This is a genomic window from Microbulbifer sp. ALW1 (assembly GCF_009903625.1).
Taxonomy (GTDB): Bacteria; Pseudomonadota; Gammaproteobacteria; order Pseudomonadales; family Cellvibrionaceae; genus Microbulbifer.
The window spans coordinates 2848608-2906278 of record NZ_CP047569.1 but is presented as its reverse complement, the minus strand read 5'-3'; the positions used below and the strand labels follow the sequence as shown (position 1 = coordinate 2906278).

At 57.9% G+C, this 57671-nt stretch carries 47 protein-coding genes (2 of these 47 cut by a window edge); 21 read left to right on the top strand and 26 right to left on the bottom strand.

The genetic code is table 11. The features are described from left to right. Window positions 1-2701, top strand: partial view of a methionine synthase gene (metH, locus tag GRX76_RS12065; RefSeq protein WP_160153544.1) — the 3' portion only. The gene continues 1007 nt to the left of window position 1, outside the view; only the last 2701 of its 3708 coding nucleotides appear in the window; the start codon falls outside the window, past its left edge; its stop codon occupies window positions 2699-2701. Window positions 2702-2760: 59 nt separating this feature from the next. Beyond that, on the top strand, window positions 2761-2979 hold the full coding sequence (locus tag GRX76_RS12060; protein ID WP_160153543.1) for a DUF2970 domain-containing protein: 219 nt from the start codon (window positions 2761-2763) through the stop codon (window positions 2977-2979). 141 nt (window positions 2980-3120) lie between these two features. Here the strand turns inward: GRX76_RS12060 and GRX76_RS19400 are convergent, their stop codons facing one another. Beyond that, window positions 3121-3255, bottom strand: coding sequence for a hypothetical protein (locus GRX76_RS19400; RefSeq protein ID WP_255461803.1), 135 nt, complete (start codon window positions 3253-3255; stop codon window positions 3121-3123). Window positions 3256-3560: 305 nt separating this feature from the next. Between GRX76_RS19400 and GRX76_RS12055 the strand changes: the two genes are divergently transcribed. Together GRX76_RS12055 and GRX76_RS12050 are read left to right on the top strand one after the other, a co-directional pair. Further along, complete coding sequence (locus tag GRX76_RS12055) at window positions 3561-5225, top strand: nitrite/sulfite reductase (protein WP_160153542.1); 1665 nt, start codon at window positions 3561-3563, stop codon at window positions 5223-5225. After that, window positions 5209-5778, top strand: a complete 570-nt coding sequence (locus GRX76_RS12050; RefSeq protein ID WP_160153541.1) for a DUF934 domain-containing protein — start codon at window positions 5209-5211, stop codon at window positions 5776-5778. The genes GRX76_RS12055 and GRX76_RS12050 overlap by 17 nt, the downstream gene beginning before the upstream one ends. Before the next feature lie 38 nt (window positions 5779-5816). On the opposite strand, the gene GRX76_RS12045 is transcribed toward GRX76_RS12050, so the two are convergent. From GRX76_RS12045 to GRX76_RS12025, 5 genes are all read right to left on the bottom strand, one after another. Continuing rightward, window positions 5817-6929 carry an ArsA family ATPase gene (locus tag GRX76_RS12045; protein ID WP_160153540.1) on the bottom strand — a complete coding sequence of 371 codons (1113 nt, stop codon included), beginning with the start codon at window positions 6927-6929 and terminating at the stop codon, window positions 5817-5819. A gap of 11 nt (window positions 6930-6940) precedes the next feature. Continuing rightward, on the bottom strand, window positions 6941-7237 hold the full coding sequence (locus GRX76_RS12040; protein ID WP_236250342.1) for a cory-CC-star protein: 297 nt from the start codon (window positions 7235-7237) through the stop codon (window positions 6941-6943). Between the two features lie 37 nt (window positions 7238-7274). Next, entirely contained in the window at window positions 7275-8951 is a 1677-nt protein-coding gene (locus GRX76_RS12035; protein WP_160153539.1) for a carbon starvation protein A, read from the bottom strand. A gap of 202 nt (window positions 8952-9153) precedes the next feature. After that, a complete protein-coding gene (locus GRX76_RS12030; RefSeq protein WP_160153538.1) occupies window positions 9154-9780 on the bottom strand; it encodes an MliC family protein in 627 nt (208 codons plus the stop codon). A gap of 32 nt (window positions 9781-9812) precedes the next feature. Beyond that, window positions 9813-11036, bottom strand: a complete 1224-nt coding sequence (locus tag GRX76_RS12025) for a CaiB/BaiF CoA-transferase family protein (protein ID WP_160153537.1) — start codon at window positions 11034-11036, stop codon at window positions 9813-9815. A gap of 183 nt (window positions 11037-11219) precedes the next feature. Between GRX76_RS12025 and GRX76_RS12020 the strand changes: the two genes are divergently transcribed. Beyond that, window positions 11220-11564 carry a DUF962 domain-containing protein gene (locus GRX76_RS12020; protein ID WP_160153536.1) on the top strand — a complete coding sequence of 115 codons (345 nt, stop codon included), beginning with the start codon at window positions 11220-11222 and terminating at the stop codon, window positions 11562-11564. A 47-nt stretch (window positions 11565-11611) separates the two neighbouring features. Here GRX76_RS12020 and GRX76_RS12015 read toward each other — a convergent pair whose 3' ends face one another. Continuing rightward, complete coding sequence (locus GRX76_RS12015) at window positions 11612-13057, bottom strand: TyrR/PhhR family helix-turn-helix DNA-binding protein (RefSeq protein WP_160153535.1); 1446 nt, start codon at window positions 13055-13057, stop codon at window positions 11612-11614. A gap of 201 nt (window positions 13058-13258) precedes the next feature. Here GRX76_RS12015 and phhA point away from each other — a divergent pair, with 201 nt between their 5' ends. From phhA to GRX76_RS11995, 4 genes are all read left to right on the top strand, one after another. Then, the gene (gene phhA, locus GRX76_RS12010) at window positions 13259-14065 is read left to right on the top strand and encodes a phenylalanine 4-monooxygenase (protein ID WP_160153534.1); all 807 of its coding nucleotides are present in this window, start codon (window positions 13259-13261) and stop codon (window positions 14063-14065) included. Between the two features lie 284 nt (window positions 14066-14349). Then, window positions 14350-14820: an Lrp/AsnC family transcriptional regulator gene (locus GRX76_RS12005; RefSeq protein ID WP_160153533.1), complete on the top strand. Its 471-nt coding sequence runs from the start codon at window positions 14350-14352 to the stop codon at window positions 14818-14820. 70 nt (window positions 14821-14890) lie between these two features. After that, window positions 14891-16558, top strand: a complete 1668-nt coding sequence (locus GRX76_RS12000) for an aminotransferase class V-fold PLP-dependent enzyme (protein ID WP_160153532.1) — start codon at window positions 14891-14893, stop codon at window positions 16556-16558. An 87-nt stretch (window positions 16559-16645) separates the two neighbouring features. After that, window positions 16646-17815 (top strand): cation:proton antiporter, encoded by a 1170-nt coding sequence (locus GRX76_RS11995; RefSeq protein ID WP_160153531.1) that lies wholly within the window; start codon window positions 16646-16648, stop codon window positions 17813-17815. Window positions 17816-18009: 194 nt separating this feature from the next. Here the strand turns inward: GRX76_RS11995 and GRX76_RS11990 are convergent, their stop codons facing one another. Genes GRX76_RS11990 through GRX76_RS11980 form a run of 3 tightly spaced genes read right to left on the bottom strand, consistent with a single transcriptional unit; the run spans window position 18010 to window position 23956 of the window. Next, window positions 18010-21177 carry an efflux RND transporter permease subunit gene (locus tag GRX76_RS11990; RefSeq protein ID WP_160153530.1) on the bottom strand — a complete coding sequence of 1056 codons (3168 nt, stop codon included), beginning with the start codon at window positions 21175-21177 and terminating at the stop codon, window positions 18010-18012. Next, on the bottom strand, window positions 21174-22442 hold the full coding sequence (locus tag GRX76_RS11985; protein ID WP_160153529.1) for an efflux RND transporter periplasmic adaptor subunit: 1269 nt from the start codon (window positions 22440-22442) through the stop codon (window positions 21174-21176). Before GRX76_RS11985 ends, GRX76_RS11990 begins: the two co-directional genes overlap by 4 nt. A gap of 8 nt (window positions 22443-22450) precedes the next feature. Next, window positions 22451-23956 (bottom strand): efflux transporter outer membrane subunit, encoded by a 1506-nt coding sequence (locus GRX76_RS11980; RefSeq protein ID WP_236250341.1) that lies wholly within the window; start codon window positions 23954-23956, stop codon window positions 22451-22453. 475 nt (window positions 23957-24431) lie between these two features. Here GRX76_RS11980 and GRX76_RS11975 point away from each other — a divergent pair, with 475 nt between their 5' ends. The 4 genes from GRX76_RS11975 to GRX76_RS11960 all read left to right on the top strand — a co-directional run bounded on the left by GRX76_RS11975 (window position 24432) and on the right by GRX76_RS11960 (window position 29364). Beyond that, on the top strand, window positions 24432-25619 hold the full coding sequence (locus GRX76_RS11975; protein ID WP_160153528.1) for an acyl-CoA dehydrogenase: 1188 nt from the start codon (window positions 24432-24434) through the stop codon (window positions 25617-25619). 251 nt (window positions 25620-25870) lie between these two features. Beyond that, entirely contained in the window at window positions 25871-26488 is a 618-nt protein-coding gene (locus tag GRX76_RS11970) for a trimeric intracellular cation channel family protein (RefSeq protein ID WP_160153527.1), read from the top strand. An 84-nt stretch (window positions 26489-26572) separates the two neighbouring features. Next, window positions 26573-28282, top strand: coding sequence for an alpha/beta fold hydrolase (locus tag GRX76_RS11965; RefSeq protein ID WP_236250340.1), 1710 nt, complete (start codon window positions 26573-26575; stop codon window positions 28280-28282). A 185-nt stretch (window positions 28283-28467) separates the two neighbouring features. After that, on the top strand, window positions 28468-29364 hold the full coding sequence (locus GRX76_RS11960; RefSeq protein WP_160153526.1) for a sulfurtransferase: 897 nt from the start codon (window positions 28468-28470) through the stop codon (window positions 29362-29364). Window positions 29365-29387: 23 nt separating this feature from the next. Here the strand turns inward: GRX76_RS11960 and msrA are convergent, their stop codons facing one another. Continuing rightward, a complete protein-coding gene (gene msrA / locus GRX76_RS11955; protein ID WP_160153525.1) occupies window positions 29388-30017 on the bottom strand; it encodes a peptide-methionine (S)-S-oxide reductase MsrA in 630 nt (209 codons plus the stop codon). A 64-nt stretch (window positions 30018-30081) separates the two neighbouring features. Then, window positions 30082-30699, bottom strand: coding sequence for a methyltransferase (locus tag GRX76_RS11950; RefSeq protein WP_160153524.1), 618 nt, complete (start codon window positions 30697-30699; stop codon window positions 30082-30084). Window positions 30700-30998: 299 nt separating this feature from the next. Between GRX76_RS11950 and GRX76_RS11945 the strand changes: the two genes are divergently transcribed. Both GRX76_RS11945 and GRX76_RS11940 read left to right on the top strand, forming a co-directional pair. Beyond that, window positions 30999-32264, top strand: coding sequence for a porin (locus tag GRX76_RS11945; RefSeq protein WP_160153523.1), 1266 nt, complete (start codon window positions 30999-31001; stop codon window positions 32262-32264). Window positions 32265-32331: 67 nt separating this feature from the next. After that, window positions 32332-32730 (top strand): hypothetical protein, encoded by a 399-nt coding sequence (locus GRX76_RS11940; RefSeq protein WP_236250339.1) that lies wholly within the window; start codon window positions 32332-32334, stop codon window positions 32728-32730. Between the two features lie 227 nt (window positions 32731-32957). Here the strand turns inward: GRX76_RS11940 and GRX76_RS11935 are convergent, their stop codons facing one another. Beyond that, window positions 32958-33752, bottom strand: coding sequence for a methyltransferase (locus GRX76_RS11935; RefSeq protein ID WP_236250338.1), 795 nt, complete (start codon window positions 33750-33752; stop codon window positions 32958-32960). A 34-nt stretch (window positions 33753-33786) separates the two neighbouring features. Further along, complete coding sequence (locus GRX76_RS11930; protein ID WP_236250337.1) at window positions 33787-34500, bottom strand: DUF599 domain-containing protein; 714 nt, start codon at window positions 34498-34500, stop codon at window positions 33787-33789. A 247-nt stretch (window positions 34501-34747) separates the two neighbouring features. Here GRX76_RS11930 and GRX76_RS11925 point away from each other — a divergent pair, with 247 nt between their 5' ends. The 4 genes from GRX76_RS11925 (at window position 34748) to GRX76_RS11910 (ending at window position 41128) form a co-directional block, all read left to right on the top strand. Then, complete coding sequence (locus GRX76_RS11925; protein ID WP_160153522.1) at window positions 34748-37660, top strand: insulinase family protein; 2913 nt, start codon at window positions 34748-34750, stop codon at window positions 37658-37660. 24 nt (window positions 37661-37684) lie between these two features. Beyond that, window positions 37685-38425 (top strand): carboxy-S-adenosyl-L-methionine synthase CmoA, encoded by a 741-nt coding sequence (gene cmoA / locus GRX76_RS11920; protein WP_160153521.1) that lies wholly within the window; start codon window positions 37685-37687, stop codon window positions 38423-38425. 33 nt (window positions 38426-38458) lie between these two features. After that, on the top strand, window positions 38459-39436 hold the full coding sequence (cmoB, locus tag GRX76_RS11915) for a tRNA 5-methoxyuridine(34)/uridine 5-oxyacetic acid(34) synthase CmoB (protein WP_160153520.1): 978 nt from the start codon (window positions 38459-38461) through the stop codon (window positions 39434-39436). A gap of 306 nt (window positions 39437-39742) precedes the next feature. After that, window positions 39743-41128: an L-serine ammonia-lyase gene (locus tag GRX76_RS11910; RefSeq protein WP_160153519.1), complete on the top strand. Its 1386-nt coding sequence runs from the start codon at window positions 39743-39745 to the stop codon at window positions 41126-41128. Window positions 41129-41148: 20 nt separating this feature from the next. On the opposite strand, the gene GRX76_RS11905 is transcribed toward GRX76_RS11910, so the two are convergent. The 8 genes from GRX76_RS11905 to GRX76_RS11870 form a co-directional block, all read right to left on the bottom strand. After that, window positions 41149-41946 carry a class I SAM-dependent methyltransferase gene (locus GRX76_RS11905; protein ID WP_160153518.1) on the bottom strand — a complete coding sequence of 266 codons (798 nt, stop codon included), beginning with the start codon at window positions 41944-41946 and terminating at the stop codon, window positions 41149-41151. Between the two features lie 33 nt (window positions 41947-41979). Further along, complete coding sequence (locus GRX76_RS11900) at window positions 41980-42348, bottom strand: STAS/SEC14 domain-containing protein (RefSeq protein WP_160153517.1); 369 nt, start codon at window positions 42346-42348, stop codon at window positions 41980-41982. Between the two features lie 120 nt (window positions 42349-42468). Further along, on the bottom strand, window positions 42469-42924 hold the full coding sequence (locus GRX76_RS11895) for a hypothetical protein (RefSeq protein WP_160153516.1): 456 nt from the start codon (window positions 42922-42924) through the stop codon (window positions 42469-42471). A 384-nt stretch (window positions 42925-43308) separates the two neighbouring features. Continuing rightward, window positions 43309-43866 (bottom strand): hypothetical protein, encoded by a 558-nt coding sequence (locus tag GRX76_RS11890; RefSeq protein ID WP_160153515.1) that lies wholly within the window; start codon window positions 43864-43866, stop codon window positions 43309-43311. Between the two features lie 61 nt (window positions 43867-43927). Next, on the bottom strand, window positions 43928-44578 hold the full coding sequence (locus GRX76_RS11885; RefSeq protein WP_160153514.1) for an OmpA family protein: 651 nt from the start codon (window positions 44576-44578) through the stop codon (window positions 43928-43930). A gap of 657 nt (window positions 44579-45235) precedes the next feature. Then, the gene (locus tag GRX76_RS11880; RefSeq protein WP_160153513.1) at window positions 45236-45463 is read right to left on the bottom strand and encodes a SlyX family protein; all 228 of its coding nucleotides are present in this window, start codon (window positions 45461-45463) and stop codon (window positions 45236-45238) included. Between the two features lie 31 nt (window positions 45464-45494). Beyond that, complete coding sequence (locus tag GRX76_RS11875; RefSeq protein WP_160153512.1) at window positions 45495-46640, bottom strand: serine hydrolase domain-containing protein; 1146 nt, start codon at window positions 46638-46640, stop codon at window positions 45495-45497. A gap of 173 nt (window positions 46641-46813) precedes the next feature. Next, window positions 46814-47650, bottom strand: a complete 837-nt coding sequence (locus GRX76_RS11870) for an ion transporter (RefSeq protein WP_160153511.1) — start codon at window positions 47648-47650, stop codon at window positions 46814-46816. A gap of 181 nt (window positions 47651-47831) precedes the next feature. Here GRX76_RS11870 and yciH point away from each other — a divergent pair, with 181 nt between their 5' ends. Further along, window positions 47832-48167 (top strand): stress response translation initiation inhibitor YciH, encoded by a 336-nt coding sequence (gene yciH, locus GRX76_RS11865; RefSeq protein ID WP_160153510.1) that lies wholly within the window; start codon window positions 47832-47834, stop codon window positions 48165-48167. A gap of 84 nt (window positions 48168-48251) precedes the next feature. Here yciH and GRX76_RS11860 read toward each other — a convergent pair whose 3' ends face one another. Further along, window positions 48252-50891 (bottom strand): hypothetical protein, encoded by a 2640-nt coding sequence (locus GRX76_RS11860; protein ID WP_160153509.1) that lies wholly within the window; start codon window positions 50889-50891, stop codon window positions 48252-48254. Between the two features lie 175 nt (window positions 50892-51066). After that, complete coding sequence (locus GRX76_RS11855; protein ID WP_160153508.1) at window positions 51067-52566, bottom strand: sodium:alanine symporter family protein; 1500 nt, start codon at window positions 52564-52566, stop codon at window positions 51067-51069. A gap of 365 nt (window positions 52567-52931) precedes the next feature. On the opposite strand from GRX76_RS11855, the gene GRX76_RS11850 reads away from it, so the two are divergent. Continuing rightward, window positions 52932-54881, top strand: coding sequence for a S9 family peptidase (locus GRX76_RS11850; protein WP_160153507.1), 1950 nt, complete (start codon window positions 52932-52934; stop codon window positions 54879-54881). A gap of 6 nt (window positions 54882-54887) precedes the next feature. Here GRX76_RS11850 and GRX76_RS11845 read toward each other — a convergent pair whose 3' ends face one another. Together GRX76_RS11845 and GRX76_RS11840 are read right to left on the bottom strand one after the other, a co-directional pair. Further along, the gene (locus GRX76_RS11845; protein ID WP_160153506.1) at window positions 54888-56819 is read right to left on the bottom strand and encodes an LTA synthase family protein; all 1932 of its coding nucleotides are present in this window, start codon (window positions 56817-56819) and stop codon (window positions 54888-54890) included. A gap of 182 nt (window positions 56820-57001) precedes the next feature. After that, a protein-coding gene (locus GRX76_RS11840; RefSeq protein ID WP_160153505.1) for a phosphatase PAP2 family protein crosses the window boundary here: on the bottom strand, window positions 57002-57671 show its 3' portion. It continues 83 nt past the right edge of the window; 670 of the gene's 753 nt are visible here — the last part of the coding sequence; the start codon falls outside the window, past its right edge; it ends in the stop codon at window positions 57002-57004.

The following is a 57671-nucleotide window of genomic DNA, read 5'->3' as shown; positions in this document are numbered from 1 at the left end:
CCCGCGCAAACTGCCCAAGCTGAAACCCGCCCTGCGCCTGTCCGGCCTCGAGCCCTACGTGGTGGATGAAAACGCGCTGTTCGTAAACGTGGGCGAGCGCTGTAACGTTACCGGCTCTGCGCGCTTCAAGCGCCTGATCATGGAAGAGGATTACGACACCGCGCTACAGGTTGCCGCCGCCCAGGTGGAAGACGGTGCCCAGGTAATCGACTTCAACATGGACGAGGCGATGCTGGATTCCGTTGCCGCCATGCGCCGTTTCCTGAATCTTTGCGCTACCGAACCGGACATTTCCAAAGTGCCGTTTATGGTGGACTCCTCCAAATGGGAAGTGATCGAAGCGGGCCTGCAGTGCATCCAGGGCAAACCCATCGTCAACTCCATCAGCCTGAAAGAAGGTGAAGAAGACTTTATCGCCAAGGCCAAATCCTGCCTGCGCTACGGCGCCGCGGTGGTGGTGATGGCATTCGATGAAGACGGCCAGGCCGACACCTTCGAGCGCAAGATCGAAATCTGTAAACGCAGTTACGATGTGCTGGTGGACAAAGTCGGCTTCAATCCCTGCGATATCATTTTCGACCCGAACATCTTTGCGGTCGCCACCGGTATTGAAGAGCACAACAACTACGCAGTGGACTTTATCCAGGCCACCCAGTGGATCCGCGAAAACCTGCCGGGCGCCAGCGTGTCCGGCGGCGTTTCCAATGTGTCTTTCTCCTTCCGCGGCAACAACCCGGTGCGCGAGGCCATTCACTCCGTATTCCTGTACTACGCCATCAAGGCGGGCCTGAACATGGGCATCGTCAACGCCGGCCAGCTGGCGGTGTACGACGACCTGCCAGATGAACTGCGGGAAAAGGTCGAGGACGTCATTCTCAATCACAACGACGACGCCACCGAAGCGCTGCTGGATATTGCAGAAAAATACCGCGGCGACGGTGCCACCGCCGAGCGCAAGGAAGACCTCGCCTGGCGCCAACTGCCAATCAACGAGCGACTGGCGCACTCGCTGGTAAAAGGGGTCAACAACTTTATTGAGGAAGATACCGAGCTCGCCCGCCAGGCTGCTGCGCGCCCACTGGACGTAATCGAAGGCCCACTGATGGACGGTATGAATATCGTCGGCGATCTGTTTGGCGAGGGCAAAATGTTCCTGCCCCAGGTGGTGAAATCCGCGCGCGTAATGAAACAGGCGGTGGCCTACCTGCAGCCTTATATCGAGGCAGAGAAGACCGAAGAGAGCAAGCCCAACGGCCGCATTCTGATGGCGACCGTAAAAGGTGATGTACACGATATCGGCAAAAACATCGTGGGCGTGGTGCTGGCCTGTAACAACTTTGAGGTGATCGATCTCGGCGTGATGGTGCCCGCGGAAACCATCCTGCAAACCGCAAAAGACGAGAAGTGCGACATCATCGGCCTTTCCGGCCTAATCACCCCGTCCCTGGATGAAATGGTCCATGTGGCTGCGGAAATGGAACGCCAGGGCTTTGATATCCCCCTGCTGATTGGCGGCGCTACCACCTCCAAGGCGCATACTGCGGTGAAAATCGATCCGCAATTCAATCGCAACCAGACGGTGTATGTCGCAGATGCCTCCCGAGCGGTCGGTGTCGCCAGTAAATTGCTGTCTGACGAGCTGCGCCCGGAATTTGTCCAGAGTATTCGGGACGAGTACGAAAAAGTGCGCGAGCGCACCAAGAACCGCAAGCGCAACGACCCGCGCCTGACCTATGAAGAAGCACTGAAGGCCGGCCCGCAATTCGATTGGGCCAACTTCACGCCAAAGGTGCCGAACAACCCAGGCCTCACCGTGCTGGACGATTTCCCGCTGGAGAAACTGGTCGACACCATCGACTGGACACCCTTCTTCATCTCCTGGGACCTGGCGGGCAAATATCCAGCCATTCTCAACGACGAAGTCGTGGGTGAAGCGGCTACCGACCTGTTCAAAAATGCCCAGACCATGCTGGCGGACCTGATCGACAACAAGCGCCTCAAGGCCCGCGCCGTGTTCGGCCTGTGGCCGGCCAACTCGGACGGTGACGACATCATCGTTTACAGCGACGAAAGCCGCAGCGAGGAAGTCGCCCGCCTGCACCAGATGCGCCAGCAAATTCAGAAGCGCGGTGGCGACGGCTACTGTCGCTCCCTTGCGGACTTTGTAGCTCCGGTCGGATCCGGTGTAGCGGACTATGTGGGCGGCTTTGCCGTAACCACGGGCATCGGTGCCGACGAACTGGCCGCAGAGTATGAAGCCAAGCACGATGACTACAGTGCAATCATGGTGAAGGCCCTCGCCGACCGCCTGGCGGAATCCTTTGCGGAATACCTGCACCGGGAAGTGCGCAGGCAGTACTGGGGCTACCAGGCCGACGAAACCCTCAGCAACGAAGACCTGATCAAGGAAGCCTACTCTGGCATCCGCCCGGCCCCCGGCTACCCCGCCTGCCCGGATCACACGGAGAAGGCCACCCTGTTCAAGCTGCTGAATGCGGAACAAAATGCGGGTATGGAGCTGACCTCCAGCTTTGCGATGATGCCAGCGGCCGCGGTTAGCGGATGGTACTTTGCCCACCCGGAATCCAAGTATTTCAATGTGGGCAAGATCGGGCGTGACCAGCTGGCAAGCCTGGCCGAGCGCAAAGGCATGACCGAACAGCAACTGGAGCGCTGGTTGCGACCGAACCTCGAAGACTGACCGCTGTGCCCTGAAGCCGCGCCAGCGGCGAACGGAAGGCGAAACCGCAGGAAGATGGTATGAGTGAAGACAACAAGGATCAGAAACCCTCTTTCGGCCAGGTAGTGCTCAGCACCCTGGCCGCGGCGATCGGCGTTCAGACCAACAAAAATCGGGAAAGGGATTTCAAGGGCGGGAGTATCAAGACCTATATCGCCGCCGGGCTTATCTTCACCGCACTCTTTGTGATCACACTGGTGCTGGTCGTGAAGACGGTACTCGGCAACATGGGGCAATAATCGAGCAATAGTGGCCCAATAATGGAACACTAAAAGTCCCAGGGAATGGCAAAGGCAAAAACTGCCCGGAACCACGAGGTTCCGGGATAGCGACCTATCTCAAGCTACGGGCTAGCGGTCAGCGGGCCCGCAATCGAGGCCTCAGCCTTGTGAAGCGACCCAGAATATACAGGTAGCGACGAAAATGGCCACCAGTGCCACTGCCGCAAGGGCATCTACCAGGTTATCGCTATCGTCGGATACAACTACTACTTCTCTTACTGCTTCATCACTCATCGGAATACTCCGTCAGTTAAGAACTCATTATTGTTTTTAAAGGTAGCAGTGCCGCAAGAATGCGACTTTCCAAGTAGATCAAATCCCCGTTGGGCCTGCAATAGCGCGGTTTTTGATCCGCGCAGGGTATTACCCAAGGCTTATAACCGAAGGTTACTAAGTTAGCGAAAAATATTGTTATTTTTCGTATAAGGCGACTGGTATGTTATGCGCCATCTCACGGTGGCTGATAGCCTCAAGAGCGCCTGTCGGGCGCCGGTTGCGCCCTGAGAGTCGGCGTAAAAAAGCAATGGAATCAAGCTCTTATGTATCAATACGATGAACAGGACCACAAGCTGATCCGGGAACGGGTGGCCCAGTTTCGCGGACAGACCGAACGCTATCTCGCCGGTGAACTGAGCGAAGAAGAATTTCTGCCCCTGCGCCTGCAAAACGGCCTTTATGTTCAGCGTCTTGCTCCCATGCTGCGAATTGCCGTGCCCTACGGCCTGCTGAACAGCACTCAGGTGCGCCGTCTGGCCCATATCACCCGCAAATACGACAAGGGTTACGCCCACTTCACTACCCGCCAGAACGTACAGCTGAACTGGCCAAATCTGGAAGATGTGCCGGATATCCTCGCCGAGCTGGCCGAAGTGGAAATGCACGCGGTACAGACCAGCGGTAACTGCATCCGAAATACCACCACCGACCAGTTTGCCGGCGTTGCCCGGGACGAGCTGGTGGACCCGCGCCCCTACTGCGAACTGATTCGCCAGTGGTCCACCTTCCACCCCGAATTCGCCTTCCTGCCGCGCAAATTCAAAATCGCCGTCTGCGGCACTGAACAGGACCGCGCAGCCATCCGCGCGCACGATATCGGCGTGCAGATCGTCAAGAACGATCAGGGCGAAACCGGATTCCAGATCTTTGTGGGCGGCGGCCTGGGCCGCACCCCGATCATCGGCGTCGCCATCCGCGACTTCCTGCCGGAAGTGCACCTGCTCTCCTACCTGGAAGCCATTGTGCGTGTTTACAACCAGTTGGGCCGCCGCGACAACAAGTTCAAAGCGCGCATCAAAATCCTGGTGAAGGCGCTGGGCCCGGAAGAGTTTGCCCGCCGCGTGGAAGCCGAGTGGGAACAGATCAAAGACGGCGCCGACCAGCTGACCCCGGAAGCCATCCAGTGGTCCAAGCGGTTCTTCCCGGAGCACGCGTACAAAACCGTCAATGGTGGTCATGCAGAAGCGGTACTGCGTGATCAGGCGGGCCAGGAAAAGGCCTTTGCCCGCTGGCTGGAACGCAACACTTTCCCGCACCGGGTTCCCGGTTATCAGGCTGTGACCCTGAGCACCAAGCCCACCGGCATTCCACCCGGTGACGTAACCGACCGTCAGCTGGAAGCCATTGCCGACCTGGCCGATGAATTCAGTTTCGGCGAGGTGCGGGTAACGCACGAACAGAACGTTGTTCTGGCCGACGTCGAGCAGGAACGACTGTTCGAGCTGTGGCAGGCGGCGCGCAAGAACGGCTTTGCGACACCGAATATCGGCACCCTCACCGACATGATCTGCTGTCCGGGTGGCGACTATTGCTCTCTGGCGAACGCGAAATCCATCCCGGTGGCGGAAGCAATCCAGCGCAAATTCGACGACCTGGATTATCTCTACGACCTGGGTGACCTGGACCTGAACATTTCCGGTTGTATGAATGCCTGTGGCCACCACCACATCGGCCATATCGGCATTCTTGGCGTCGACAAGAAAGGCGAAGAGTTTTATCAGGTACAGCTGGGCGGTAGCGCCAGCGAGAAAGCAAGCCTCGGCAAGGTACTGGGCCCGAGCTTCTCCCGCGAGGAAATGCCGGAAACCATCGGCAAACTGCTCGATGTATTCGTCGAAAACCGCCAGCCGGAAGAATTGTTTATCGACACCTACAACCGTATCGGGCTGCAGCCATTCAAGGAGCGTGTATATGCCAAAGCCAGCTAACCCCTCCGTGAAAAAGCCTGTAGGTGCGCTGCCGGAGAATCCCGAGCGCCTGATTATCGATGGCGAAGTTGTAGCCAATGGGTGGAACCTGTTGCCACTGGACGGTGACACCGAGATTACCGCAGAGAATCTGGCCCCCGGCAAAGTGATTCTGCCGCTGACTGTGTGGCTGGCACTGCGCGAACAGTTAGCCGAGCGCAAAAATGAAATCGGCGTTTGGCTGGACAGCGATGAAACGGCGGAGCTGATCGGTGACCAGGCTTCCGAGCTGCCATTGATCGCGGCGCACTTCCCCGCCTTTACCGATGGCCGCGCTTTCACCGCCGGCCGCCTGTTGCGCCAGCGCTATGGATTTGAGGGTGAGTTGCGTGCGGTAGGTAATTTTATCCGCGACCAGCTGACGTACCTCAAGCGCTGTGGCTTTAACGCCTTTGCTTACCAGGGCGACCAACCGCTGGAAGGACTGCTGGACTCCATGCAGGACTTTACCGATAGCTACCAGGCAGCGGTAGACCAGACACAGCCAATCTTCCGCCGCCGTGCACTGGGCTGATTTACGCTGAATTAGCAGAGCTAATCGATCAATACCAATTACTGCCCGCCAGCGATGCTGTCGGGCAGTTTTTGTTTAGAGCCTTGATTGCTGGATTGTTTTTGCTGGTCCTGTTGACCCAATAGATCATCCGCAAAACGCGACAACCCCTCCCTCCCCTTCAGGGGCGCGCCCGTCATTGGCAGCTGCCAGCGTGGCAAGTTACCCAGATCCTTTTCGACTTGGTCCAGCACAGCCTGCTGCTGTCCAAACATACTTTGCAGGAACTCCACCTGCTCGGCCGCAGCCGGCAGCAGCCGGTTCAAAATCAGGCCGGCTACCGGAATACGCTCTGCCTGCAAGGTCGCGACCGCCCGCCGGGTCTCCTGCAGAGGCAAGATTTCCGGGGTCATGACAAACAGAAAACCGGTTGTGCGGGCGTCCCTAAGTGCCTCGCCGGCCTCGCGAAAGCGATTTTGCCGCTCTTGCAGCGGGGCTAACACCTCAGGGAGCACCTCAGGGAGCGCCTCAGGGAGCACCTCAGGGAACGCCTTTTGTCCACGGCTTTCCGCAAAGGGATTATTGATATCTTCACCGGATTGGAGATGACTGAGGAGATCTTTGAAACGCCCGCTGCGCTTTTTCTGAGCCAGCAGGCCTGCCGTCCAGGCCGCCATCAGTCGAGGCAAAGCGAGCAGGCGTAAGGTGTGCCCGGTGGGCGCCGTATCGAAAATAGTCAGATCGTACTGCTCCCGCTGCTGGATCAGCCGGGTCATTTCATCGAGCAGTGCCGCTTCTTCGGCCCCGGGAGAGTGACGGGTAAGATGCAGCTGCCGCTCCAGATGCGGGCGCTGGCTCAAGGCCACATGGGGCAGCATCTGTTTGCGAATAAATTCGAGATAAGACGCGACGGCCAGTTCCGGATTCAACTCTAGCGCGCGCAGCGGTAGCCCTTCACCAGAGATATCCGCTATCCCCGCACGAAAATGACATTCGAACAGATCGCCAAGGTTGTGCGCAGGGTCGGTGGAAACCAACAAGGTGTTTAGCCCGCGGCGGGCGGCAAGCAAGGCCAGGGTTGCAGCCAGGGTCGTTTTGCCGACGCCACCTTTGCCACCCACCAATATCAGGCGGCGCTGCAACAACTGGCTTAGATTGAGGTTAGCGGCCATGGAATCCCCCCCTAACAGCAGCGCAGCTCATCCAGCGGCGAGCGCTCCATGCCCATACGCTGATGCCACTGGTGAAAACGCTCCAGCATCAAAGGCTGCAGCTCCAGGGTGTAAAAGCTGACCGGATTGGGAATACCCAGAGACTCGCAGTACACCAGCAGCATGAACAGGTCTTCTTCATCCCGTTCGGCGCGAGCGATGGCGCCGCGGTACGGCGCCTTGTAATACGCTTCCAGCTGCTCGCCGATACGGCGGAAAACCAGTTTGAGATTTCGGGGCAATCCGGGCTTTTCCGATGTATCCATCATCCGCTTCCTGCATTCCCTGCGTGCGCTTGTGTTTTAGTTACCCATCTTCTCTTACCGTTTGCGTCGCCGGCCTTCGAAACGCCGACGCACATTCCAGTGCCACCAGCATGGCGGCCACCAGAACCACCAGATCAAGACTGAACAAGAACCAGTCGCTCTTCTGGTAAAACTCGTTCAGCTGAATCAGCAACGCTGCCAGGGTCATCAACAACAGAAAAACCAGCGGGATAAGGGTGACCCAGTAAGGGCGCTTCAGACGCACCAGCATCAGTGTGATTACCAGCAGGGTGAGGCCAGCCAGCAGCTGGTTAGTGGTGCCAAATAACGGCCAGATCAACAACCCGCCAGATCCATCCGCACCACCGGCCCCAAACGCCAATAACAGGCAGGAGCTTACCGCCATCAGCGTGGCCGGCAGCGGTTTGCCCAGCCAGCGCAGATTGTAGATCTCACCAAATTCCTGAAAGATGTAGCGCTGCAGGCGCAGGCCAGTATCCATGGTGGTACCGGCAAACAAAGCGGCCATCACCGTGAGCATGGTGCCCGAAATTGCCGAGTCTATTCCCACACCCGCATTCAGAATCGCCGCACCGCCATCCACAAACGCCTGCACACCGCCCTGGCCAAATCCGGAATACACCACCTGCCAATCCGCCAGAGACGCGAAGCCCGCGGTTGCCGCAATAATCGCCGCAAGAGCCAGCGCACCCTCCCCTACGGCACCGAAATACCCCACAAAGCGGGCGTCAGGTTCCCGGTTCAATTGTTTCGACGTGGTGCCAGAAGCGACAAGACCGTGGAATCCAGAAATAGCCCCACAGGCGATGGTGACAAATAACAGCGGTAACAGCGGCGGCGCCCCTTCGGGCACCTGGTGATTGATCATGGGCGCGACCACTTCCGGGCTGGCAATCAGCACCGCGGAATACAGCAGCATCAACCCCACAAACAGTTGCAGGCCGTTGATGTAGTCTCTCGGTTGCAGCAATACCCAAACCGGCAGCAGTGAGGCCACGGCAGCGTAGGCAAACAGGATCAGTATCCAGGTAGCACTGGCGGAGATGCCTGCGACCGTTTCCGGCAAGGTCACCGGCACCGACGGCCCGACATAGATCAGCGCGTAGAGCGCGATTACCCCGAACAGGGAGACCAGCCCCAGATTGAACTTAAAGCGATAAATCAGTTGCCCGATTACCAATGCCACGGCAATGGCGCCCCAGATTGGCACGACGGAACCGGGGTTTTTGATCAGCAGGCCCGCAATCACCACACCGAAGACGGCATTCACCATCAACAGCACCAGGAAAATAACGATCATGAAAATACTGCGAGCGCGCTTGCCCACCACGTGACCGGTAAGAGAGCCCACCGAGAGCGCGCGGTTGCGTACGCTGGCCCAGACGGCGCCGCTGTCGTGCACTCCGGCAAAAAAAACGGTTCCGAATACGACCCAGAGAAATGCGGGCAGCCAGCCCCAGATAACCGCGATCGCCGGCCCCACAATGGGAGCAGCGCCGGCTACGGATGTGAAATGGTGCCCCCAGAGCACAAATTTGTTGGTGGGGACATAATCCACCCCATCTTCAAATTCGTGTGCCGGAGTGACGAAGTCGGGATCAAAACGGTAGATACGGTCGGCGATATAGCGGGAGTAAAAATAGTAGCCGGCAGCCATGCCGCCGAGGCCCAGCAGCATCAGTAATATCGCGCTCATGCAAAGCATCCCTGTTATGCATTATTCGTTGCAGGCTGTTCACCGGGTTCGCCAAGCGGACTGTCTCAGTGAACCAGCCGGGCCCATCCATCAACGAATACTGCTCTACAGGAAACGCGCCCAGCCCCAGAGATACTAGCCCAGTCGCGTGAAACATCACCGAAAGCTGCGCTCAATTCATTGTTTTGGCGCGAAAATCAAATTAGCTGCGCACCTTGCAGTGCATTTCCGTAGTGCCATAGCCCCATACCACCTTGGCCTCACCCTGGTGCTCCCAGATACTCATACCGGGGCCGACATATTTGCTGCCGCTGGCGGTGCGGGAAATGGTAAGGATCGATTCCTGATCTTGATACCGGGCCAGGGCCGCGGGCGGGTCAGTATCAAAGTAAGCGACGGTCACCTCTGCCCCATCGCACAGATAGGTTGTTTCCGCTGTTACTGATGCCAGGCCGTAGTGCATCTGCAATTCCAGCATGCGTCGCTGGTAGCTTCCGGCAACACACAGCGGCTTGTCCTGCTCTTTCCAGCACTCATTGCGGCCTTTGATCCAGCCCCGCTGCCGCGCTTTGAAGTACTTGTCTTGTGCGGCCTTTTCCGTCTGGCTCGCCGCCTTAAATACCTCCGCCATTTTCTGATCCAGCGCGGCCAGCGCACTATCTTTACAGATCAGTTCTTCAATGGAGCTGTTGAGTTTTACACTGCAGTCATAGGTGGGTTTGACCTTCTCCGGCTCTGCAGAAGCAAGCTCGCCATTGCCGCAGGCCGAAATCGCCGCGCAGAGCGTCATGAATAGAGCCAGAAATTTTCCCTTGCGCGCCCAATACATATTGCACTCCTATTACTTACCTCGGCCATTGATTAAATCACGCCCCGTGCGTTTAGCGCTTTTACCTCGTCTTCACTCAACTTCAGGGTCGAGCGCAGTACTTCACCGGTGTGTTCGCCCAATACAGGCGGTGGCTGGTCGTAAGCCAGCGGCGAAGCAGAAAACTCCAGGGGATTGCGCACCGTCTTTACCCTGCCCGCCGTTGGGTGCGGCTGCTCAACCACCATGCCTCGCGCCTGCACCTGCGGATCGGCAAACACCTGCTCCAGATCGTTGATGGGCCCGCAGGGCACGTGGACAGCACTTAGCTGCTCCAACCACCAGGCTGCCGGTTTTTTGCGGGTGGCCGCTTCAATAACAGGCACCAGCTTTTGCCGGGCCATTACCCGGGCGTTGTTGGTGGCATAAGCCGGATCCACCGCCACCGTATCCAGTCCGGCGACGGCGCAGAACTTCTGAAATTGCGCATCGTTGCCAACTGCCAGCATAAAATAGCCGTCACTCGCGGGCACGGCCTGATAAGGGACAATATTCGGATGTGCCGTTCCCTGCCGCTGGGGGCTTACGCCCGACGTCAGGTAGTTCTGCGCCTGATTGGCAAGCCAGGCCACCTGGGTATCCAGCAGCGCGAGATCCAGTTGCTGCCCTTCGCCGGTTCGGTCGCGATGGATAACCGCGGCCAAAACACCGGAAACCGCGTACATGCCTGTCATCAGGTCGGCAACGGCCACACCCACTTTTTGCGGTCCGGCGCCGGGTTCGCCCTCGGGCACCCCAGTCAGGCTCATCAGGCCTCCCATGCCCTGGATCATGGCATCGTAGCCAGCGCGATTCGCATAGGGGCCCGTCTGGCCAAAGCCGGTGATGGAGCAATAGATGATCCCCGGGTTCACCGCCTTGACCGAAGCGTAATCAAGCCCGTACTTCTTGAGCCCGCCCACCTTGTAGTTCTCCAGCACCACATCACAGTGTTTTGCCAGTTCCAGAATCAGCTGTTGCCCCTCAGGCCGAGTGATATCCACGGTGATGGACTTCTTGCCACGGTTGGCACTCAGGTAATAAGCCGCCTCCGCGGTGTCCTGCCCAGACGAGTCCTTGAGATAGGGAGGCCCCCAGTGGCGGGTATCATCCCCCGTTCCGGGCCGCTCTACTTTGATCACCTCCGCTCCAAAATCCGCCAGTACCTGCCCTGCCCAGGGGCCTGCCAGAATCCGGCTGAGATCGAGAACTTTGAGATGGGCTAATGGACCGGCCATGTTTCCGCCTTTGCTTTACGACTGGAGAGAGTTTTTGGGGTACTTTTGACGCACGATATTGTGATCACAAAATGCGTCGGGCGAACAATAACAGATTGCGAACTGATTGGTCTAAACCACTGACCAACGTACACTTTGGAGAGCCCGAAAATAATCCATAACACCAGATAACAGGATAGCGAGATGACGGACAGCGCAATGACCGAACCTGAAACTCAAAAAGACGCGCCACGGTTTGACTCTTTCAAGGCGTTTTATCCCTACTACCTGCGGGAGCACAGCAACCTGACCTGTCGACGTCTGCACTTTGTGGGCACCGGGCTGGTAATTGGCCTGCTCATCACCGCGGTCATTACACAACAATGGCTATTGCTCGCCGTATTGCCTGTTGCTGGCTACGGTTTTGCCTGGGTGGGGCATTTCTTTTTCGAACACAATCGCCCGGCCACCTTCAAAAATCCCTTCTACTCCCTGTGGGGTGACTTTGTGATGTTCAAGGACATACTGCTGGGCAATATCAAGCGTTAGGCCCCGACAATACGCCAAACTAACCAGTATTCTTTAACCGATCCAGCCTAGCCCAGTCCGTATTTACGCAGCTTATTGGCAACGGCAGTGTGGGAAATACCCAGCTGCCGGGCCAGCGTTCTTGTCGACTGCTGGCCTGCGGGCAGCGCCTGTAACATTTCTTCCAGAATGGCCCGCTCGACCTTGTCCATCCGCTGGCGCAGGGTCAGCCCGCGCCCCCAGTCCTGCCAAGGTAACTGCTCTGCCATGGCGGCCGCAGGCAAGTCTGCCAGGCTGATGACGTTGCTCCGGGCACTCTGATTTGCGCCGCCTTCTGCATGCGCCAAAGCACCCTGCAAATGGGCGCTTAGCCCGCGTAAATTGGTCGGCCAGTCCAGCGACATCAAAACCTGACGGACCGCATCATCCAGCTCAACTGCGGCGCCGGCGGTCTCTGCCAGTATCAACTGTGCAAAGTCGGCAATCGCTGGACGCATACTACGTAGCGGCGGCAAAGTGATCTGGTTGAGCAGTAATTGGCGCAAAGCCGGGATCAGGGAAATTGAGGAAGCGGCAGAAACCATCAACCGGGGCGGCATGGCGCCGCGCAGGAGATGTTCGGCCAGCAAGCGCTGTATTTCGTCTGGTGCCTGCTCCAGATCATCGATCAGCACCACCGCATCACCGCCCAGCGCCGCCGCATCACGCAACACCTTTTGATCCAGCTGGCGACCGGACAAGTACCGGAGCTGGCCAGTTTCCGCGAGCGGACACAGGTAATAGGCCGCCTGCAGAAAGGTCGTTTTGCCACTGCCGGCCTCCCCGCTGATCAGCAACGGCTCTTCAAGTGGCGCCAGTTGCTGCAACTTCAGACAGGCCTCACGCCGCTTGTCGAGATCCCACAGCACCCGGGGCTCGGGACGCTCTTGCGGTTCGCCCTCTTCCGCCGACAGTCGCTGCAAGGTAATCACCGCCCCCGCCAGCGAGGCCACAGCGCCCGGGTCATCGGCCAGCGCGATGGGGGACCAGTCGAGGGTATAAGCCCGGCCCCGCACTGAAACCGGCAAGCCATAGCGCGGTACCGTAAAACCCCGTAACAGCTCTTTCAGCTGCAAGCGGGGCAGGAAACGTTGCAACTGCATACCCGGTGCCTGACCGAGACTGACCCCCAGCGCCCGCGCAGCCGCCAGATTGGCCGCGATGATGCGCCCATCCCGATCCACCGACAGCACCGGTTCCGCCACGTGCCGCAGCAGTGTATCCAGTTCGAAATGGCGCCGCTCCGACGGAATCAGGGCAATACGGCGCACCGAACGCACCCCTGGCACCCGCTGCAAGGATTTTTCGATGGCCTGAAATTGCGTGACCAGAAGGCCAGGGGCGGACAGGTAGACCTTGTCACCACTGTCGCCACCCAGCTCACCCGACGCAACATTCACCCGATATTCGGAAAAGATCCCCATGATTTCTTGCAGGATACCTACGCGATTGCTGCAGGTTATTTCGATACGCATGGCTCGCCTGTAAATATTTCTTTACAGAAAGTCTAGCGCTTCGCCTGCCGCAACCACAAGATCTGCCACTGCGGACCTGCCATTGTCAGCGCAGGGTGTCTAAGAATAGAGAAGAGATATCTGCACCAATAAAAACAACAGACACAGCATTACGGTGACACTGAATACCAGACTCGCCGGTGCTGAACGATGGAGGTAGCCATGAACAATTCCGGCACTAAAAAGCCCAGCAAATATGTGGCCCGCGAGCCCGATGCCAACGGCTTTATCGAATACTCCGAGCTGGAGCACCAGACCTGGCAACAACTGATCGAGCGCCAGCTGGAAATCGTGCCGGGCCGGGCCTGTGACGAATACCTGCACGGCCTGGAATTGCTCGACCTGCCCCGCGACCGCATTCCCCAGCTCGACGAAATCAGCAGCGTACTGCGCCGGGAAACCGGCTGGGAAGTAGCCCGGGTGCCGGCACTGATCGGGTTTGAAACCTTCTTCCGCCTGCTGTCCGAGCGCAAATTCCCGGTGGCAACGTTTATCCGCACCCCGGAAGAATTCGACTATCTGCAGGAACCGGATATTTTCCACGAGATATTTGGCCACTGCGCCATGCTCACCAACCCGGCCTTCGCCAACTTCACCCAGAAATACGGCGAGCTGGGGCTCAAGGCTTCCCCCAAAGAGCGCGCCTACCTCGCACGACTTTACTGGTTCACCGTGGAATTCGGCCTGCTGAAAACCGATGACGGCCTGCGCATCTATGGCGGCGGCATTCTGTCTTCGCCCAAGGAAACCCTTTACGCTCTGAGTGATGCACCCGCTCGCGCGCCCTTCGAGGTGATCGACACCCTGCGCACGCCTTACCGGATCGATATCGTCCAGCCCATCTACTACGTACTGAACGACCTGGAAGACCTGCAACAGCTGACCGAGATCGACCTGATGGCTCGGGTACGCGAAGCCATGGCCGCCGGTCTCTTCGAGCCGCTGTTCCCCCCCAAAGAAGCGGCCTGACCGCCTCAGGACATTTTTCCAACAATCCCCTGTTGCTTGGCCGGGCATTGCCCGGCTTTTTTGATGTCGAAAAGCGCGAGAGAAAATTCCACTACTGACACCCCATTACTGAGATTATCGTTACAGGCATCACAAGGGGTGCAGCCAAAGGGTTCTTCGGAACTGATCCCACGTCGGATCTGGCTGCATCGCTCAAAATCACTGGGGTATTTTGTTGCAACGGATAGCGAACCAAGCGTTAGTTATGGAACCGATCCCTGCGTTTTCGGGAGATATGTAGCACTATGTCCTCACTCGACGCGATTGATCGACAACTTCTTGCCATCCTTCAATCTGATGTTAGTCTCTCCATCGAAGAGCTGGCCGAGCGCGTGGGCCTTACCAAGACCCCCTGCTGGCGCCGGATACAGAAATTGGAGAAAAGCGGCATCATCCGCCGCAAAGTCGCTCTGCTGGACGCGGAGGTACTCGGTCTGCCGGTCTCGGTTTTTGCCCAGGTAAAAACCAACCAGCACAGCGCGGAATGGGCGGAATCCTTCTCCCACGCCATGGCCGACTTGCCCGAAGTTGTAGACTGCTACCGCATGGCAGGCGACTACGACTACATACTGCGAGTCGTGGTCAGTGATGTGGCAGCCTATGACCGCTTCTATAAAAGACTGATTGCCCACTCGGGAATCTCCGACGTGGCCTCCTATTTCGCCATGGAGCAGATCAAGAGCACCACGCAGCTGCCCATACCAACCGGTGAATGACACCAGCTCAATTACTGTTTTACGCAACGCCCGCGGGTGATCCCTGCGGGCGCAGTCAATTGAGGTTGTCATGTCCGCTAATAATTCCATTAAAACCGCAGCCATCACCGCCGATTCGGAAACCGAGCAGCTACTCGCACGTATCCGCGACAGCGTGATCGGTGAACGCATGCCCATGCAAACGCCCTTCGGCCAGCGCCCCCTGATTTACGCGGACTACACCGCATCCGGACGCGCCCTCACCTTTATCGAAGACAGCATTCGCAACCGGGTTCTGCCCTGGTACGCCAACACCCACACGGAAACCTCAGCCACCGGCCGCCAGACCACCGCCTTTCGTGAGCAGGCCCGCGCTGCCGTGCGCAAATCCGTCAATGCAGGTGAGGACCACGCGATTATTTTCTGCGGCGCTGGCGCTACCGCCGCCGTCAATCGTTTAGTTGATTCTCTTGGTCTGCGCACCGATTGCTACGAGCGCTTCGGCGGCCGCAACGGCGAAATCCCGGCGGCAAAACGCCCTGTGGTGTTTATCGGCCCTTACGAGCACCACTCCAATGACCTGCCGTGGCGGGAATCCATCGCTGAAGTAATCACCATCCCCCAGGATGCCAAAGGCGGTGTCGACCTCGACGCACTGCAGCAGGCGCTGGATAAATTCGCCGATCGCCCACTGAAAATCGGCAGCTTTTCCGCCGCCTCCAATGTCACCGGTATCCGCACCGACGTCGATGCCGTCACTCGCCTGCTGCACAAAAACAACGCCCTTTCCTTCTGGGACTACGCCGCCGCCGCGCCCTACGTGGGCATCGACGTTCAGGGCGAAGATGCACTGGCCAGCAAAGACGCTCTGTTTATCTCTCCGCACAAATTTGTCGGTGGCCCCGGCACCCCGGGCATCCTGATCGTGCGCCGCTCACTGTTGCCACAAGACCAACCAGCCGTCACCGGCGGCGGCACTGTCTCCTGGGTCAGCCCCGGCCGACACACCTACCTGCCTGCCGGCGAACGCCGCGAAGAAGCCGGCACCCCCGCCATCGTCGAGTCCGTACGCGCGGGCATGGCATTTGCGCTGAAAGACCAGGTCAGCGCCGCGGTCATCGAACAGCGCGAGGCCACCTGGATCCAGCGCGCGTTCAGCCGCTGGGGCAACAATGAAAACATCCAGATACTCGGCGGCACCGAAGCCGAGCGCGTCAGCATCGTTTCCCTGCACATACTGCACGAAGGAAAACCCCTGCATCACGGCTTCGTCGTAGCCCTGCTCAACGACCTCTTCGGTATCCAGGTACGCGGCGGCTGCTCCTGCGCCGGCCCCTACGGCCACCACCTGCTGCACCTGACCGATGAACAGAGCACTGCCATTGAAAAGCTGGTGAGTGAAGGTGAAAGTATTCTGAAGCCCGGCTGGGTTCGATTGAACTTCAACTACTTCCTCGATGAAGAGACCGTGGACTACCTGATCGACGCCATCGAACTGATCGCGAAATTCGGCGATCGCATCCTGCCTTACTACCAGTACGACACCCGCCATGGCGTCTGGCGTTATCAGGGCGAAGTGGCGGATGAGCCATTGAGTTTGAGTTTTGATGCCGATGAACAGCCACCGGCAAAAGTTGAGACTCCGCTGCAGGAGTTCATACAACAGGCACGGCCTTTGCTTGAAAACCCTGTGGGTACAAAATGCGAACAGCCGGTGCTCTCAAGTGAAGGCGAAAACCTGCGCTGGTTTAAGTTATAACGTATAGAACGTTGAAAATAACCGGTGTCCGCGCCGATAATGCAGACACCGGTTACGATTTTTTCAAGTCTGCTACAAGGATGCGCAGTGCCTGAGACCTCCCTGTTCCAGTCGTTCTTCCTGATCTTCAGTGGCGCCGCCATTGTCGCATCGCTCGCCCTGTGGGGCCGCCAACCGCTCTTGGTTGCCTACATCGCCCTCGGCGTACTTCTCGGCCCCTCCGGCTTCGCCATCATCGACAACGTCAACCTGATGGCCGAAATGTCCAACATCGGCATCATCTTCCTGTTATTCCTGCTCGGGCTCGACATGCAGCCCAAAGCACTCATCTCGGTGCTGCGCAAAGCCACCTTCGTCGGCCTTATCAGCTGCGCCCTATTTCTCGGGCTTGGCTACGCCATCGGCCGAGTCTTCGGCTTCACCGACACCGAATCCTGGGTCATCGGCATGGCGATGATGTTCTCCAGCACCATCATCGGCATCAAACTCCTCCCCACCACCGTATTGCACCACAAACACCTGGGGGAAATGATGGTTGGCCTGCTCCTGTTCCAGGACTTCGTCGCCATCACCTGCCTGATGATTCTGCTAAGTGGCAGCACCGGCTCCGTCGACTTCACCCGCCTGGGCATCTCATTTGCCGCACTGCCGCTGCTGATCGCCTTTGCCTGGGGCGCCGTGCGCTACATACTCCAGCCGCTACTGGCCAGGTTCGACCGCTTCCACGAATACGTGTTTCTGTTGGCACTGGGCTGGTGTATGGGGTTGGCGGAACTGGCGGAAGTCATGGGCCTGTCGCGGGAAATCGGCGCCTTCATCGCCGGTATCACCCTTGCCACCAGCCCCATCTCCCAGTACATCGCCATCAGCCTGAAACCCCTGCGGGATTTCTTCCTGATCCTGTTCTTCTTCAGTCTGGGGGCGCAATTCCACCTGGACATGGTGCCGGAAATCGCCTTCCCCGCGGTGGTTGCTGCTGTTGCGGTACTTGCGATCAAACCGGTGGTGTTCCGCTATCTGCTGGGGCAACAGAGCGAACGGACGATTCTGGCGTGGGATATTGGATTCCGGTTGGGGCAGATCAGCGAGTTTTCACTGTTGATCGCGTATCTGGCGATGAGTCAGCAGCTGATTGGCAGTGCCGCTTCCCACCTGATTCAGGCGACGGCGATTCTTACCTTCCTGGTATCGTCTTACATCGTGGTGCTGAACTTCCCCAACCCCATTGCCATCAAGGATCACCTGCGACGGGATTGAGTTGGCTGAGTGGTTTTCAAGCCGGCACAGTGGCGGCCAAGCACCGGGGATGGGTTTTCAAAACCGCTGTAAATACATCCCTGTACGCTGCGTCGGCGACATCCCTGTCGCCGACGCTTTTCAAAACCCATCCCCGGCACTTCGCCTTCGCATCGAAGCAGTGCACTTCGCTATCGGCACAAATATATAGACCCTTACGGTGTTACAGTGCTTTTGCGAGTCTTGGAAAGCAAAAAACCAAAGGCAGCTGGAATATCCTTGGAGAACATCAAGTACAGGCAAGGCACCAGCAACAATGAAATCGTAGTGGCCGCAAGAATCCCGTAGCCCAGTGAAATCGCCATCGGGATCATGAATTTCGCCTGTACCGATGTTTCAAAAATCATCGGCATCAAACCACAAAAGGTGGTTACCGTCGTGAGAATGATCGGCCGGAAACGGCGGGCGGCGGCGGCCTTGATGGCGTCGGTGATTGGCGTCCCCTGCTCCCGTAGGCGGTTGCCGTATTCAATCATCACCAGGGTATCGTTGATTACCACTCCCGCGAGCGCCACCATCCCCAGCAGGCTCACCATACTCAGGCCATAGCCCATCACCAGGTGCCCGAGTAGCGCACCGATTACCCCGAATGGAATCGCCACCATCACCGTCAGCGGCTGAATATAACTTTTCAGTGGGATCGCCAGCAGAAAATAAAGTACCGCCAGGGTCAGGGTAAAGGTCAGCCCGAGCGAGGATAGCCCCTCGCGCTCATCGGCCTGACGCCCCTCGTAGGAAATCGAAAGCCCCGGATACTGCCCGCGCAGCTGCGGCATTACCGTCTGGTCCAGTTCGTTGATCACCAGGGCTGCCTGGTCCGCCGGCTCCACGTTGGCCGTCACCGTCATTACCCGGCGGCCCTCGCGGCGATTGATGGTCGCGTAAGCGCGCCCCTGATCGATTTCCACCAGATCGGGCAACGGTAGCCAAAGGCCGTTGCCAGCGCGGATCATGATGCTGTGTACATCATCCAGTGTTACCCGCTCTTCTTCCGGCAGGCGCACCATCACCTTGACCTGATCGCGCCCCCGCTGCTGGCGCATGGCCTCGGCGCCGTACAGCGACGCGCGCAATTGCCGGCCAATATCCTCGGCGGTTAGGCCGAGGCTTTTTGCGGTGTCGGTCAACGTCAGATCCAGCTGGCGCTTGCCCTGGGAAACACCGGCGTCGATATCGCCCACCGCGGGGAAACCTTTCAGTGCATCCGCCAGCTGCATCGCCGCTTGTTCCAGAAGATCGGTATCGGTATGGCGCAGCTCCACGGTCAGTGCCGGGCCTGCGCCGGGGCCGCCGCGATCACTGGCAAACGTCGAGCTGAGCGCGCCGGGAACCGGGCCCACCGCCTGGCGCCAGCGACGTACAAATTCGCCGGTGCCCACGGTGCGCTGGTCACCGGGTGTCAGGTAAACATCCACCTGCACCTGGTCATCGCGAATCAGGCCGCGCATGCCGATAAAAAAGCCTTCGCGGCCGGTCTCTTCCAGTATCTGGTCCGCGGCGCCCATAATCTGCTTGCGCGCGCGATCCAATTGCGCCTCGGCGGTGCCGGGGGGAAAGGTGACCTGCACCCGGCCGGAATCCCGCTCCACTTTGGGCATCAGGGTAAAGCCCATGCGCCCGCTGCCCGCATAGCCAATCATGACGATCAGGATGGCAACGGAAATGGCGATGGTGATATATCGGTGGCGAACGCAGAGATCGAGAAAGGGCTTGAAGCGCTTCTCTACAAAGCGATCAAGGCTGCGCGCGATCATTTTCTGCCGCGCGGCAAAGCGGCGCGCCGTCCGGCTTTTATGCCCACGCTTGGAATACGCCAGGTGAGCGGGCAGGATAAATAACGCTTCCACCCAGGAAATCGCAAACACCGTACCCACCACAAAGGGAATGACACCGAAGATTTTGCCCATAAAGCCGGGCAATTCGGTGAGCGGGATAAACGCCACAATGTTGGTGAGAATGGCAAACGTCAGCGGCACCGCAACCTGGCGAGCCCCTGCCACCGCGGCTTCAAAATTGCTGTAACCCTGTTGCCGCCATTCGTGAATGTTTTCACCGGCAATGATCGCATCGTCCACCACTATCCCGAGGGCGATAATAAACGCGAACATACTCACCATATTGATGGAGATATCCATCGCCGGCAGGAACAGCAAGGCGCCCAGGAAGCTGATGGGAATGCCGAGGGTTACCCAGAAGGCCAGGCGCAATTCCAGAAAGGCCCCCAATACCACAAACACCAGCAGCAGGCCGATAAAACCATTTTTAAGCAGTAGCGACAGACGCTCCTTGAAGATTTCAGAGTCGTCGTCGCGCACACTGACATGGATTCCCGGCGGCAGTGTCTCACGGATTTCCGCCAGCACTTCGTGGGTGGCATCACTGACGCTCATCGGTGTCTGGTCGCCGATCCGGAAAACATCGATACCTGCGGCGGGTTCGCCGTTAAACACCATATTGCGCGGTTCATCCACTAGCGCATCACGAATGCGGGCAATATCCCGAAGGCGTACGGTACCGCCGCCTTCGCTCTGGGCAATGGCAATATCCCCGAACTGTCGCGCCCAATCCCGGCGCTCGGTCACCCGCACCAGTATCTCTCCGGCCTGGGACTTGACCCCACCGGCGGGCACATCCACCGCGGCGTTGCGCACCAGCTGCGCGATATCCGGCAGCGACAGGTTATAGCGACGCAGGTCATCCCGATCCACCTCGATCGCGACTTCGTAATCGCGGACACCGTAGGCTTCCAGCTGGGTGATATCCGGGTGGGCTTCCAGCTTGTCGTACACCTGCATCACAAATTCCCGCAGGGTGCGGTCATCCACATTGCCGTGTATCACCAGATCCAGCACATCGCGCTTGCGCTCGGCGAGGCTGACCTGGGGCCGTTCGATATCTGACGGGAAAGTACTGACCCGATCAATGGCGGCCTGTACATCCTGGAATACTTTATTGGCATTGGCGTCTTCATCTAGCTCCAGTGTCAGGTTGGCACTACCCTCGCCCGCACTGCCGCGCAGCTCCTTGATACCTTCAAGGCCCGTCACCGCCTGCTCCGCAGGCACCAACACGCCACGCTCCACTTCCTCCGGACTGGCCCCGGGGTAAGAAATGTTTACCGAGACCATGTCCAGGCTGAACTCGGGAAACACTTCTTTCTTGATGGAAAATGAAAAGATCAGGCCGCCGATCAAGAACACCAGCATCAGCAAGTTGGCGGTAACGTGGTTGTGGGTCATCCAGGCGATGGCGCCGTGACTGGTATCGATCCGCGCCCGTTTGCCGCGCCCCGGAAGGTTGCTATTGCTCTCGCTAGTACTCATCCGCGTTCACCATCGGTACCGGCCTTGCGGGGTGGATCGGGCAATTCTGGCGGCTCGGACTTTTTCTGGTCTGCTGCCGGACTGCGCTGCGGGCGTCCGGATTTGGCACCAGGAACTTGCCCTGCCGCACGTACCGGCATGTTTTCGGTCACGCTGGTGAGGCGAGTGGTTATCAGGGTTTCACCTCCGCGCAGCCCGCCCGCGTTCCCCCGCTCCAGCACCGCGAACTCCTCGTTAAAGTGCGCGACTTTGACCGGCTGGATATGAATTTTTCCGTCGACCACCACCCAGACCATATCGCCGTCCTGTAGCGCCGTCAGGGGAATACGCACCTGCTGGCCATCCGCGCGGCCGGTAATCTCCACGCGCGCCAGATCATTCAGCAGCAGTTGCGGGCGTGCAGGATCGGCAATGCCCAGGGGATCGTCCAGCTCCACCAGTACGCGGGCGAGCCTGCCCTGCTCTTCCAGTACCGGGATCACACGCACAAAACGACCCTGGCGATAAACCCCTTGCGGCCATTGGCTGCCGCGGATGCGTACTTCCGCACTGGGGGTTTTCAACTGCGGCAGCTGGCGCGCCGGCACTTCCACTTCGATCTGGAATTTGTCGGCACCCGCCAGGCTATAAAGGATTGTGCCCGGAGCAACCCGGTCACCCACATCCACGCTGCGGGATACCAGCAAGGCGTTAAATGGTGAAGCAATGCGAGTCAGGCGCAGATCCCGCTGCGCCAGCTTTACCTGCGCCTCTGCCGCATCCACCCGCGCGCGGGCCGCCGCCAGCTGCGGCTCGCGCAATACCAGGGACTGATCAGCACCCGGCAGCGATGTACCGAGCAATTCAAATTCTTCCTGTGCGACCTGGCGCTGACCCTGCTCCTGCTGCAATTCCGCACGCCGCTCTGCCAGGGTACTGCGCACCGATTGCAGCGCAAGTTCGTAGGGCTCCCGCTCAATGCGCACCAGCGGCTGCCCCTCGTTCAGGGTCGACCCCGGCCCCAGGTCGTAATCCAGCCACTCTACCCGGCCATCCACCTGAGGCTGCAGGTCCACCAGCTCCCGCGCACTCACTTTACCCAGGGCTTTCACTACCAGGGGAAACTGGCCGTATTCCGCCCGCGCGACTTCTACGGTAAGCGGCGGCGCTTTGCGCTCAGCTCGCTGCATGGTTGGCTTTTCCCGCAACAGCCAACTGGACAAAAGCGAAGCCAGCACGATCAGCGCGATCGGAATGGCGATGCTCCAGTTGATTTTATTCAGCATTTGAATTCTCACTTCTCTAATTCTTCTGATGCGTCTGGCGAGCGGTAAATTTCCAGGTCCACCGCCGGTGGTTGCGGCAAGTCATCGGCCGTCAGGCCTCCGGAAATCGCGCGGTAAAGGGTTACCCGGTTCTCCAGTAATTCGCGGCGAGCGGTCAGCAGCTGCCGCTCGAGTGACTGCTGATTGTCGGTTGCCGACAGCACATTGAGGAAATCCAGCGTACCCTGGCCGTAGGCGCGTCGCTGGCGCAGGGTTATCTGCTCGGCCAGATCCGCCCGCACCCGTAAATGTTGCAGGCGCTCCTTTACGGCCTGCTCATTGATCAGTGCCTGCTCCACTTCCGAGAGCGCTTGCATCACCGTATTGCGCAAGCTCATCCAGCGTTCCTGTTCCACCGCCTGTTGCTGGCGCTCTGCCGCTGCGAGATTGCCGCCATCAAAAATGACGCCTTCCACCGCAGCACTGAGGTTTAGCAGCCAGTCTTCGGCAATATCCGCCAGGGAGGTGCCGCCACCACTGAAGAAAAGACTGAGAGACAGGCTCGGCAAGCGCTCGGCCCAGGCCTGGTCGGCGAGATAGTGCCCCTGCAACAGCTCCCTTTGCGCACGCTGCACATCCGGTCGGCGCAGTAACAGATCCGCTGGCACCCCGGTAACGGGCAGCGCGGGCAGCGACGGCAGCGGTTCGCCGCGGTCGACAAACGCGGGTAATTCCGCGCGATCGCGCCCCAACAGTGCCGCCAGCTGTACTTGCAAAATCTCGATGTTAGCGCGAGCCTGATCCAGCTCCTGTAGCGACTGCTGTACCAGCTGGCGCTGCTGCAATACATCGGCCGCCGCACTGACACCGGCACCAAAACGCAACTCGAGCGCCTTCAGGGTTTTGCGGTTGGTGTCCAGCTGCTGCTGTAACAGTTCCAGCTGGCCCCACTGTTCCTGCAATTGCAACCAGACCCCGGTAACTTCTGCAACCAGCGTGAGCGCAGCCACCTGGAAGTTATCCTGCTGTGCCAGCCGGCCCGCTTCTGCGGCCCGGGCACCGCTGCGCACCCGCCCCCACAGGTCGATTTCATAGCCCGCCGCCAAGCTGCCACTCCAGCTGTTGCCTTCGTTTTGTGCACCGGAAAAGTCAAAGCCTTCACTGGAGTGCCGGCGCTGCTCGGTATTTTCCAGTGAACCGGTCAGGCGCGGCCAGAAGCCGCTGCGCGCCTGGGCAGCGGCTGCATCCGCCTGCTGCAGGCGCCAGTAGGTGGCCTGCAAATCCGGATTGCCGGAGAGTGCCTGCTCCACCAGCTGGTCAAGCTCGCGATCATTGAAGGATTGCCACCAGCGCTGATCCAGGGACAGAGAGCCAGAGGCGCGAAAGTGGTCGGGCAGGCCAAGCGCATCGGCCGGAAGCCCCTGCGGCAGCGATGGATTGCCACTGCACCCGGCCAAGGCCAGGGCGCACAGCAGGCCGGATACGGCGATGATTTTCGGCGAAAAAGCCATAAAACTATTTTGATCTAACAGCATTTATTTTCATTATCGAAACTTCTAATTCACCCGCCAAGGCGATTTACGTTTGTTTACCCGTGAAGTGGGACGAAAGTACCCACCAAGCAGCGGTTGTCACGCCAACTTGCGCCTTCCGCCGGCAGGATCCGGCTTAACCTCCGCGCAAACGGAATATTCCACTGGAATCGCCCCCAAAAAAGTGATCACAAAACGTGAAGCTCGCTTTGATGTTCGCTATCATGACCGGAGATCCTAACAAGTGGGCGGTGATGCACTCCATTTACTGCCTTCGACGCTATAAAAGAAGGATCAAAGCACCGGCCGCTGTTCTTCCCTGCCACGCGCATGCGATGGAAGCCCGAAACGCTCAGGCAGGGTCACTCGGTATAACAATGACCGGGCATTACCAGAATCGCTGAACAAACAGCAAACAGAAAGATGGCATCAGCGGCCCCACTGACCAGAACCACATATCTCTGCACGGACCCAAACCATGAGCAAAAACCAACCTTTGGCACATTGGGACGATATCCTCCTGCTGGATCGCCAGCTGAGCGACGAAGAGCGCATGATCCGCGATACGGCGCGGGAATATTGCCAGTCCAAGTTGATGCCGCGGGTACTTGAGGCAAACCGCCACGAAATTTTTGACCGCGACATCATGAGCGAGATGGGCGCACTGGGCCTGTTGGGCTCCACCATTGAAGGCTACGACTGCGCCGGCCTCAACTATGTCTCTTATGGTCTGGTTGCACGGGAAGTTGAGCGTGTCGATTCCGGTTACCGCTCCGCCATGAGTGTGCAATCCAGCCTGGTGATGCACCCAATCTACGCCTATGGCAGCGAAGAGCAGAAGCAAAAGTACCTGCCCAAACTCGCCAGCGGCGAGTGGGTCGGCTGCTTTGGCCTGACCGAGCCGGACGCGGGCTCCGATCCCGGCGGTATGAAAACCCGGGCTAAAAAAGTGGACGGTGGCTACCGCCTGAGCGGCGCCAAAATGTGGATCACCAATAGCCCGATCGCGGATGTATTTGTGGTCTGGGGCAAAGATGATGAGGGCGATATCCGCGGTTTCGTGCTGGAGAAAGGCATGGAAGGCCTGAGCGCACCGAAAATCGAGGGAAAATTCTCCCTGCGCGCATCCATCACCGGTGAAATCGTGATGGACAACGTTTTCGTTCCCGACGAAAACCGCTTCCCGCATATCAAAGGTCTGAGCGGGCCCTTCGGCTGCCTTAACCGCGCCCGCTACGGTATTTCATGGGGCGCCATGGGAGCGGCAGAATTTTGCTGGCATGCGGCGCGCCAGTACGGCCTCGATCGCAAACAGTTCAACAAACCCCTGGCCCAGACTCAGCTGTTCCAGAAAAAGCTGGCGGATATGCAAACCGAGATCACCCTTGGCCTGCAGGCGTCACTGCGCGTCGGTCGCCTGATGGACGAGCAGAAAAACAGCTTCGATCCCACTATGATCTCGCTGGTGAAACGCAACAACTGCGGTAAGGCGCTGGACATTGCCCGTACCGCCCGGGATATGCACGGCGGTAACGGTATCGCCGACGAATTCCACGTAATTCGCCATGCCATGAACCTGGAGGCGGTCAATACCTACGAAGGCACCCACGATGTACACGCGCTGATTCTGGGGCGGGCACAGACCGGGTTGCAGGCGTTTTTCTGAGAAACTGTACCGAACCTCAGAGAATCTCCATAATGCCCCACTGACCGGGGCACTCTTTCCAGATTGCCCGGTGGCGGAACCGCTGCCGGGTACAGCCTTGTGAGACACGCCGTAAACCCATCCATGGGGGCTCTTCCGCGAGGTCCCTCTCGCGGAAGGTCTCACAAGTCTGCACCCGACATCGGCTCCTTCGAACCTGGTTCCTGCGCAGGAACCAGCATTCTCAGATCAGCCTTAAAGAGCCGGGCGTCATGGAACAACTGCTGTACTGGTGCGACCTCATCGGCATCGTCGTCTTCGCCTTTACTGGCGTGCTGGCCGCTGGCCACAAGCAGATGGACCTGTTTGGCGCGGTGGTTCTGGCCTGTGTTACTGCCACCGGCGGCGGCACTACCCGGGATATGATCCTCAACGTCCCCGTATTCTGGCTCTCGGACAGCTACTACCTGTGGATCGCCGTAGCCACCGGGGTTATCAGCTTTTACCTGATCCGCTACCTACAGGTGCCCATGCGCCTGTTGATGATTGCCGACGCCGCGGGGCTTGCCGTGTTTGTGGTCATCGGCACTCAGAAAGTCCTCGACCTCGGGCACTCACCGGCCATCGCCATTGTCATGGGCGTAATGACCGGCACCTTCGGCGGCCTGATCCGCGACATTCTCTGTGGCGATATTCCCCTGCTGCTGCGGCGGGAAATTTATGCAACTGCCGCCTTGAGTGGCGCCGCCGCACTGGTGATACTGGACGACATACCGGCGCTCCCCGGTGAGGCCGTGGTTGCCATCGCAGTTCTGGTTACCCTGAGCATCCGCCTGGCGGCCCTGCGCTGGAACCTGTCGGCACCAATCGCCCGAATGCGCCCCAACTGATTTCCAATTCAGGCACCTATCCGTATGCCCCCACGCTTTACTGCCCTTTTCCGTTTACTGTGCCTCTTGTTCGGCCTTTCAGCCGTGGCATTAAGTGCGGGCTGCGCGCCCAAAGAGGAAACCTCGGTAACCAACCCTAACCGCCTGATTCCCAAGCCCTGCTGGTTTGAAGCGGAGGCCAGTTGGCCTACCACCCAGTGCTACATGATGGAGGTACCGGAGAATCACGCCGAGCCGGCGGGGCGCAAAATCCAGTTCCCGGTGGTGCGCTTCTTCGCTCAGATCTCCGACCCGGATAAAGAGCCCCTGCTCCACCTGGGCGCTGGCGGCCCCGGCGCCAGCATGGGGCTGGAACCGGAAAATGCCAGCGACTGGCTGTGGTTCAACTACGCCGGTATGTCGGTAGAGGTTGGTCGCGATCTCATTGTGATCGATCCCCGCGGTACCGGCATGGCGCAGCCCAAACTGGCTTGCAGTGAATTTATCAAAGATGCCGAGCTGGCTTTTTCCCGCAGCCTGAGCGCCGATGAGGAGGCGCGGGTGTTCACCTTTAGCATTGAGCGTTGCTACAGCCGCCTGACAGAAACGGCCGATCTCGCTCAGTACAACAGCACTGCGGTGGCTCGGGATATTGAGGCGTTGCGCCAGGCCCTCGGTGTTCCCAAGCTGAACCTCTACGGCGTGTCCTATGCCAGCCGTTACGCCCTGACCATTGCCCGGGAATTCCCAAACTCGGTGCGCGCCATGGTCCTCAACAGCGCGGTCTTCCCCAATATCATCTATGCGCAGCAATTACCCCAGGACGTGATTACCGCCTACCAGCGCGGCATCAATTACTGCAGCCAGGACAGCAAGTGCAACAAGCAGTACCCGGATCTGCAACGACGACTGGAAAGCCTGGTCGAAAAGCTGGATGAAACCCCATTGACGGTGAAAACCGGAAACATTCATCCGGGCGAACAATACCCGTTTGTACTTACCGGCCAACGGCTACTGCGGGTACTCTTCCAGGCCCTTTACAACGAAAGTTTTTACAAGGAATTCCCCGCAATCATCGAGGAGCTGGAATCGGAGCAGGCCCAACTGCTGAAGCCCGCCATTGTCAGTTTTATGGGACTGGTGCTGGACCCCAATTTTGGCGATGCCGCGGGCATCAGCCATTTCTGTTACGAAGAAGCACCGTTTGTAGACTTCGACCTCGCGCGTCAGTCCGCCGCCACCAGCGGCATTCTTGGCGGCTCGGTACGCTCCGATATCGACATGATGCAGATGCAATGCCGTATCTGGGCCATCCCCTCCGCCCCACTGCTGGAATCCCGCGCAATCAAAACTCCGGTGCCAACCCTGGTAATGCACGGCGGCCTGGACCCGGTACTCGCGGCCAGCGACGCCGACCAGGCGCGCAAAAAGCTCCCCAACCACCAGTGGCTGCTGTTCCCGCACCTTGCCCACGATGTCATTTCAGCCAGCGACTGTGCCGAGGAGGCCGCTGCCCAATTCCTCGATCAGCCTGACGCGCCGGTTGCGGAGACGGCAGCAAGCTGCCGCAAAGACGAGCTGGCCCGGCAGGCGGAACTGGAGCGCAAGATTGCAGAAATGGAAGCGGAACAGGCGCGCGACGACAGTGGCAAGGCCGCAGATGGTAAAGACAGCAACGACGTGCCCGCAGCCAATAGTGCGCAGCAGACAAGTGCCTCCAGTGCGGAAACGGTAGAGCCGGCAGCGGAGGAGCCAACGAAAGAGCAAAGGCACCGGGAAGCACCGGCCGGCAGCCGTTACTCCGAATCTCGCTGAATCGTGAAATGACCGAAATAAACCAGGCTACCATCCGTTTTGCGTGCACAATTTAACCGGATCGCACGGGGTTTCAGCGCCATATTCGATCCGGTTTTTTCTCCCCGGAGATAATCGTTCTGACGCTGGACAAAACCCTCGCAGGGGCTTAATTTGGCCCTATAACGACTATAAAAGCGGTAGCTATGAATTATCAGGGTTTGATTGAAGCCTCCGAGCTGGCCGAACTGCTTGAGCAAGAATCCGGCCAGGTTCAGGAGCAGAAACAAGGACAATCACAGGGTGCAGCTAGACACCTGGTGATTCTCGACTGCCGCTACGATCTTGCGGACACCGAAGCAGGCGAAGCGGCTTTTCTCGCCGGGCATATCCCCGGCGCTCACTACGCCAGTTTGCACCGGGACCTCTCTGCGCCCTGCGAGCGCTACGGTGGCCGCCACCCCTTCCCTACCGCCTCCCAATTTGCTGAATTTGCCCGTTCTGCTGGTATCAGTGACGATACCCAGGTAGTGGTCTATGACGATCAGCGCTTTGCATTCGCGGCCCGCGCCTGGTGGCTGCTGCGTCATTTCGGGCACAGCAAAGTCGCGATTTTGAATGGTGGCTTCAAGGCCTGGAAAAATGCGGAACGGGAAGTCGAAGAAGGGGCTGCCTGCGCAAGCGCTGGCGGGAACTTTTCTCCCGCGCCAGCGGCAGATCAGCTGCTGCACTATGCCGACATTTATCCGCACCTGGATAACCCACCTTGGCAGCTAGTCGACGCCCGGGACAGTAAACGGTTCCTCGGAAATGAAGAACCCATCGATCCCATTGCCGGACACATTCCCGGGGCCATCAACAAGCCCTGGCAAGCCGTTACCGATGAAGACGGGTTTGCCAAATCGCGCCCTGCACTGCTTGAACACTGGCAAAGCATTCCGGCGGATGACGATATCGTGTGTTATTGCGGCTCCGGCGTCACCGCCTGCGTCAATCTCTTTTCCCTGTATTTGATCAGTCGCGAAGCCCGACTCTACCCGGGCAGCTGGAGCGACTGGTGCGCCCACATTCTGCACCCGCGTGAAATGCAGGCCAGCGCCTAACCGCGCAGGCCTGCCAAGAAGAATTAGCGCAGCAGACAGGCGCCCGTGCCCGCAAGGCCGCAATAGCCCGCAGGGTTTTTCGCCAGGTACTGCTGGTGATCTTCCTCCGCATAGAAGAATTTCGGTGCCGGACAGACCTCAGTGGTAATGGCACCAAACCCCTTCTCACCCAGCGCCTGCTGGAACGCCTGCTCGGATTCGCGAGCCTCAGCCAGTTGCGCTTCAGTGCAGGTGTAAATACAAGAGCGGTACTGGGTGCCCAGATCGTTGCCCTGGCGCATCCCCTGGGTAGGGTCATGCTCTTCCCAGAAACGGCGCAGCAGCTCGTGATAGCTCACCACTTGCGGGTCAAAGACCACCAGCACCACTTCCGCATGGCCGGTGCCGCCACTGCAGACTTCACGGTAATTGGGGTTTGGAGTGTGCCCGCCGGCATAGCCTACCGCGGTGACATAGACACCATCGATTTCCCAGAAGAGGCGCTCCGCCCCCCAGAAACAGCCCATCCCAAAGATTGCCTGCTCCAGGCCTTCAGGAAATGGCCCCACCATGGCGTGACCGGAGACAAAATGCTTGCCACTGATGGGCATGGGCTCGGCGCGTCCCGGTAATGCCTGGTCAGCGGAGGGAATCTGGGTTTTGTCGTAATGCATGGAATATACCTCTTAAGTACCGGCTGAGTACCTGCCGGCCAGTAGCACCGGTCCGGCTAACAACCTAGCTGCCAGCCAACATGATGCAGCCTGTCGCCTTCATCGGGCGCTGAGTCTGCCACTCACTGTATTCCGCGTCGAGCTTTTCTGCCGCCCGCTCCGCCAGGCGACGAAAAGGCGGGCGACCCGGATCCACCAACAGTACCCGCCCTACCCCGGCCTTCAGCGCGCGCCGGGTGAGATTGTAGAGTGGCCCTTCAAGCTTGTCCCAGAAGCAGATATCGGTCCCGATGATGGCATCAAACTCACGCAAGGCGGTTTCTGTGACCTTCTCATAGCGACAACGCCAGGTGGTGATGGCGACATCATTGAGCGCGGCATGGTACTCGGCAAACGGAAACACACTGGGATCTGCGTCGAGGGACGTTACCCGGGCATCAAACTCTTTGGCACAGAAAATCCCGCCGAGTCCCCAGCCGCACCCCAAGTCCAGCACTCTGGCCCCTTTCTTCAGGGGATGCTTTTTCAGGTAGTCCATGGTCAGGCAGGAACTCTTCCAGAACTTGTTCCCGTGCAGGCTTGCATCTCCCGCCTCGCGACGTAATTTGCGTATATCCGGGTGCGCATTTTTACGAACGGTTAATCCAAACATACGACGACTGAGAGAGTTGCTTTCTGCCAAGGTATTGCTCCCCTTCTGTGATCTGGTTTCCGAGGTCCGATTTTGCAAATCGATTTCTTTCTATCCAACCGCTTACAGGGTGGCCACAAAATTTTTCCAACAGGAGTCAAAATAGACTCCATCACACTTGCTGCGTAATTTTCGACGAAAAAAATGTAGCCACTGCCAATTATTCCCAGTGTACCGATTCCCGAGGGTCTCTTCAGCCAACTGGACTACTTTTGCAAAAGAGCCAAAAACGGCTCAATGGCTCTGGTGCTGTACAGGGCCATTGAAGAGGACAGACGAGAGATCTGAGCATGAGAATAAATGCCTGGCAATCTTCGTTGGCGGCATCCCTTGTTGCAATGGCGTCCGGCGCAGGTGCAGTACCTATTTACCAATCGAATCAGGTAACCCTCTATATGGAGGGGTATTTCACTGCGCACATGGTCAATACCATGGGCGACACCCAAATGCAGAACGGCGCCTCACGGTACCGCTTCGGATTGAATGTACCGGCATACGATGCCTGGGACACCGGATTCAACGTCGAGTGGGGGGTTAATGCCATCTCCTCCGCGCAAAACCTGGTCATTCAGGGGGATCAGCAGGCAGCCCCCGGCGACAGGGGCGACTCCATCTACTTACGCCAGGGCCACCTCTTTGCCAAGCACCCCAAATGGGGCGACTTTATTGCCGGCAAGCAATGGGGGGTTTACTACGAGGTCACCTACATTACCGACTGGTACAACGTTTCAGGCGGCCTTGCCAGCGGGACCTACGCACTGGGTACCGACGGCGGTGTCACAGGAAGCGGCCGCGCCGATAGCGCCCTGTCCTGGCGAAAGAAATGGAAATTCGATGCCGGTGAATTTCAGATCGCACTGCAGTATGCCTCGCACGTTGCCGATCTGGAGATTGAAGTCGAAGACATCGCCGGACCGGATACCGTGTTGATATGCCCGCCAGGAGATTGCGAATACGGTATCAGCCACGGTATTTCTGCCGTGTACCGGGCCGATATCGGCGATGGTTTGTTCTTAGGGGCCGCCTACAATCGGGTCAAGCTGGACATTCAGAGCGAAAATGGACTCATCTTCGATACCAGTGGCAACGAACCCGTATTGATCGACAACCAGTTTGCCTTCAATGCCAGCAGTAACGACTGGACCAGCGCAATCGGCGCTTACTACGGCAAAGAGGCGTTCGCCAAGGGCTTCTACGGTGCGGTTGTATTCCAGCGCTCACAAAACAACGAGCTGGCCCCCCCAGGTTCGGTGGAAGGAATCACCAATTTTTTTGATGCCAAAGGATCCGAGTCCTTTTTCAGTTACACCTGGGGTACCGACAACTGCTATTCCGTATACGCCGGTCATAACTATCTGGTTTCCGATGATCCGGGATTTGAGGCGGCACTCGTAGAGGGAGACAGATTCAAACTGGCCCTGCATTTCCTGGGGTTTCAGTATCGCTGGAACGAACGGGTACGCATCTATATGGAAAATGCGTTCGATGGCAGCAACGAAGTCGCTCCGGAATTTATCGATGACTTCGTGGCAGTGGGCATTCGAATTGACATCTAATCGACATCTGGTCGGGTTCTGTTAGTCTTGCGGCCTAAGTATTATTTCCACCGGGGAGCTGCACACCTTGGGTCGCATGATCTTACTGATTGCCGTCGGCATCTTTGCCTGGCTGGCAATCCAGCAATTCAAATTCAGCCCGCCGGAGCGCCGGCGCAAACTCATCATTCAGTGGGTATTGATCGCTCTGGCCCTGGCTGCCGTGTTACTGGCCATCACTGGCCGTTTGCATTGGGTGGGCGCCGCCATCGCGGTGGTGCTGCCAATTCTCAATCGCCTGTGGCGCACCTTCGGCCGCCACCTGCCCTGGATTGCCCCCCTGATCGCCAAACACGCGCAGGCCAAGGCCGACAAGGAAAGAGAAAAAGCAAAAAAACAGCAGTCAGCACACCAACAGGCGGGGGGCAAACCGATAATGCTGCCCACGGGCCACAACTCACCATCGAGGAAGCGCGCAAGATTCTGAATGTATCCGCCACTGCCGGTCGCGATGAAATCATCGGTGCCCACCGCAAGCTGATCCAGAAATTCCACCCGGATCGCGGCGGCAATGATTACCTGGCTGCGCGCATCAATGCCGCCAAGGCGCTGTTACTGAAACAGCTGGACTGAGAGACCTTGAGGCCTTAGGTACCGCTAAGGCCTTCGGCATTCCCTTAAGGCTTTCGCCCCCCTAAGGTCTTCGGCACTCCCTTAAGGCCTTCGGCAAAGCAAGTGCACATAGCGTGCCAGTTGTCGGTAGGGATCCACCCGGGAATAGTCCAACTCCTTTTCCACTATGGCTGCCGGCGGCAACTTGTCGCGCATTTCCGGGGTCATGAAATCGTGGAAGCAGCGGATACCGCTGTAGGCGATCAGCGACAGTCCCGCCTGCGCCACCCAGTCCATCACCTCTTCAGGCAGTAAAGGGTTCTTTGGTGTCAGGCTCCCGGGATGCCCACCCCAATCGCCACTCTCCCGATTGCGATCCAGTTGCCGCAGGCTCCCCCGCTGTAACAACCTGAACTCCAGGGCCCGGCGATTGTAAAACGTCAGGGAAAGATAGCCCCCGGGCTTCAAACCGTCAGCCAGGTGCACCAGGGCCTGCTGTGGCTGCTCCAGCCATTCGAGCACCGCATGGCACAGCAGCAGGTCCGCCGCAGGAATGCCAGGATCCGTTCGCAGTCCCTGAAGCGGCAACTGGGCAAGTTGTACCCGCTGTTCCAGCCCCCGCTCCGCCACTTGCACAGCAGCGAGATCCAACATATTCCGGGAGATGTCGGTGATCCATACCTTGTGGCCGCTTGCCGCCAGATCCAGCGCAAACTGACCTTGGCCGCCACCGGCATCCACCACGGTCAATTCTGCCGCCGGAGAGTCCAATTGCGGAGCCAGGTCCCGGTTTAACACGGCCAGGCGTATTTCGCCCTTCAGTCCGCCGTAAATACGTTTTTTAAATCGCTCCGCGAGATCATCAAAATTGCGATCACCCATTTTGCAATCGCTCACAAAGCCAAAATCCCAGATTCACCACAAGCACCCGCTATTTATCTCTGACCTGATCCAGCGAGCGGCCCTCTGCCGCCAGAATCACCTGTAATGTACGGGAGCGGAATTCTCGCATGTACAGCACCCAGACAACGGTCAGAAACCCGAAAACAAACAGCAACGGATGCACGAACCACCCCATGACCGCCATGGAGAAATAAAAGCAGCGCAGCCCGTAGTTGTAGCTGTGCCCCGCCTGGTCGATCACCTTGGCGGCGCTGATTGCGTAGCGGCGGCGCTCTTCGCGGGTAACGTCTTCCTCGTCGATTGCCGGCGCGGCCCCCAACAGCACATTGGCGAAAGAGTACTGGCGCAGCGACCAGGTGAAGTTAAAGAACGCAAAGATGTAGATCAGGATCAGCACCATTACCTTGAGCTCAAACTGCTCAACCGTGGTGGTTTGTGCAAAAGGTAAGCTGCTCAATACTTCGACAGCGGCATTATTGGCAGACAGTGCGGTCACCAGACCGGCGAGAATCAGGATGCTGGTGGAGGCAAAAAAGCCGATGACCCGCTCCAGGTTACTGAGGATGGCCGCATCCGGCATGCGCATATCCCGCTCCAGCATCCGCAGCATCCACTCAACCCGGTACCATTGCATGGACGAGGCCAGGCACCAGGCGGTCTTCGCCTTGCGACGGGCAAATACCGTATAACCGGCCCAGGTCAGGCAAAAGCCCCCCAAGCTCGCGAAATCCAACCAGTTCAACGCACAACCCCCTTTCGACTACATTTATGGCGTCAATGAACAATTTGAATAAGGCCAAGCGCCGCAATTCGCCAGCCAACACTTCGTGAAGTTTCGCACCGATGACGAGGGTGTCAACACTCTCCTGTCAACCCTGTCATTTCGGTGTCTCGGAGCGCTAAAATGGCCGCCGATTTTGCACGCTGCTGGATCCGGCCACCCCGGTCGAGCACCGAGGCAACCGCAACTTACCGATTGGAGCTGTCTTTTGAGCAACGTACACCCCGCATTCGAACCGATTACCAGTGCCGAGATCGAATCCCTCGGCGTTCGCGTGGAAGAGTACCGCCACCGCCGCACCGGCGCCCAGCACCTGCATATCGCCGCAGACAACCCGGAAAATGTCTTTCTGGTTGCCCTGCGCACGGTACCGGAAGACTCCACCGGTGTCGCCCATATCCTTGAGCACACCGCCCTTTGCGGCAGTGACAAGTACCCGGTGCGCGACCCCTTCTTTATGATGATTCGGCGTTCGCTGAATACCTTTATGAACGCCTTTACCAGTTCCGACTGGACCGCCTACCCCTTTGCCAGCCAGAACCGCAAAGACTTCGACAACCTGCTGGATGTTTACCTGGACGCGGTATTTTTTGCCCGCCTGGACCCGCTGGATTTTGCCCAGGAAGGTCATCGCCTGGAATTCGCCGAAACCGAAAATCCCGAGAGCGAGCTGGTCTTCAAGGGTGTGGTGTTCAATGAAATGAAAGGTGCCATGAGCTCGGTGACCTCCCAGCTGTGGCAGGGCCTGAGCAAATACCTGTTCCCCACCACGACTTACCACTTCAATTCCGGTGGTGAGCCTGCCGACATCCCGGACCTCAGCTACGAGGAGCTGGTGGGTTTCTACCGCACGCACTACCACCCCAGCAATGCCATTTTCATGACCTTCGGCAATATTGAGGCGGCTGAGCACCAGGCGATATTTGAAGAAAAAGCCCTGCACAAGTTCGACCCGCTGCACAAAACCATCGAAGTCGGCCGTGAAAAGCTCTATGTAGCGCCGGTGCGCGTCGAAGAAAAATACCCCCTCTCCGGTGAAGAAAGCCTGGAAGAGAAAACCCACATCGTCCTGGGCTGGTTGCTGGGCGACGTAACCGATCTGGAACAGGCACTGACCGCGCACCTGCTCTCCGGTGTATTGCTGGACAACAGCGCATCGCCGCTGATGCACCTGCTGGAAACCACCGAACTGGGCCAATCCCCCTCCCCCCTGTGCGGCCTCGACGATTCCCAGCGCGAACTGGTGTTCGTGTGCGGTATCGAAGGCAGTGAAAGGGAGCGCGCTGACGCGCTGGAGCAACAGGTACTCAAGGTTCTCGAAGACGTGGCCGAAAACGGCGTGCCCTACGAACAGGTTTCCGCGGCCCTGCACCAGCTGGAACTGCAGCAGCGGGAAATTGGCGGCGACGGTTACCCTTACGGCCTGCAGCTGATCCTCACCGCACTGACCGGCGCCACCCACCGCGGCGACGCCATCGGTCTGCTCAATATCGACGCCGCGCTGGAAAAACTGCGCGAACAGATCAAGGATCCGAAATTCATTGCCAATGCCGCGCGTCAGCTGCTGCTGGAAAACCAACACCGGGTGCGCCTGGTACTGTCGCCGGATGCGGAAATGTCCAGCCGCGCCGAAAAAGCAGAAAAAGCCCGCCTGGCAGAGATCAAATCCAAGCTGAGCGACGGCGAGAAACAGCAGATCATCCAGACCGCCAAAGCGCTGGCAGAGCGCCAGCAGCGCAAGGACGACGAATCCATCCTGCCCAAGGTTGGTGTGGAAGACATTCCCGCCGAGCTGCCAAAAGTGGAAGGCGAAGAAGTCCAGCTGAATCACAGCAAAGTCACCCGCTACAGTGCCGGCACCAACGGGCTGGTATACCAGCAGCTGGTTACGACACTGCCGGACTTCAATGACGAAGAGCGCATACTGCTGCCCTACTACTGCCAGACCCTGAGCGAGCTGGGCCTTGGCGACAAAAACTATCTTGAGGTGCAGCAGTGGCAGGCGGCCGTCGCCGGCTCTTTGCATGGCTTTACCAGCCACCGCACCGCCCTCGACGACCTGCATAGCCAGTCCGGCCACTTCATCCTGTCTGGTAAAGCCCTGTCGGCCAACCAGGTGGCACTGACCGAACTGATGCAGGCCACCATGGAACAGGTGCGCTTCGACGAATTACCGCGCATTAAAGAACTGCTGCTGCAAACCCTCGCCCGTCGCGAGCAGTCTGTGGTCGGCAGCGGACACGCCCTGGCCATGGCCGCCGCGAGCGCGGGCTTTAACCGCGCCGCCGCCGACGGCCACGAGTTTGGCGGCCTGCTGGGGCTGCGGCAGTTGCGCGCCCTGGTGAAAAGCCTCGATAGCAACGCCGGCCTGGAATCCCTGGCGGGCACCTTCAACAGCATTCACCAGAAAATCCTCGGTGCCAAACGCCAGTTCCTGGTGGTGGGTGAAGAAGACAAGCTGGCAGAATTCACCGGTGCGCTGGCACCACTGGCCAATGAGGCCGCGGCCAATGCGCCGGCACAGGACGAACCCTTTACCCCGCGCAAAGTCCAGGAAGTGTGGATTGCCAACAGCCAGGTCAACTTCTGTGCCAAAGCCTACCCCACGGTGTCCATGTCCCACGAGGATGCGCCTGCGCTGGCCGTACTGGGCGGATTCCTGCGCAACGGTTACTTGCATCGCACCATTCGCGAACAGGGCGGCGCCTACGGTGGCGGCGCCAGCCACGATGTCAACATTGGCGCTTTCCGCTTCTATTCCTACCGCGACCCGCGCATGGGTGAGACCCTCAAGGACTTCGATGCGTCCATCGACTGGCTGCTGAACGAAACCCACGAGGAGTCACAGGTAGAAGAATCCATCCTCGGCGTCGTTGGCGGTATGGACAAGCCCGGCTCCCCCGCCGGCGAGGCGAAAAAAGCCTTCCACTCCAACCTCTACGGTCGCACCCACGCCGTGCGCCAGGCGTTCCGCAAAAAGGTCACCCAGGTCACCCTGGAAGACCTGCAGCGAGTGGGCAAAACCTATCTGCAGCCAGAAAAAGCCAGTACTGCCATAGTCACCGGCAGTCAGGGACGCGAAGCCGGCCTGGCGCTGGACCTGCACGAAGAGAAGCTCTAAGGGAATCGGTGTGAAAAAACAGCCATGAGCAAAAAAGACGATATTTTTGCCAAGCCCCTGGGACAGGTCGCCGGCTTCAGCTTTGACCAGTCGGTGGTGGAAGTATTCCCGGACATGATCCAACGATCAGTCCCGGGCTACACCACCATCGTGGCGATGATTGGCACCTTGGCAGAGCGTTTCGCTCAGGCCGGCAGCCGTTGTTACGACCTTGGCAGCTCCCTTGGCGCTGCCACCCTCGCCATGCGCCACCGGATTCCGGCTGCCGATTGTGAAATCATTGCCGTGGACAATTCCCCGGCCATGATTGAGCGAGCACGCACGGTACTGGCCGCAGACAGTGGCCAGGTTCCGGTACAGCTGGTGTGTGACGATCTGCAAAACATCGCGATCGAAAACGCCTCGGTGGTCGTGCTGAACTTCACCCTGCAATTCATTGCCACCAGCGAGCGCGAACAGATACTGCAAAAAATCTACGATGGCCTGCGCCCCGGCGGCGTGCTGATTTTGTCGGAGAAAGTCGCCTTCTCCGACAGTGATCACCAGGAATTGATGATCGACCTGCACCACTCGTTCAAGGCCGCCAACGGCTACAGCGCACTGGAAATTGCCCAGAAGCGCAGCGCGCTGGAAAACGTGCTGATTCCGGAAACCCTGTTTGACCACCGCACACGCCTGAAAAACGTCGGTTTCAACAGTGTGGATGTCTGGTTCCAGTGTTTTAATTTTGCCTCGCTGATTGCTATCAAACAGCGCGACAGCTGACCCGCAAGCAGCCCTCTGAAAAGTTTCCGCCCGATGATCGACTACACCCAGCTCTACGCCGGTATACAGCACACGCCCGCGTTGCGCCCCTGGCTCACAACCCTGCCGCAACAAATCGCCGAAGGGCTGGACCCCGCGCGCTGGGGAGACCTGGCAGACTGGCAGGCCGTACTGGCAGCCCTGCCGGACATCACACCGTCTTCCATGGAAATTGGCAGCGAAGTCCGTATTGGCGGTACCGGCGATGCCACACCGGCGCAATTAGCAGAACTGGAAACGCAACTGCGCAAGTTGCACCCCTGGCGCAAAGGTCCCTGGACCCTGTTCGATATCTTCATCGATACCGAGTGGCGCTCTGACTGGAAGTGGGACCGGGTCGCACCGCACCTGCACGACCTGAGCAATCGCCTGGTCCTGGATGTAGGCTGCGGTAGCGGCTATCACTGCTGGCGGCAATATGGCGCCGGCGCACGCCGGGTGATTGGCATCGATCCCTCCGCCAAGTTCGTCGCGCAGTTTTACGCCCTGAAAAAATACCTAGGGCTGGAAAAGCCCGTCGACGTCTTGCCCCTGGGTATCGAGGCGCTACCGGCCAATCTGCAGGCCTTTGACACCACCCTTTCCATGGGGGTGCTTTACCATCGCCGCTCGCCACTGGACCACCTGCGGGAATTGCGCGAAACCCTGCGCCCCGGAGGCCAGCTATTGCTGGAGACACTGGTCATTGAGGGTGGTGCCGGTGAGTGCCTGGTGCCCGAAGGACGCTACGCCAAAATGCGCAATGTATGGTTCTTTCCCACCACCGCCACCCTGGAGAGCTGGTTGCGTACCAGCGGCTTCACCGACGTGCGCACCGTAGACCTGGACCGCACCCGCCTGGAAGAGCAGCGCAGCACCGACTGGATGCGCTTTGAATCCCTGGTGGATTTTCTCGACCCGCAGGACCACAGCAAGACCATCGAAGGTCACCCCGCGCCACTGCGAGCTACCCTGGTAGCCACCGCGGCCTGATCTCGGAAGCGACCGAATCGGCCGCGGTTATTGGCCGGACGACTGCGACCAAACCCCGCCCACCATTCGCAAAATTCCCTGCGGTTGCCGGCGACAAATTAGTAATTTGTTGCACCGGCAGCCCGCGAGACCACATTTAATCTTGTTTTCCTGCCCGCATATTGCGTCGCAAGACACCTTCGGCGAACGTGTCTCCCCCACGGCAATGGCCCGTCATTTGCTGTCGGCAAGCCTACAAAAACTACACTTATTTATTGCGACCGGCGCTCCTGCCCGGCGGTATCGACGAGAGAGCTTCAACGCCCTATGAGCATCAGTGTTTTCGAGCTTTTCAAAATTGGTGTGGGCCCCTCCAGTTCCCACACAGTTGGCCCCATGGTCGCAGCACGCCAGTTTGTCACCGACCTGGAGGATCGCGGCGACCTGATAAAAACCGACCGGGTGGAAGTCCACCTCTACGGTTCACTGGCGCTGACCGGCGTTGGCCACGGCACCGATATGGCGGTGCTGATGGGGCTCGAAGGAGAAGCACCCGACACCATTGACGTCGATGCGATTGAGGGCCGCCTTAGCGCCATTCAACAGCACCAGCAGCTCATCCTGAACGGCACCCGCGCCATTCATTTTGAAGAGCCGCGGGATCTTCTGTTCCACAAAGAAGAGTTTTTGCCGCAACACTCTAATGGCATGACCTGCAAGGCCTTTGCCGACGGCGAGCTGCTATTTGAGCGCAGCTATTTTTCCATTGGCGGCGGCTTTGTGTTGTCGGAAGACGACTTCCAGCAAAAAGAACAGATAGCCACCCTGCTCCCCTATGACTTCGCCTCGGCGGAAGAACTGATGGCATTGTGCGACCGCCACGGCTGGACCATCGCCGAACTGGCGATGGAAAATGAGAAAGCCTTCCGCAGCGAACAGCAAGTAAAAGACGCACTGTGGCAAATTTGGGAAGTGATGGATGCCTCCATTCAACGCGGCTGCCACCAGAGTGGTGTACTGCCGGGAGGGCTGGGTGTGCGCCGGCGCGCGGAAGAGCACTATCGCGAGCTCAGCAAGCAGACCGATGAGGAGCGCCGTCAGGGGCTGGCGATTCTCGATTGGGTCAGTTTGTTTGCCCTCGCGGTCAACGAGGAAAATGCCGCACGAGGCCGTATCGTCACTGCGCCCACCAACGGCGCTGCCGGTGTAATTCCGGCGACCATCGCCTATTACGTACAGTTTGTACACGACCCGGAACAACACGGAGACCTGAAGGATCAGGTGGTCGAATTCCTGCTCACCGCGGGAGCCATCGGCATGCTGTTCAAGAAGAACGCATCAATTTCGGCGGCGGAGGTAGGCTGCCAGGGAGAAATTGGCGTGGCCTGCTCCATGGCATCTGCCGGTCTTGCCGCCGTCCAGGGCGGCAGTAATCAGCAAATCGAGAATGCCGCGGAGATCGGCATGGAGCACAACCTGGGGCTGACCTGCGACCCTATCGGCGGCCTGGTTCAGGTGCCCTGTATCGAGCGCAATACCATGGGCGCGGTTAAGGCAATCAATGCGGCTCGCCTGGCACTGCGCGGAACCGGCGCTCATATCGTGCCCCTGGACAGCGTGATCGAAACCATGCGCCAGACGGGTATCGATATGCAGAGCAAATACAAGGAAACCTCCCTGGGAGGCTTGGCAGTCAACGCGGTTAACTGCTGATTTCGCTATCCGGGTGCGGGTTACCCGGGGACGCCGTGGCGGGTGTACACATCGAAGCGGCCGGACTTGCCCTCAAAGCGCAGGCTCGGCTTCTCCCCCGCAAGATCCGGCGCAATACGAGGGCGCTTGACCACCGTGCGGTAGTAACTGGCGGCGAATGCCGGCTGCAGCAAACAGTCTGCATCTTCATCGCACCCCACCAGGTCGTGAAATGCCGCCATCTCTTTTTTGACCTTGGCGCTCTTCTCCCGGCTCGGGAACATGGGGTCCAGGTATACCACCGGTATCGACTCCGGCGGTTGCGCAGCCAGCCAGGCTGCCGCACTCTCTACCCGAGGTTCCAGTTGCATTCGCGCGGCCACAGCAGCCAGTTCAGGGTCCGCTACCGCCGCCTCTCTCAATCGGGCAAGACCGTTTTCCAGCAGGGCGTAAACCACCGGGTTGCGCTCCAGCAGTCGCACATTGCATCCAATCGAGGCCAGCACGAACGCATCGCGCCCGAGCCCTGCAGTGGCATCCACAACCTCCGGATAGAAACCGCTACGCACCCCGACCGCTTTGGCAATCTGCTGACCTTTACCGCCACCAAACTTGCGTCGATGCGCCGCAGCACCACTGACAAAATCGACAGCCACCGGCCCCGGCGCCTTGCGCCCGGTCGCGCACAGTTGCAGCTGCGACCCGAGGCGCAATACGAAAGGCACGTCATCAATAAATTTTTCCGCCACCGGGCCGAGAAACGGGAGCTGCAATTGCTCCGCCAGGACCTCGGCCGGCGCAGAGAAAGATTCATCCGCAGCAGTAACAGCCAACTGCATGGTATTGGGCATCCGTCAGTAAAAGCGGGCAATTTACCCGGGATGTGCCAACCATTCCAGTGCGGTCTCCCCATCGGCCACGGGAAAGGGACGCACTTCGGCAGCGACAAAATGGTTCAGCAGTTGCGGCATAAAACTCAGGAGGGGGTTATCAGAGAGCACGGCGATACGGTGCAGGTGACGATGCTGGTTACGAGTAAAGACACAGTGGGAGACCAAAGCAGCGAAGTTTTGCCAGCCGCGAAAATGCCGTGCATCAATCAGCATGCCCTGCAAGTAGCCGTGCTGGCAGATGACCGGGTCAACCTGCGCGGCCAATGCCCGAAACTCCGCCGGCTTCAGTTCGGCGACGGGCCGAATCTCCAGAATATCGTGGTCGTGATGCCAGCAGTGCTCGATCATGGCTTGTCACAGATTCGCAATAGGTTCGCAATAGACTCGTAACGACTTATTCAAGCGTAGATAAGAAAAAGGCCGCGAACCAGTCGCAGCCTTTGACGGTCTCGAGCCTTTTGATAACTACTACTCAGGCTTGTCCTCGATTTTGTCTTTCTCCTCACGGAGCTTGTCCATCGCATCTTCGGCCGCATCTTTGGTTGCTTCGCCAGCGTCCTTGAGGGCATCCCCGGCATCATCGGCGGCATCTTTCAGCACGTCACCAGCGTCATCGGCGGCATCCTTGATGGCATCACCCGTGTCCCTGGCCGCATCTTTGGTGGCGTCCATCAGGCTGCCAGACTGGGGATCTTCCGTGGTTGGTGCAACATCGTCGCTTTCCTGCGGCATGGTCGGGTCAGAATCCATATCCGGCGGCGTTGACTGATCCGGTGTTGTACCCGGGTCGGTACCCGGCTGCATTTCTGTTCCGGGTTTTTCCATTTTGTCGTAGGCATCGTCGACAGAGTCTTTGGATTTCTGCGACATGAAATAACCGATGATGAGCAGCAGAATGATGAGCGGCAGTAATAGTTTCTTCATATACCCAATGACCCCTGGTCAGTTGTGAAGGTTTCAGAACGAAGGTGACAAACCTCTGTCTTGTGCGCCCGGTCAGTAATGACTGCAGTAGCGCGACACCAATTTGCCCTGTCGTTACCGGTTGGCGCCATAACAAACTTCGCAGAATAGAGAACCGCGGAAGAAGTCGGCGCCAATACTGATAAGAATAATCTTCAATCAGCACTCTTCAAGGAACAATATTCCCATATTCAAGGCTTAATGGTTCTATGAAGACTCCGGCATATTTGGAGGAGATCTATAGCGAGTCTTGTGTGGTACTAGAGAGGGGCCAGAACGGAGCCAGAGGGGACAGGTAGTTGATAGGTAGCTGATCGATGGGGGAGCTATGAGGAATCGGTGTGGCTAACCCTGATAGTACTGGTTCAACTTCACCAGCAGGTTGGGGGCATCGGCTTCGGTCACCGCCGCTTCACAACTGGACAGCTGCAGGCGCCCATCGCGGTCGGTCTCGGCAAAGATCACATAGTGCTCGCCACGCTTGAGCTTGCGATCGCAACGGTCCAGCGTCAGGCGGAAAGCAATCAGCTTGGCGGGTTCACCCTTCCAGACCTTCTCGGCCACACCGGAATACACATAGCCAAGAATCGCGACCATCCCGGGCTCCGACAGGGCCTGGTCAATCATCCGGTGGACGCCGGTAATCTTGACCCTGGCGACCAGTTGCGCAACCCCCAGTTTCTGGGAAAACGCATCTTCTTCAGCGCCCTGCTCGCGGCTTTGGCTATAGCCGACTTCTCTCGCCGCATCTGACAGCTTCTGCTCGGCGGCTCCATCCTCCAACGGTGACACTCCCGCGTCGTCGGCCCGAGTCTCCTGCACATGCAATACCGGAGCAGCCAGAAGCGCTGGCAGGATGAGCATTGCCCGCATCCCGCGATACACCCAATGGGTAACAGCCATAACTTCTCCCGTCTTATTCTTGCGGCAATAAAAAAGGGCGCCGAAGCGCCCTCTTATCTTGCTACTGGAGCGGAAGTAATTCCAGCTCTACGCGACGGTTGGCCTGACGACCGGCGTCGGAATCGTTGCTAGCGATGGGGTAACGCTCACCGTAGCCCACTGCCTGCACACGACCTGCGGCAACGCTGCGGGTGGTGAAGAAGTTAGCTACGGACTGGGCGCGACGCTCACTCAGGTTCTGGTTGGTAACATCAGAACCGGTGCTGTCGGTGTGGCCGCTTACACGAATCGCAGTTTTGTCGAATTCGTTCAGTACCAGTACCACGGAATCCAGGGTGTCGTAGAAATCGGAACGGATTTCGTAACGGCCAGTTGCGAAAGTGATGTTGCCCGGCATGATCAGGCGAATGTTGTCACCTTCACGCTGAACGCGTACGCCACTGCCTTCCAGGCGCTGGCGCAGAGCCATCTCCTGACGATCCATGTAGTAACCCACACCGCCGCCAATGGCTGCACCACCAATTGCGCCGGTGATGGCGCCCTTCTTGCGGTCGCTCTTGCTGGCAGTTGCCGCGCCAATGATGGCACCGGCTACGGCACCGGCGCCGGCGCCTTTCGCTGCATTGCTGGTTTTACTTTCCTGGGTGTAAGGGTCCAGGGTGGTACAACCAACCAGTGAGCCCAGGGCAAGAATAGCTACCCACTTTTTCATTAAGCCTCTCCTAACGCTTTTACTGATGACGGGTGAGAATTTCGCTCTCTGTTGAATGCAGTATCCCTGTCATAAACTGACTGGAAGCTGAACCGCATTCGCCATGGGCGGGAAGACTATGCGGAAAGTCCCGATAGGTCTAGGGCCCACTTCCCAAATTTGACGCTTTCGACATCTGCGCCCATCGGCGCAAATTACGTTCCCCCGGTCCGGCTCTCGCGATGCGCCGATAGCAATCACCGTGATGGTCATACCAATGGAGCATCACCCACTCAAATAGCTGTAATTCGGTGTAATTGGTTCTTCCACAAGATCTGTGGATAACTTTGTGAATGAAGTTGAAAAAGCACAGCTAAAGCGGCGCATTTACTGGCTCCCAGCAATTTGTGCACTTTTTATCCCGCAAAATTTTTTCTTTACGAATCAATACGTTAAGAGAATTTTTCAACTTTCCGTACCAACTGGGGCGTCATAAAAGAAAAAGCAGGAATAACTCAGGCGGCATGTGGAAAAAAACTTGTCAAGGCTTGACGCGGGGAGAAAAAACGAAATCCCCTGTTTTTCCAGTAATTGACGTAGAAAAAAGCGCAGCGCTGAAAGTGTAAAGCCAAATTGTGACAGCGTGGCAGACAGCCACCATCCATTCTGGCGTCGTTATTAATAATGTGGCGGCTTTTCGTCCGCCGGCTGGCCGCCCTTCTGTACCTCGTAAGACAGGTCCTGATACTTTTCCGACACTTCTTTCAGACGGCCAACAAGTGCCCGTATTTGCGCGTCCTGGGTAGCAATCAGGTCATTCAATTGGCTCAGCGTATCCTCTTGGAACGCCAGGCGGCTTTCCAGTTCATCCACCCGTGCACTGAGCTGCTGCATATCTTCACTCATGGCCCTACTCCCCTAAAAAAACAATCTTCACTTACATCAAGCGGTAAAGGCACTCCAGCAACCCGACGGCACGCTGGTCCATAAACAGGCTTTGCCCCATGCGCGAAGTCACATAGCCAAAACCCAGCTCCGCTTCCGGATCCGCAAAGCCGATACTGCCGCCGGCCCCGGGGTGACCGAAACCGACATCACTTCCAAAATACAGATCTCTGGCCGAAGACGACTTGAGAAAGCCGCAGCCGAAGGCCACATCTGTCTGCAGTATGGCGTCTTGTCCGCGACTCTGTTCGCGGGTTGCCTCTCGCAGCACATCCGCAGGCAACAAGCTGGGAGCGTCCCCCGCCAGATCGCCATACACGGAGGCCAGGTCGCGGGCACTGAAATGGCCATTGGCCGCAGGAATCAACGCACCCCGCCACTGCTCGCCATTGGTGCCCATCATCAGGGTCACCGGATTGGTAAACGCGGTTGCCACCGGCCCCTGCCTATCCTCTTTGATGGAGCGACCAATGGCATTGTCGCGCAACTCCGGCAACGGTTTCTTGAGGGGGCCGACATCGGCGATGGAAGACGAGCGATGCCCGAGGGCACCAAAGCCACCATCCAGATCCAGTGGCTCCGCCACCCCCGACCGGTACAGGGACATCAAGGTCTCGCCGCTGGCTTTCTCAATCAGGCCGCCGAGGGTCCAACCATACAGAAACGGGGAATACCCCTGCTGGGTGCCCGGCTCCCACCAGGGCTCCGTAATCGCCACCTGTTCCAGAGCCGCGGCCCAGTCGTAGATCAAGTCGTCGGGGACCTTGTTCCGAAATGCAATCACCCCGGAGCGGTGGCACAGCAATTGGCGCCCGGTGATCGCCCCTTTACCGGCAGCGGCAAATTCCGGCCAGTAGTGCGCCACAGGCAGGTCCAGATCCAGCTTGCCCGCTGCCACCTGCTGCAGCGCGATCAGTGCCAGAATGCCTTTCGAGGAGGAAAATACGTTGGCGAGCGTATCTTCCTCAAATGCCCGCTCCCCCGCCCGATCCGTAGTTCCCGCCCACAGCGAGGCGATAACCTCGCCCTGCTGCACAGCGCAGAACGAGGCTCCCACATCACCGTGGTCGCGAAAATTGGTTGCAAAAGCATCGTACAGGGCTTCAAAACCCGGTGCGCAGTATCCCTGAATATCCATTGGGGGCGGCTACCAGTGTCAGTGTTGGGGAAACAGTAAAAGGTGGGGTCCCGCCATCAGAGGCGGGACAAACGGGGCGCAAGGATAGCGGATACCCGTGGCGCTGTTAAGCCAGACAGGGCCCCCTCGACGCGGCGGGCCACCGACCTCTCGCGTACTGTCCAGGCTATCGCTCAACCGTGATCGGTCGGTGTTTCGAAATCTTCCAGCTTGTACCCGCAATGCTTGCAGTATTCGGAGTCTGCATCGTGGCCGGCACGGCCACAATTATGGCAGCGCGCCAACTGCTTCTCCCGCCCCAGTTCATGGGCCAGCTCCGCCGTCACAATCCCGGTGGGTACGGCAATGATGGAGTAACCGATCAACATGGTCATGGAGGCAATCGCCTGCCCCAGCGAGGTTTGAGGGGTGATATCGCCGAAGCCTACAGTGGTGATGGTGACAATGGTCCAGTAAATACTTTTGGGGATACTGGTGAAACCGTGCTTTGGCCCCTCAACGATGAACATGAGGCTGCCAAAAATGATGCAAATCACCAGTACGCTGGCGTAGAACACCAGGATCCGCCGCCGCGCCTGCCACAGGGATCGCATCAGCAGGTTGGCATCACTGAGGTAACGTACCAGCTTCAGTACCCGGAATATCCGCAATACCCGCAGCAGCCGGATCACCATCAGGTAAGTGGCACCGGTAAAGATCAGCGCCAGGTAACTGGGCAAAATCGCCATCAGGTCGACGATGCCATAAAAACTGAAGACGTAAGCGCGGCGATCCCGGGCGCAATAAATGCGCAGCAGGTACTCAATGGTGAAGAGGCCGGTGAAAAACCACTCCAGGGCATAAAAGAGATCACCAAAGCGAACCCACCAGCTCTCCACCGATGCCAGCAATACCAGCCCCACACTCAGCAGAATGGTCCAGATCAAAAATACGTCAAAATTCTTCCCCGCCGGCGTATCCGTACCGAAGATCACTTCGTTCAGCCATTTGCGGGTACCAGTCAGGGCCATCCAGTTATTTCCTTGTTCGGGGTGCGGTAATCGGTGACATTCTAGCCGAAGGCGGCGGCAACAATTAAGCCGCCCGTTAACACCGCTCTCCCCATCGGCTATCCTTGCGCCGCAGAAATCGATGCCCCACCCTAACCTCGACCACAACCCCCACCCAAAGAAGAGTGCTAGCCAGACTGCCATGAGCAATAAAGAGCGTGATAATAACCGTCTTGTTTACTCCACCGACCGCGGCCGAATCAAAGAAGCGCCGGCGGCAGAAAAGCGCCACCAGAGCGATGGCATTGTGCGTATTCAACGGGAAACCAAGGGCCGCAAAGGCAAAGGGGTAACCTGTGTGCGAGGTGTCGAGGGCACAGACAGCGAACTCAAGCTGCTGTTAGCAGAGCTGAAAAAGCGCTGTGGATGTGGTGGCGCCCTGAAAGATGGTGTCATCGAGATTCAGGGCGATAAGCGGGAAGAAATCAAAGCGGTACTGGAAGCCAAAAGTTTCAAGGTAAAACTGGCGGGGGGCTGAAGCTCTCCACTGGAAGCCCTCCCCTGGAAGGCAAGCAAACCCTGCCCCCAACACGCCCAGAACCTCAGCAACTAGCGATCAAACTTACAGTACCCCGGCGAGACGCAGTGGCTTCACCTTGCGGCGCCCCTCCTCTGCCAAGCAAAGGCTTAACAGGCTGGCCAATACGGCCTGGTAGCCCTCATAAACAACGGCACTCGCATGCTTGCACCGCAGCTCGACGGCCTGCAGGCTGCTCACCCATTCCGCGGGCTTCTTGTTTGCAGCGATAGCCCCGACCCGATCCGATTGCGCGCAGGCCGCCAGCTTTTCCATTAGCGGCTCTGAAAGTAACCCTGATTGCTGACTGGCGAGCTGGTGTAGCTGGCTGATTTGCTGCGATACCAGTTGCGGATATTTCTGCACCACATTCGCAGGAATTTCACTGGTTGGCAGCCGTTCGATCAGTTCGCCCATCAAATCGCCATACTGCTCCAAAACTCGCAGCGGCTCTCGCATGGCCTCAAAAGCCTGCAACTGGGCCACGGCGCTTTCCGCGGTGGTACTATCGGCGGAATCCATACCGGCGATAGTGCACTGGATTCGCTGGAAGAACATGGCATGCAACTGCTGCCGCTGCTGCTGGCACTCCTGAACCCGTATCCGGTTGTCACGGCGGGACTCATCGGCCGCTGCCGGGGTTGACCCGCTTAAATCAAAACTCCGCGAATCAATTCTCACATTCGCCCGCACCAGCGCCGCACCCAGCTGAATACGAGCACCGCGCAACTGCAGCTGTCCCAACTTCTGCTCCAGGTCCTGCAGATCCACCAAACGGGTACGCAGCCAATCGATGGTTGCCTGCAGATCCAACTCCTGGAGTTCGACATTTTTCGGCAAGTTCAGGGGCAGGAAATCCCGCGGAATAGCGCGATTAAAATATTCCGACAGCACTTTCTGGGTTTCTTCCGTTTCTTTGCTGGCGGTCAATAGCAGGCGGTTTTCGACTGCGCGACAGCTTTCCTCAATACCCAGACGGCTCACACGGGTACTGAGATCCTCAAAATCCACAAACAGTTTTTGCACGGAAAAGTCGACCCGTTGCAACAGCGGCTCAATCGTAAGCTCTTCTATTGCGGCAATACGTTCGTGCCCTGCGGGCTCGACCAGGCTCCAGTAATCGGTGGACTCAGCCATCGCCAGCTCGATCGTGGATCGGGTGGCGTCATCCAGATTGCTGTACATCCAGCGCACCGCGAGGGGAATATTGGCCAGGCGCCGCCCCATCAGCTGCGCCTCGCGGTTGATTTCACCGCATACCAGATCCGCGTGTACCAGCTGGTTCCAGCGCTCGGCAAAGGCGGCAAAGGCATCGCTGCCGATAACCTGCGCCGCAGCGGTATCCGCCATTACTTCGAGTTTGCGCGCCAGCGCACTACTGCTACCGCGGTGCAGCGCCTGCAAGCGCTCGACAACCGGCAGTAAAGCCAATCCGCAAACGCCAAGCAACCGGTACAGAGGCTGCAATATGGCAGTACCACCAGCAAGCGTCTCCCGGTTCTCCAGAGCCTCCTGCATCCCCTGCAGTCGCTGTGCAGAAGTCAGAGACAACCCTCTGGCCAGACCTACCCAGCGCCCCTGGTGATAAGCCAGCGCCCTGGCGGTCAATGCCAACAAGTCGCCACCATTGACACTGGCAACGGCGCCCAGTCCCAGGGTCAATTTCAGACCGCCTCCTGGGGCTCGCTGTACCTGCACATCGGCCCCCGGAGCCACCTCGACCATAGTGCCCACGGAAGCACTGGCCGCAGAGAGGTTTTTCGGCCCCTGAATCTTACCGGCAATACCGAGGCCGGATTTTTCCTGAAGGACATCCAGCAACAGGAAAAGCCCCGGCGCTTCCTGCTTGCGCAGGCGCAGCCCGGACTCACCACTTTGTGCATCCGTATTCGCGGTCACCCGCAAGAAGAAAGGGCGAATCAGCAGCACCCCGACCAGTGCAATCAGCAGCAGCTTCGCTATCGCCGAGACCAGTGTCATGGCGCTGAAGGTGCCCGCCAGTGCGGCGGCCGGTATACCCCACAGGATGGCACCCACCTGATAAGCACACAGACACAGAAGCCCCAAGAACACCAGCGGCACCAGTGAAGCCCGCAGCATTGCAGGAATAAGCGCCAGGCGCTGAGCGGGCCCCGCGAATGTCGTCTTTGCACTCTTGCTGAACAGCGCTTCCAGCTGGGCACGGTGGGCGGATTCTCGCCCGGTGTTCTTTGGTGGTTCGGGAACAGACTGTGCGGGGGCATCAATAGTGGCAGAGGGCTGGGACGCCGGCGCCTGCCTGGATTTAGGGGCGACTTTTGGCTCGCTCGCCGCCGAATTGTTGCGCTGAGGTTCAGCCCGGAGGCTTGCTTCCTTTGTAACCGTCCCCTGGGCAGCCGCCCCATTGCCACTCGCCGCTTTGGCACTGTTTGCCTTGCGCTTTTGTGCGAATTGCAGGCGGGCGAGAATCGCCCGGTTATCAAATTTACCCGCCGGGTGCACTTCAATCTTCAGGCCGATTTGTTGCAACTGGGTGCGGTATTGCACCACCTGACCGGGTGAAAGCTGATCTTTGATCACCCAACCTTTCAGAAATAGCTTTCTGGCCTGTTGGGTATCAATGGAAAACGCAGAACTGATCTGCTGCAAAACTTCTGCCGGCGGTTTTGCGCGCAGGGTTTTACCGGCAGAGATAATTTGAAACATTTGCTGGCCAGACATGATTTGCCTCGGGGAATTCGCACGGCCGGCCTCGATCCAGCCACCAAAGGCCAGAGCGTAAAAGAATCAGACGGACAGGATTGTGTGCTGGTTCTCAACCGAATTGTATTTGAGACGGCAGCACCGGAATTGAATGAGTTGATCACAATCGTTAAGAGAACTACTTCTCGACACCTTTGCCGCGTGCATCGGTGCCATCCCATACATCGTGCTCGACTCCAGGAATCTGATACTGGCGGGCATCAAAAACCGGCTCCTCAATACCCCGCGCCCGCTGAGCCTCGTAGTCACCGAGCACTTTAAACGCCACCCCGGACAACAACAGAATGGCCAGCAGGTTGGCTGACGCCATAAAACCCATAGACATATCCGCCATATTCCACAGGAGCGCAAAGTTATCCGAACTGCTGCTGTAGGCCACCCAGGCACCAAACAGGATGAAACCGATATACAGCGCCCGATAGCAGAAAATGGAAGTGCGGGTATGCCACAGGTAGAAGATATTGGTCTCGGCGTAATAGTAATTGGCGATGATCGACGTAAACGCGAAAAAGATCAGTGCGATGGCAACAAAACTGTTTCCCCAGGCACCTACCTCACTGGCCAGCGCCGCCTGGGTCAGGGTCACGCCTTCCATGTTACCGGATAGCGGTACATGGCTTAGCAGAATGATGGCCGCAGTGGCCGTACAGATCATCATGGTATCGAGAAACACCGATGCCATCTGCACGTAGCCCTGGACCGCGGGATGCTTCACATCGGCCGCCGCCCCCACATTCGGTGAAGAGCCCATACCGGCCTCGTTGGAAAACAGGCCGCGCTTGATACCGTTGGCCACCACCGCACCAAAAGCCCCAGCGCCGGCCTCCTGCATACCGAATGCGTTACTGAAGATCAGGGATAGGACTTCCGGTATCCGGGGCAGGTTCATGGCGATAACGACCAGGGCAATGATGATGTAGCAGAGCGCCATAATAGGCACCACAATGCCCGCGAACTGACCAATGGTCTTGATCCCGCCGAAGACGATCACAGCGGCAAGCACCGCTACAAGTACCCCGACGATCAGCGGGTGAATACCCCAGGCCGCATGAATGGCTTCGGCCATCGCGTTTGCCTGCACCGCATTGAAAAAGAACCCGAAACAGATCACCAGAAACACAGAAAAAACAATGGAGAGCCATTTCCATCGCTTACCCAACCCCTTATCGATGTAGTAAGCCGGTCCACCGCGAAATGTCCCGTGCTCCTCCCCTTTCTCCTTGAAGGTCTGCGCAAGAATGTTTTCGATCAGGCTGGTTGCCATACCCACCAGCGCCACCATCCACATCCAGAAAACCGCACCGGGTCCCCCGGCAGTAATGGCGACCGCCACGCCGGCAATATTGCCCGTCCCTACCCTGGCCGCGGCGCTGGTTGCAAATGCCTGGAAAGAAGAAACCGAGTCCTCATGCTCTTTGTGGAAGCTGCGGGCCATGACCCGGATCATGTGGCCGAACGAACGAATCTGGATAAAACGCGTACGTACCGTGAAGTAAATGCCCGCCGGAACCAGGGCAGCGATCAGAATCCCCAGCCACCAGTATCCGCCTATACCGCCCCAGGTCAGGCTATTACCCCATCCGACAATCGATGCCAGGCTATCCAGAAGAGCTTGCATGACGAGCCTCAAGTGCAGACACAGCACCAGCGGATACGCTGGCGCAAAATTGTTCCAATACATTCAGCCTAGACGATGATGAATTTCCCAGCGGAGAGAAAGTGGCCACTCTCGGACCAGCAGGTCAAAACACCCGCAAGCCCCGATCATCACAGTGCACCCAACACCATGCAGCCAACATCATGTAGCCAATTCAATGCCGCCCAATCAGCTACAGTAGCGAGAGCCTCCAAGCAGCAAAAAGTGCGCAATGCTGACCACGCGCACCGACGCCAAGTCCGCCGAAATCAATCCCGGCTCTTGGCTTAGGCTTGTATGGCCAAGCGCCGGTTGTCAAAATGCGTGAAAAAAGCGGAAAGAAATAAATGTCACACTCTTCAGAGCGCCCCAAAATCACCGTCGCCCCCTACGGCAGCTGGGATTCCATCATCACCAGCGATCTGTTGACCGCAGGCAACGTGCGCCTCAGTGAACCCCGGCTGGCCGGCAATTGTGCCTACTGGCTGGAATCCCGCCCCGCGGAAAAAGGCCGCTCCGTAATCGTTCAACAGGATGCAGACGGGAACAAACGGGATATTCTCCCCGCCCCCTTGAGCACACGCTCGAAAGCACACGAATACGGCGGCGCCAGCTATCTGGTTGCCGACAAGAGTGTTTATTTCGTACTGGCTGCAGACCAGCGTATTTATCACCTGCCGATGAACAGTTCGGTGCCGGAACCCATCACCGCTGAGGGGCCCTGCCATTACGCGGACCTCACTTTCGATGCAAAACGCGAACGACTGATCTGTGTGCAGGAAGATTGCTCCGGCAGCGGCGAACCGGTAGCGAGAATCGTCGCGATCAGCCTCAAGGATAAAAACTATTCCGTTGAAACTCTGGTCGAAGGCGCTGACTTCTATTCCAACCCCGCCCTTGCCCCCGACGGTAGCCAACTGGCCTTCCTGCGCTGGCATCACCCCAATATGCCCTGGGATGCCACCGAGCTCTGCAAGGCAGAAGTCACCCCTAGCGGGAGTCTGAGTAATATCGAGCAGGTCGCCGGCGGCAGCAACGAATCGCTGTTCCAGCCCCAGTGGTCCCCGGACGGAAAACTCTACTATGTGTCCGACCGCAGCAACTGGTGGAACATTTATGAACTGGGGAAAAACAAACCGCTGTGGGAAAAAGCCGCAGAGTTTGCAACGCCCCAGTGGGTGTTCGGCATGTCCACTTACGGTTTCCTGAATGCCCATGAAATTCTCTGCACCTTCACCCAGGATGGCCGCTGGCATCTCGGCAAAATCAATCTGGAAGACGGCAGTCACAAAACCATTGAGCAGCCCTTTTGTGATATCGAGGGCATTCGCTGCAGCAACGGTCAGGCGTTGTTTATCGGCAGTGGCCCGGGGCAATTTCCCGCCGTGGTCCGCTATGACAGCGCCCGAGAAGAAATCCAAACCATTTCCCTGAGCAGCAGCAAAGAACTACCGGAGACATTCCTGTCGCACGCGCAGGCCATGGAATTTTCCGTGGACAACCGCCAGGTGCACGCCTTCTACTACCCGCCCTGCAACCCCAACTATGTAGCGCCAGAGGGTGAGAAGCCCCCAACCATCGTTTTCAGTCATGGCGGTCCAACAGGTGCCACCTCCGCGGGCCTGAATCTGAAAATCCAGTACTGGACCAGCCGCGGCTTTGCCATTCTGGACGTCAATTACTCCGGTAGCACCGGGTATGGCCGGGCGTACCGGGATCGCCTCAAGGACACCTGGGGGATTACCGATGTCGAAGATGTCTGTGCCGGTGCAGAGTTCCTGGTCGCCCAGGGATTGGCTGACCCACAGCGCCTGCTGATCAAAGGTGGCAGCGCTGGCGGCTACACCGTGTTGGCAGCGTTGACCTTTCACAACACCTTTTCCGCCGGAGCCAGCCACTACGGCATTGGCGACCTGACTACCCTCGCCCGCGACACCCACAAATTCGAGTCGCGCTACCTCGACAAACTGGTGGGCCCATGGCCTGAGGCGGAGTCCATCTACCGGGACAGATCCCCCATCAATCACATAGAGCAGCTCAATTGCCCGGTCATATTTTTCCAGGGCATGGAAGACAAAGTGGTACCGCCGAATCAGGCCGAGGCAATGGTTGCCGCGCTGAAGCAGCGCGGCCTGCCCGTGGCTTACATCACCTTCAGCGAAGAGGGGCACGGCTTTCGCGCCGCCAGTAGTATCCAAATGGCACTAGAGGGAGAACTGGAATTTTACAGCCGCATATTCCATTTCCCCCTTGCCAAGCCGGGACCCGGTATTCGCATCGACAACCTCGGCGATTAATTGAGACTAGCGCGCATTTCGATAGAAGCCTTTTGAGTATGCGAGGTTACTCCACAAAGCATTTGCTTTTGTGCGATTGATCTCGCCCTCATATTGCTGGTTGTCCAACTGTTCCAGCAGCTTGTTGCCGTCGTGCGCATAAACGCGTGCGGGCAGTTTAGGTCGTAACACAACCGCATGATCGGCACTCAGCCAGGAGTAGTTTTCACCATACTGTATTGGTGCGCGCTGCTTCGAACGCGGTACCGCTCTGGTCAAGTCAAATCCCAGCATAGGATGTGCATCACTAATACCGGCAAGCGATAGTAGCGTCGTCGGAAAATCAATCTGAGAAACCAGCCTGGCATCCACCTTCGGCGCGACACCTGCACCGAGAATCAATGCGGGTATACGGAAATGGTCGATCGGAACCATATCCGATCCCTGAACTCTGGAATCGTGATCCGCAATGATTAAAAACAGGGTGTCTTTCCAGTAATCTGACGCTTTCGCCTTTCGTATAAATTCACCCAGGGCACAATCCGCGTATCGAATGGCATTCTCTCGCGACTGCCTGTTCCCGGAGTACGCCGCCGGACAATTATCCGGGTATTCCCAGGGAGTATGGTTCGACGTAGTAAATACCAGACTGAAGAACGGCCTTGACGCTTTGTCGAGTTTGACAAACTGCTTGTGCGCCTCGGCGTAGAGATCTTGATCCGAGGCGCCCCAAGACCCTACAAACCGGGGCTCATCAAAAGTGCTCAGGTCGCGGATGTCATCCACACCGTTACCAAGGAAAAAGCTTTTCATGTTATCGAAATGGCTTTCGCCCCCGTAAATAAACTGCGTGTGATAATCATGGCGTTTTAGTAGAGATGCCAGACTGAAGAACCCGGACTGGCTTTTATTCAACTTCACTACAGAGCGGGATGGCCCCGGAGAGAAACCGGTAAACACCGCCTCAATCCCCCTCACAGAGCGGGTACCCGTGGCGTAGGCGTGATTGAACACCCAGCCTTGAGGCATCAGCGCATCAAGATTGGGGGTCAAGTCCTCGCCGCCCAGGCTTCCGACATAGCGAGCCCCGAGGCTCTCCTGGAGCAATATAACGATGTTTTTCGGTGCCCCTTGATAACTGGCAGGGTGAAAACGTAACGTCGGAATATCCTTTGAAAGAAACGGCTGATTGTCTATCGCGGCAGACTCCTGAACCGCTTCGATAATCTCCTGCGGCCGCATCCGGCCATAGAGATCCGCCGCCTGCTCTTCTGAACCCGTATTGTATGCCGCATACAATACGGAATATGTCGAATTCAGCATCAGTGAATTGACCAGATTATCGTTGCTGTAATAAACCATCGCCGGATTGAATGGACGATGTTGCAAGCTGGATCGCGCGGCGGCGACACCAACAACAAAAATAATGAACGTCAGGCAAACCTTTTGCATTGTCGAAAAGGAGCCAGTCTCTGTTGAAACCCGGGAGAGCAACTTCCTGGCGGAGATAACAATGACCAAAACACCGAATACGGCGAGAAAAATCGCGGGCTTATACCCTTCCCACAACATGCCGAATACTTCTCTGGGATAGCCCAGGTAATCGATAAATAGACGATTCGGGCGAATATCGTATTCAAGAATAAATTCAGGGGTAACCAGCTCCATAAACACGCTCAGGACAAGCGCCAGACAGAGCCAGGGCTTGATGAGCGCGGATGTAAGACGAGCGCCCAACTTCCCGCTGAGCCAGATGCTGACAAGCATCGGAATCAGATAAAGGTAACTGGCAATAATCAGGTCTACCCGCACCCCCTGGAATAGAATCCCCAGTAGTTCAGGGAAGGATCCGATACGTTCAAAGTAAAGAATAGAAAGGTAAAGTCGCGAAATGGACAAAATAACCAGCGTTATCGCAGCAAATACAAGTACAGTCTTAAAGGGTGTCAATCGTTTCATTGTCAGGGTACATTCCAGCTACAAGACAACATCAGGGGTCAAACCCTAGCAAGCTGCCTGTAAAAAAAATGTAAATTGACCGATTGCAACCGCCCCCGCGAACTAGCTTCCAAGAGCCGGAGTCAGAGCAGGAGTCGGAGCAGGAGCTGGGAACGAAGCGCCAATTTCCCACATGACGATATTCAGTGTATTGGCTGATCCACAGGTTCTATTTCCCTATACCCTGCCCCATAACCCGGAATTGAGCCTGCCCTTTCACGACTCAATCGAAAAACACAAGCCGCAACGCCCAGGGAAACCAGCCATGCAATACACATAGTCACCAGGGTATGGCTCAGGAAGTGATCACCAATAAGCATTTTGTAACCGCCAAGAGTCCACCCCAACAGCATGCCGGCACCAAAGCCAAGCCACCGGTTGCGTCGCTGCCGAAATAGAAAGAAGAGTGATAACAATGCGAAGCCTCCACTCGCATGACCGGCGGGGAAGCAACGAACACGCCCCAAATCCGCGGATATCGGTATGCGGTGCAGAAAGGTAATATGCGGATAGCGGCCACCAAACGCGCTCAAATCCTTTGGGCAGGGAACATCCGTCCAGGTTTTGAGAAGCCCCACCAAAGACGCCGTAATGGCCATTGAGATCAAGACAATAAGCAGGCCACGGCGATAAGGCTGAAATCGAATAGTGCGAGATAAAACAATGATCGCCAGTAACGACAGCCCCACGAGCACTGCCAATAAGTTCTTGGGGCCATCATAAAATATGAGCCTCAAGGTTTCATTGTGCTTATCCAGCATCCAGTGGTCTGGACCGAACTGATACAGCTTACTCTGAAACCACATATCAATA

Excerpts from the sequence above, each read along its gene's own strand:
- GRX76_RS11845 (WP_160153506.1), bottom strand. The coding sequence starts at position 56,819 with ATGAAACGATTGACACCCTTTAAGACTGTACTTGTATTTGCTGCGATA.
- GRX76_RS11990 (WP_160153530.1), bottom strand. The coding sequence starts at position 21,177 with ATGAGTACTAGCGAGAGCAATAGCAACCTTCCGGGGCGCGGCAAACGG.
- GRX76_RS11900 (WP_160153517.1), bottom strand. The coding sequence starts at position 42,348 with ATGATCGAGCACTGCTGGCATCACGACCACGATATTCTGGAGATTCGG.
- phhA (WP_160153534.1), top strand. The coding sequence starts at position 13,259 with ATGAACAATTCCGGCACTAAAAAGCCCAGCAAATATGTGGCCCGCGAG.
- msrA (WP_160153525.1), bottom strand. The coding sequence starts at position 30,017 with ATGCATTACGACAAAACCCAGATTCCCTCCGCTGACCAGGCATTACCG.
- GRX76_RS12060 (WP_160153543.1), top strand. The coding sequence starts at position 2,761 with ATGAGTGAAGACAACAAGGATCAGAAACCCTCTTTCGGCCAGGTAGTG.
- GRX76_RS12000 (WP_160153532.1), top strand. The coding sequence starts at position 14,891 with ATGTCCGCTAATAATTCCATTAAAACCGCAGCCATCACCGCCGATTCG.
- GRX76_RS11870 (WP_160153511.1), bottom strand. The coding sequence starts at position 47,650 with ATGGCCCTGACTGGTACCCGCAAATGGCTGAACGAAGTGATCTTCGGT.
- GRX76_RS11960 (WP_160153526.1), top strand. The coding sequence starts at position 28,468 with ATGAATTATCAGGGTTTGATTGAAGCCTCCGAGCTGGCCGAACTGCTT.
- GRX76_RS12030 (WP_160153538.1), bottom strand. The coding sequence starts at position 9,780 with ATGTATTGGGCGCGCAAGGGAAAATTTCTGGCTCTATTCATGACGCTC.
- yciH (WP_160153510.1), top strand. The coding sequence starts at position 47,832 with ATGAGCAATAAAGAGCGTGATAATAACCGTCTTGTTTACTCCACCGAC.
- GRX76_RS11880 (WP_160153513.1), bottom strand. The coding sequence starts at position 45,463 with ATGAGTGAAGATATGCAGCAGCTCAGTGCACGGGTGGATGAACTGGAA.
- GRX76_RS11860 (WP_160153509.1), bottom strand. The coding sequence starts at position 50,891 with ATGTTTCAAATTATCTCTGCCGGTAAAACCCTGCGCGCAAAACCGCCG.
- cmoB (WP_160153520.1), top strand. The coding sequence starts at position 38,459 with ATGATCGACTACACCCAGCTCTACGCCGGTATACAGCACACGCCCGCG.
- GRX76_RS12045 (WP_160153540.1), bottom strand. The coding sequence starts at position 6,929 with ATGGCCGCTAACCTCAATCTAAGCCAGTTGTTGCAGCGCCGCCTGATA.
- GRX76_RS11980 (WP_236250341.1), bottom strand. The coding sequence starts at position 23,956 with ATGCTGTTAGATCAAAATAGTTTTATGGCTTTTTCGCCGAAAATCATC.
- GRX76_RS11855 (WP_160153508.1), bottom strand. The coding sequence starts at position 52,566 with ATGCAAGCTCTTCTGGATAGCCTGGCATCGATTGTCGGATGGGGTAAT.
- GRX76_RS11970 (WP_160153527.1), top strand. The coding sequence starts at position 25,871 with ATGGAACAACTGCTGTACTGGTGCGACCTCATCGGCATCGTCGTCTTC.
- GRX76_RS12005 (WP_160153533.1), top strand. The coding sequence starts at position 14,350 with ATGTCCTCACTCGACGCGATTGATCGACAACTTCTTGCCATCCTTCAA.
- GRX76_RS11890 (WP_160153515.1), bottom strand. The coding sequence starts at position 43,866 with ATGGCTGTTACCCATTGGGTGTATCGCGGGATGCGGGCAATGCTCATC.
- GRX76_RS12020 (WP_160153536.1), top strand. The coding sequence starts at position 11,220 with ATGACGGACAGCGCAATGACCGAACCTGAAACTCAAAAAGACGCGCCA.
- cmoA (WP_160153521.1), top strand. The coding sequence starts at position 37,685 with ATGAGCAAAAAAGACGATATTTTTGCCAAGCCCCTGGGACAGGTCGCC.
- GRX76_RS11850 (WP_160153507.1), top strand. The coding sequence starts at position 52,932 with ATGTCACACTCTTCAGAGCGCCCCAAAATCACCGTCGCCCCCTACGGC.
- GRX76_RS12050 (WP_160153541.1), top strand. The coding sequence starts at position 5,209 with ATGCCAAAGCCAGCTAACCCCTCCGTGAAAAAGCCTGTAGGTGCGCTG.
- GRX76_RS11975 (WP_160153528.1), top strand. The coding sequence starts at position 24,432 with ATGAGCAAAAACCAACCTTTGGCACATTGGGACGATATCCTCCTGCTG.
- GRX76_RS11985 (WP_160153529.1), bottom strand. The coding sequence starts at position 22,442 with ATGCTGAATAAAATCAACTGGAGCATCGCCATTCCGATCGCGCTGATC.
- GRX76_RS12025 (WP_160153537.1), bottom strand. The coding sequence starts at position 11,036 with ATGGCCGGTCCATTAGCCCATCTCAAAGTTCTCGATCTCAGCCGGATT.
- GRX76_RS11945 (WP_160153523.1), top strand. The coding sequence starts at position 30,999 with ATGAGAATAAATGCCTGGCAATCTTCGTTGGCGGCATCCCTTGTTGCA.
- GRX76_RS11885 (WP_160153514.1), bottom strand. The coding sequence starts at position 44,578 with ATGAAAAAGTGGGTAGCTATTCTTGCCCTGGGCTCACTGGTTGGTTGT.
- GRX76_RS11910 (WP_160153519.1), top strand. The coding sequence starts at position 39,743 with ATGAGCATCAGTGTTTTCGAGCTTTTCAAAATTGGTGTGGGCCCCTCC.
- GRX76_RS11895 (WP_160153516.1), bottom strand. The coding sequence starts at position 42,924 with ATGAAGAAACTATTACTGCCGCTCATCATTCTGCTGCTCATCATCGGT.
- GRX76_RS12040 (WP_236250342.1), bottom strand. The coding sequence starts at position 7,237 with ATGATGGATACATCGGAAAAGCCCGGATTGCCCCGAAATCTCAAACTG.
- GRX76_RS11875 (WP_160153512.1), bottom strand. The coding sequence starts at position 46,640 with ATGGATATTCAGGGATACTGCGCACCGGGTTTTGAAGCCCTGTACGAT.
- GRX76_RS12035 (WP_160153539.1), bottom strand. The coding sequence starts at position 8,951 with ATGAGCGCGATATTACTGATGCTGCTGGGCCTCGGCGGCATGGCTGCC.
- GRX76_RS19400 (WP_255461803.1), bottom strand. The coding sequence starts at position 3,255 with ATGAGTGATGAAGCAGTAAGAGAAGTAGTAGTTGTATCCGACGATAGC.
- GRX76_RS11905 (WP_160153518.1), bottom strand. The coding sequence starts at position 41,946 with ATGCAGTTGGCTGTTACTGCTGCGGATGAATCTTTCTCTGCGCCGGCC.
- GRX76_RS12015 (WP_160153535.1), bottom strand. The coding sequence starts at position 13,057 with ATGCGTATCGAAATAACCTGCAGCAATCGCGTAGGTATCCTGCAAGAA.
- GRX76_RS12055 (WP_160153542.1), top strand. The coding sequence starts at position 3,561 with ATGTATCAATACGATGAACAGGACCACAAGCTGATCCGGGAACGGGTG.